The organism is Streptomyces alanosinicus, from assembly GCF_014650595.1.
GTDB lineage: Bacteria > Actinomycetota > Actinomycetes > Streptomycetales > Streptomycetaceae > Streptomyces > Streptomyces alanosinicus.
Window position 1 is genome coordinate 56,995 of record NZ_BMVG01000025.1, and the last position, 44,370, is coordinate 101,364.

Genomic DNA, 44,370 nt, shown 5'->3' on the forward strand with positions numbered 1-44,370 from the left:
GCCCGGGACCATGCGGGTGGTCACGCCGATCCGGTTCCAGGCGTTGATCACCGTGATCGCGGCGATCAGCTGGGCCAGCTCGGCCTCCTCGAACTGCTTCGCGGCCCGCTCGTACACCTCGTCCGGCACGAAGCCGTCGGTGAGGACGGTGACCGCCTCGGTCAGCTCGATCGCCGCCAGCTCCTTCGCGGTGTAGAAGTGCCGCGACTCCTCCCACGCGCTGAGCTGCACGATCCGCTCCACGCGCTCACCGGCCGCCAGCGCGTCCTTGGTGTGCATGTCGAGGCAGAACGCGCAGTGGTTGAGCTGCGAGGCGCGGATCTTCACCAGCTCGTACAGCGTGGGGTCCACGCCCTGCCGGGCGGCGGCGTCCAGCCGGATCATCGCCTTGTAGACCTCGGGGGCGTGCTGGGCGAACTGCATCCGGGGGGTGTGCTCGGGGACATACCCGACGGTGTTCTCGGTGCTGGTCTGTGTGCTCATGTCCTCGACCCTACGAGCGAGGCAGCCCAGGAGTATGGTCCATTTCCATGGTGGAATCACGGGCCACTCTGGGCGTCGACCTGCACCTCGAACCGACCGGCTCCGGCGGGCTGCGCCGGGGCCTGACCGACGCCCTGCGGGACGCGGTCCGCACCGGCCGGCTCGCCCCCGGCACCCGGCTGCCCTCCTCCCGCAGCCTCGCCACCGACCTCGGCATCGCCCGCAACACCGTCGCCGAGGCCTACGCCGACCTGGTCGCCGAGGGCTGGCTGACCGCCCGCCAGGGCTCCGGGACACGGGTGGCCGCACGCGCGGCCGTGACGCCCGCCCGCACCGCGCGGGACCGGGGCACACCGACCCGCCCCGGCGCCCCGGCCCGCCCCGCCCACAGCCTCATCCCCGGCAGCCCCGACCTGGCCGCCTTCCCGCGCGCCGAGTGGCTGCGGGCCGCCCGCCGCGCCCTGACCACCGCCCCGCACGACGCCCTCGGCTACGGCGACCCGCGCGGCCACCCCGAGCTGCGCCGCGCCCTCGCCGGCTACCTCGCCCGCGCCCGCGGCGTGCGCACCGACCCGGAGACCATCCTGATCACCTCCGGCTTCGCCCACGCCCTGCACATCATCGGCCCGGTCCTGCGGGCGCGCGGGGTACGGACGGTGGCGGTGGAGTCGTACGGCCTGGACGTCCACTGGCGCCGGATCCGGCAGGCGGGCCTCGCGACCCCCGCGCTCCCGTACGACGAACTCGGCACGGACACCCGCGACCCGGGCGACGCCGGCGCGGTGCTGCTGACCCCGGCCCACCAGTTCCCCATGGGCACGGCCCTGCACCCCGACCGGCGCGCCGCCGTCGTGGACTGGGCGCGGCGCACCGGCGGACTGATCCTGGAGGACGACTACGACGGCGAGTTCCGCTACGACCGCCAGCCCGTCGGCGCCCTCCAGGGTCTGGACCCCGACCGCGTGATCTACTTCGGCACCGCCAGCAAGTCCCTGGCCCCCGGACTGCGCCTGGCCTGGACGGTGCTGCCGCCGGCCCTCGCGGAGGAGGCGGCCGCGGCCAAGGGCGGCGCCGACACCGTGGGCGTACTCGAACAGCTCACCCTCGCCGAGTTCCTCACCTCCGGCGCCTACGACCGCCAGGTCCGCTCCTCCCGGCTGCGCTACCGGCGCCGTCGCGACGCCCTGACCGCCGCGGTGGCCGCCGGCGCCCCCGAGGTGACGGTCACGGGCATCGCGGCCGGCCTGCACGCCGTGCTCCGCCTGCCCCCTGGCCTGGAACAGTCGGTGATCCAGGCCGCCGGCTGGCAGGGCCTCGCCCTCCACGGCCTCGCCTACCACCGCCACCCCCAGGCCGTGACCGAGCCGCTGGACGCCCTGGTGGTGGGCTACGCAACACCACCGGACAGCGCGTGGGCGGGCGCACTGGAAGCGTTGTGCCGGGTCCTTCCGTAGCAGGCGTCAGCAGCAATTCAGCAGCCATAGGGGCGCGAGGCCGCGTCGATATGCGGCTCCGCCGCGTGGGCGCGACAAGCCACCCACCACCCGCACTCGCCGGGCGACCCAGCGCACCCCCCTCAGGCGACCGGCTCCTCCGCCGCCGGCTCCTCCACCGGCGCCTCCCCGAAGCGCGCGAGCGCCATCGCCCCGGCCACCGCCACCGCGAACCCGAGCACCGCGAGCCAGGTCAGGCCCTCCCTCGTACGGTCGCCCAGCCAGATGACGCCCACCGCGGCGGGCCCGATCGTCTCGCCGATCACCAGCCCGGCGGTCGCCGTGGTGACCGAGCCCCGCTGGAGAGCCGATGTGAGCAGGATGAACGCGGCACCGCCGCCGATCACCAGCGCATACGTCGCCGGGTTGGTGAGCAGGTCTGCCGGCGCCAGGCTGTCGATCAGCCGGACCGTCACCTCCACCACCCCGAACCCGAACCCGGCGCCCAGCCCCAGCACGAGTGCCCGCGCCCGCCCGGACAGCCGCCCGCCCGCGAGCGCCAGCAGGAGCATCCCGACGGCCACGCCGAGCATCACGTACCGCAGCGCGTCCGAGCCGCCCTCCTTGCCCTCCGGCCCGGACGCCAGCCCCAGCATCGCGAGCCCGGCGCACACCACGGCCACCGCGCCCCACTCCGTGCCGCTCAGCCGCACCCGCAGCAGGCGCGCCGCGACCACAGCGGTCACCGCCAGACTCGACGCCAGGGCCGCGCTGACCGCATAGATCGGCAGGGACCGCAGCGCCGCGATCTGGAAGACGAAGCCCAGCCCGTCCAGTCCCAGTCCGAGCAGATACCGCCACTGCCGCACCGCCCGTAGCAGCAGCGCCGCCTCACCGCCGCCACCCGTACCGGCCGTTTGCGCGGCCACCGCCTGAAAGACCGTCGCGGTGCCGAAGCAGACCGCCGCGCCAAGGGCGCACACCATTCCAAAGAGCACAAAGGGACTCTAGGAGAGGGCCGTCCCGATCCCCCACTGTGGTCTGCGCTCTTACCGTTCTCTAGTCTGATCCGGAAATACGACGGAGCACGGTGCGCGCAGAAGCACGGTGCACACAATGGCGCACACAACGGTGCACACACACGGGGGAGACACCACAGATGGAGAACACGCGCCGTCGGCTGCGGTCCGGCACGGTCGTCCTCGGCGGCATGGGCCTACTGGCCGCCGCCCTCACCGCCTGCTCCTCCGAACCCGACAAGCGCTGCGTCGACCGAGGCAGCTACAACTTCGCCAAGGGCTACAAGGTCGTCTCCGACAAGAACTGCAAGACGACCAAGGCCGCCGTGAACGCCGACTGGTACTACGGCGGCAAGAAGCAGGGCTCCTGGGTGGACGGCGGCTCCTTCACCAGGCCCCGCAGGGGCTCCGGCGGTTCCTCCGGCGGCGGCCACGGAGTCCACCGCGGCGGCTTCGGCGGCGGCCACCACAGCTCCGGCGGCTGACCGGGACCGTCACCATGGAACGCCGTACCACTGCACCCCGCCCCGGCTGGCAGCAGACCGTCGAGGAACAGGGACTCGTCTACCCCCTCACCCGCCACCCCGACGGCTCACTGCGCCCCTACTGGGACGAGAGCGCCTACTACGTCTTCACCCTGGACGAGATCGAGGCGCTGGAGGAGACCGTCGAGGAACTGCACCGGATGTGCCTCGCCGCCGCCGGGCACATCGTGGCCGAGGACCGGCTCGCCGACCTCGGCATCACCGACCCGCGGGTGGCCGCCGCGGTCACCGAGGCCTGGGCCCGCCGCGCCGAACTCCCTTCCCTCTACGGCCGGTTCGACCTGCGCTACGACGGCACCGGCCCGGCCAAGCTGCTGGAGTACAACGCGGACACCCCGACCTCCCTGGTGGAGGCCGCCTCGCCGCAGTGGTTCTGGATGGAGGACCGCTTCCCCGGCGCCGACCAGTGGAACTCCCTGCACGAACGCCTCGTCGACGCCTGGCGGTCCCAGGCCGGGCTCCTCCCGCCCGGCAGCCCGCTGCACTTCGCGCACTCCTCGGCCGACGAACTCGGCGAGGACCTGATGACGGTCGCCTATCTGAAGGAGACCGCCGAACAGGCCGGCCTCGACACCGACTGGCTGTCCATGGAGGAGATCGGCTGGGACACCCTCTCGGGCCGCTTCGTGGACAACCAGCTCCGGTTCATCCGCGGCATCTTCAAGCTCTACCCCTGGGAATGGCTCACCACCGACGCCTTCGCCGGGCATGTCCTGGACACCCTCGACAACGGCGGGGGCACCGGCTCGACCCTGTGGATCGAACCCGCCTGGAAGATGCTGCTGAGCAACAAGGCGCTGCTGGCGGTCCTCTGGGAGCTCTACCCCGGCCACCCGAACCTCCTGCCCGCCTATCTGGACGGCCCGCGCGAGCTGGCGCGGTCGTCGGGCTACGTGGCGAAGCCCCTGCTCGGCCGCGAGGGCGCGGGCGTGACCGTGCACGAGCCCGGCGCCGAGCCCGTCCCGCGCGACGAACCCTGCTGCTATCAGGGGCTCGCCCCGCTCCCCGCCTTCGACGGCAACCACGTCGTCCTCGGCGCCTGGGTCGTCCGGGACGAGGCGGCCGGCCTGGGCATCCGCGAGTCGTCGGGCCTGATCACCGACGAATACGCCCGCTTTCTGCCCCATGTGATCCTCTAGCTCACCTGGGCTCGGCACCCAGCACGGCCGCCAGCTGCTCCAGGCCCCAGTCCAGGTCCGCCTCGGAGATCACCAGCGGGGGAGCGAGCCGCAGGGTGGCGCCGTGGGTGTCCTTCACCAGCACACCCCGGTCCATCAGCTGCTCCGACACCTCCCGTGCCGTACCGACCCTCGGCGCGAGGTCCACGCCCGCCCATAGCCCACGCCCGCGGACCGCCGTCACCGCGCCGGTGGCGGGCAGCTGCGCCAGCGCCCGGTGCATCCGCTCGCCCAGCTCGGCCGCCCGCGCCTGGATCTCGCCCGTCCGCAGCATGGCGATCACCTCCAGCGCCACCGCGCAGGCCAGCGGGTTCCCGCCGAACGTCGACCCGTGCTCGCCCGGCCGGAACACGCCGAGCACCGCCGCGCTCGACACCACCGCCGACACCGGCAGGATCCCGCCGCCCAGCGCCTTGCCCAGCACATACATGTCCGGCACCACGCCCTCGTGCTCACACGCGAAGGTCCGCCCGGTCCGGCCGAGCCCCGACTGGATCTCGTCGGCGACGAAGAGCACGTTCCGCTCCCGCGTCAGCTCCCGGACGGCCGGGAGATAGCCCGCCGGCGGCACGATCACCCCGTTCTCGCCCTGGATGGGCTCCAGCAGCACCGCCACGGTGTTCTCCGTCAGGGCCTCCCGCATCGCCGTCAGATCGCCGTACGGCACGATCTGGAACCCCGGTGTGTAGGGCCCGAAGTCCGCGCGCGCCTCCGGGTCGGTGGAGAAGCTGATGACCGTCGTCGTACGACCGTGGAAGTTGCCGGCCGCGACCACGATCTTCGCCATCTCCGCGGGCACCCGCTTCACCCGGTACCCCCACTTCCGGGCCGTCTTCACCGCGCTCTCCACCGCCTCCGCGCCGGTGTTCATCGGCAGCACCATCTCCATGCCGCACAGCTCGGCCAGCTCCGTGCAGAACGCGGCGAACCGGTCGTGCAGAAAGGCGCGGGAGGTCAGCGTCACCCGCTCCAGCTGGGCCTTCGCCGCCTCGACCAGCCGCCGGTTGCCGTGCCCGAAGTTCAGCGCCGAGTAACCGGCCAGCAGATCCAGATACCGCCGGCCCTCCACATCCGTCAGCCACGCGCCCTCCGCCGTCGCCACGACGACCGGCAGCGGGCGGTAGGTGGGCGCGCAGTGCGCCTCGGCGGCGGCGACGAGGTCTTCAGCGTCCTCAGCAGCGGTCATGGCCTCTCCCGGATCCGGCGGGAACACGACGGTGGGCTCCTTCTTATCCTCGCTCGCATGGTGGACGAGGGCCTGCCACGCCGGACACGCCCGGTAGGCTGATCAGCGGGCCGTGACTGGCGCGCTGGGATGGGACGGACCATCGGGGAGCGGCCCGAGTGTGATGTGTGCCGTGCGCCTGGGCCGAACGTGAACGCTGTACGCACACCGTCCGGAGGTCCTCATGCCTGAGCAGCAGTCTCTCTCCACCGAGTCCACCGCCTTCCGCGCCGCCCTCGACGTCATCCGCGCCGTCGAACCGCGCATCGCCGACGCCATCGGTCAGGAGGTCGCCGACCAGCGCGAGATGCTCAAGCTGATCGCCTCCGAGAACTACGCCTCCCCGGCGACGCTGCTGGCGATGGGCAACTGGTTCAGCGACAAGTACGCCGAGGGCACCATCGGCCGCCGCTTCTACGCCGGCTGCCGCAATGTCGACACCGTGGAGGCGCTGGCCGCCGAGCACGCGCGCGAGCTCTTCGGCGCCCGCCACGCCTACGTCCAGCCGCACTCCGGCATCGACGCCAACCTCGTCGCCTTCTGGGCCGTCCTCGCCCACCGGGTCGAGGCCCCCTTCCTGGAGAAGGCCGGCGCCCGCCAGGTCAACGACCTCTCCGAGGCCGACTGGGCCGAGCTGCGCCAGGCCTTCGGCAACCAGCGCATGCTCGGCATGTCCCTGGACGCCGGCGGCCACCTCACCCACGGCTTCCGCCCGAACATCTCGGGCAAGATGTTCGACCAGCGCTCCTACGGCACGGACCCGAAGACCGGCCTGATCGACTACGACGCCCTGCGCGCCCAGGCCCGAGCGTTCAAGCCGCTGATCATCGTGGCGGGCTACTCGGCGTACCCCCGTCAGGTGAACTTCCGGATCATGCGCGAGATCGCCGACGAGGTCGGGGCGACCCTGATGGTCGACATGGCCCACTTCGCGGGCCTCGTCGCCGGCAAGGTCTTCACCGGCGACTTCGACCCGGTCCCGCACGCCCAGATCGTCACGACCACCACCCACAAGTCGCTGCGCGGCCCGCGCGGCGGCATGGTGCTGTGCGACGACTCCCTCAAGGACCAGGTCGACCGGGGCTGCCCGATGGTCCTCGGCGGTCCGCTGCCGCACGTCATGGCCGCCAAGGCCGTCGCCCTCGCCGAGGCCCGGCAGCCCGCCTTCCAGGACTACGCCCAGCGCATCGTCGACAACTCCCGCGCCCTCGCCGAGGGCCTCATGCGGCGCGGCGCCACCCTGGTCACCGGCGGCACGGACAACCACCTCAGCCTGATCGACGTCGCCACCTCCTACGGCCTCACCGGCCGCCAGGCCGAGGCCGCCCTGCTGGACTCCGGCATCGTCACCAACCGCAACGCCATCCCGGCCGACCCCAACGGCGCCTGGTACACCTCCGGCATCCGCATCGGCACCCCGGCCCTGACCACCCGCGGCCTGGGTACGGCGGAGATGGACGAGGTCGCCGCTCTCATCGACCGCGTCCTCACCACCACCGAACCGGGCACCACCAAGTCGGGCGCCCCGAGCAAGGCCGCCCACGTCCTGGACGAGAAGATCGCCGACGAGATCTCCCACCGGGCGACCGACCTCGTCTCCGGCTTCCCGCTCTACCCGGAGATCGACCTCGGCTGATCAATGCCCCAAGGGGCGGCCAACCTGAAGGGGCGCGGGGAACTGCGCGAGCAACCACAGATGGTCCGCAGTCCCCGACGCACCCGAACCACCCCCCACCTCACGGGCCGATCCCACCCTCAGCCGATGAGACAATGGGCGACATGGCCTCCGCTGACCAACCCCGCGTGCTGTCCGGCATCCAGCCCACCGCCGGCTCGTTCCACCTCGGCAACTACCTCGGCGCCGTCCGCCAGTGGGTGGCCCTGCAGGAGTCCCACGACGCGTTCTACATGGTCGTCGACCTGCACGCGATCACGGTCCCGCAGGACCCGCGGGAGCTGCGGTCGAACACCCGGCTCGCCGCCGCCCAGCTGCTGGCCGCGGGGCTGGACCCGGACCGCTGCACGCTGTTCGTGCAGAGCCATGTCCCCGAGCACGCTCAGCTCGCCTGGATCATGAACTGCCTCACCGGCTTCGGCGAGGCGAGCCGGATGACCCAGTTCAAGGACAAGTCCGCCAAGCAGGGCGCCGACCGCGCCTCCGTCGGCCTGTTCACGTACCCGATCCTGCAGGTCGCCGACATCCTGCTGTACCAGGCGAACGAGGTGCCGGTCGGCGAGGACCAGCGCCAGCACATCGAGCTGACCCGTGACCTGGCCGAGCGCTTCAACGGACGGTTCGGCGAGACGTTCACGATCCCGGCGCCGTACATCCTCAAGGAGACGGCGAAGATCTACGACCTGCAGGACCCGTCGATCAAGATGAGCAAGTCGGCGTCCACGCCGAAGGGCCTGATCAACCTGCTCGACGAGCCGAAGACCACCGCCAAGAAGGTCAAGAGCGCCGTCACCGACACGGACACCGTGATCCGCTACGACGCGGTGAACAAGCCGGGCGTGTCGAACCTCCTCACCATCCACTCCACGCTCACCGGCACGCCGATCGCCGAGCTGGAGCGGGAGTACGAGGGCAAGATGTACGGCGCCCTCAAGACGGACCTGGCCGAGATCATGGTCGACTTCGTGACGCCGTTCCGTGAGCGCACCCAGCAGTACCTGGACGACTCCGAGACGCTCGACTCGATCCTCGCCAAGGGCGCGGAGAAGGCGCGCGCGGTCGCCGCGGAGACGCTGGCGCAGGCCTACGACCGGGTCGGATTCCTGCCGGCGAAGCACTGAGACGCACGCACCGGCGCTGAGGCGCACGGCCGTACACACGTCCGAGTGGGCGGAGCGCTGCACATCACTTCCGCTGCGCCTGCCCACAGGACATCCATAGCCGTACAGTCGATAGCCGACGGCCCGGACGAGACGGCCGAGAAGACGACAGACGCGACGACAGGAGACGACGTGGGGACCGTAACGATCGGCGTGTCGATCGCGGTCCCGGAGCCCCACGGCAGCCTGCTCCAGGAGCGGCGCGCGGGCTTCGGCGACGCCGCGGCTCACGGCATCCCCACGCATGTCACGCTGCTGCCGCCGACCGAGGTCGCGCAGTCGGAGCTGGCGGCCGTCGAGGCGTATCTCACCGAGGTCGCCGGGGCCGGCCGCCCGTTCCCGATGCGCCTGTCGGGCACCGGTACGTTCCGTCCCCTGTCCCCGGTGGTCTACGTCCGTGTCGTCCAGGGCGCCGAGGACTGCGCCTGGCTGCAGCAGCGGGTGCGGGCGGCGTCCGGGCCGCTGGCCCGCGAGCTGCAGTTCCCCTACCACCCGCATGTCACCGTCGCGCACGGCATCGACGAGGCGGCGATGGACCGCGCCTTCGAGGAGCTGGCCGGCTTCGACGCCCAGTGGCCGTGCACCGGCTTCGCGCTGTACGAACAGGGCACCGATCTGATCTGGCGCAAGCTGCGGGAGTACACGTTCGGAGTGTCGGTGGTACCGCCGCAACCGGGCAGCGCGGACATCGAACGCGGGACGATCGCGAGCCTGTAGCTCCCCGGGCCCGCCGGCCTACAGCGGCAGCCTGCGGAACAGCGTCCGCGGGATGTGCCGTAGCGCCGTCATCACCAGCCGCAGCGCGCCCGGCACCCACACCGCTTCCGAGCGCCGGCGCAGCCCCAGCTCGATGGCCGTGGCCACGGCCTCCGGAGTGGTGGCGAGCGGGATCCGCTCCCGGCCGGCCATGGCCGCCGTACGGACGTGTCCGGGGCGTACGACCATGGCATGCACACCGGTGCCGTGCAGGGCGTCGCCCAGGCCCTGGGCGAAGGCGTCCAGGCCGGCCTTGCTGGAGCCGTAGATGAAGTCGGCGCGGCGGGCCCGCTCGCCGGCGACGGAGGACAGGACCACCAGGGAGCCATGGCCCTGGGTCTGCAGGGCGCGGGCGGTGACCAGGCCCGCGCTGACGGCTCCGGTGTAGTTGGTCTGGGCGACCCGGACGGCGCGTACCGGGTCGCGCTCGTCGTGGGCCTGGTCGCCGAGGATGCCGAAGGCGAGCAGCACCAGGTCGATGTCGCCCTCGGCGAAGACCTTGCCGAGGGCCGTCTCGTGCGACTCGGGGTCGAGGGCGTCGAAGGCGACGGTGCGGGTGTCCGCGCCCAGCGTGCGCAGCTGCGCGGCGGCCTGTTCCAGGGCCGGCGAGGGGCGGCCCGCCAGCCACACCGTGCGCGCGCCCCGGGCGATCAGCCGGCGCGCGGTGGCCAGCGCGATCTCGGATGTGCCGCCGAGGACGAGCAGGGACTGGGGGAGACCGAACGGGACAGTGGATCCAGGCATGTCGGTGACCGTATCGCCCCTATATAGGTGGTTAGTTACTGAACATTCGCGCACTCCGCACAATGGGCGATTAGTGGGATGTCATACGAGCGCGTCATCCGGGGCAGGAACGGATCATGGACTGGCTGAAAAGACTCCCCGGCATCGGGCCGCTCGTCGCCCGGCTGACGGAGACGCACGCGTGGTACTGCTACGAGCGGCTGGACCGGGTGAAGTGGACCCGGCTCGCCGCGGCCATGACGTTCATCAGCTTCGTGGCGCTGTTCCCGCTGCTGACGGTGGCCGCCGCGATCAGCGCCGCCACGCTCAGCCCGGACCGGCAGAAGACGCTGGAGATGAAGATCGCCGAGCAGTTCCCCGGCGTCGTCTCCGACCAGCTGGACCTGTCCTCGCTCGTCCACAACGCCGGCACCGTCGGTGTCATCGCGGGCGCCGCGCTGCTGTTCGCCGGCATCGGCTGGGTCGGCCAGATGCGGGCCTGTCTGCGCGCGGTGTGGGAGCTGCCCGACCGCAAGGAGAACCCGGTCCTCGCCAAGGGCAAGGACGCCGGCATCCTCCTCGGCCTCGGCGGGGCCCTGCTCGTCACGCTCGCCGCGTCCACGTTCGCCTCGGCCGCCGTCGGCGTCGTCTCACGCCATCTGGGCCTCGCCCAGTACGGCTGGGGCAGCCTGCTGCTGCGGATCGCCGCGTTCGCCGTCGCCGTGCTCGCCGACTTCCTGGTTCTGCTCTACGTCCTGACCCTGCTGCCCGGGGTCGAGCCGCCACGCCGCCGCCTGGTGGTGGCCGCGCTGCTCGGCGCGGTCGGCTTCGAACTGCTCAAGCTGCTGCTGAGCGGCTATATCCAGGGAGTCGCCGCGAAGAGCATGTACGGCGCGTTCGGCGTTCCCGTGGCGCTGCTGCTGTGGATCAACTTCACCGCGAAACTGGTCCTGTTCTGCGCCGCCTGGACGGCGACCGGGCGCCCGGAGAGCGAACGCGCCGATGTCACGGACGCTGCCGACGACGCATCAGGTCCGGCAGCGGCCACCGGCGATTGATCAGGAACGCCCCGCCCGCGAGCAGCACCAGCGCCCCGCCCGCGATGCCCGCGGCGATCCCGACACCGCCGGCGCCGGACTCGGCGGTGGCGCCGGTCACCGGCTTGGAACCGGAGCCGTGGATCCCGGCCGAGGCACCGGACCCGGACGGCGCGGGGCTCGGCAGCGCGCTCTTCGGCGGCACCAGCTCGCCCACCGGATTGACCTTGCCGGCCGCCTTGAAGCCCCAGTCGAACAGCCTGGCCGTCTCCTTGTAGACCTCGTTGTGCTCGTGCTTCTCCGGGTTCATCACCGTGACCAGCAGCACCCTGCCGTTCCGCTCGGCGACGCCGGTGAACGTGGCGCCCGCGTTGGTGGTGTTGCCGTTCTTCACACCCGCGATGCCCTGGTAGACGGGGACGTCGGCGTCGCCGCTCAGCAGCCGGTTGGTGTTCCGGATCTCGTTGTCGCCGAACTTGGCGTGCACGGTCGAGCAGTAGTCGCGGAAGTCCTTCTTCTGCAGTCCGGAGCGGGCGATCAGCGTCAGGTCGTACGCCGAGGACAGCTGCCCCGGCTCGTCGTAGCCGTCGGGGCTGACCACATGGGTGTCCCGCGCCTGGAGTTCGTCGGCGTGCGCCTGCATGTCCTGCACGGTCCGCGCGACCCCGTCGTTCATCGCCGACAGCACATGCACGGCGTCGTTGCCGGAGCGGAGGAAGACACCGAGCCACAGGTCGTGGACGTTGTAGCTGTGGCCCTCCTTTATCCCGACCACGCTGGAGCCGTCGCCCATGCCCGCGAGGTCGGACGGCGCCACCTTGTGCTCCATGGTCTTCGGGAACCGGGGCAGCAGGGTGTCCGCGAACAGCATCTTCAGCGTGCTCGCCGGCGGCAGCCGCCAGTGCGCGTTGTGCGCGGCCAGCACATCGCCGGACTCGGCGTCGGTGACGATCCAGGAGCGGGCGGTGATGTCCTTGGGCAGCACGGGCACACCCGAGGCGAGGTTCACCTGGGTGCCGGGCTGGCCGAGCCGTTCGCCGCCCACGGTCGACATCCGCGCCGGGGGTGTGGCCGTGGGACTCGTCGAGGGGGTCGGCGCGGCGAGGGCGGCGGGCGCGGTGGCGGACAGGGACAGCAGGGTGGCGGAGGTGACCAGCAGGGAACGCCGGCCGGTCCGCTGCGGTGCGGGCACGGACGAGAACGTACCGGTGGCAGACCGTGAAGTCCCGCCTCCCACCCCACCCCCGACACGGAACCGGACAGGGGACGGCGATACTGGCTCCATGAAGCTCAGCCGTCCCGTCTCCTGGTTCCTGCTCGCCTTCGGGGTGTGGAGCTGGATCATCTGGGTCACTTTCGTCAAGAATCTCGTCAAGGACAGCAGCGGGCTCGCCTTCGATCACGGTCACCCGACCGCGTACTTCTGGGTCCACCTGCTGCTGGCTGTCGTGTCCTTCGTATTGGGGACGGTCATCGGCGGCATCGGGTTGCGCGGACTGCGCGCACTGCGCCGCATGTCATAGCGGCATGACCCCGTCCTCCCTCCCGGCGGAAACCCTCCCTCTGGCCGGAACCGCTCCCACGCCAGTGAAGACGCTGTGAAACCCGGCGGAAACAACGCCTCGGTAAGTTCTCGCACAACTGGTCAGAAAGCCCTTCCCCCAGCTGAAACAGGTGTGATTAGGTGAGCCGCGTCACTTGGGGGAGTGGCTCAATCGTGCTGGGCCAGGGGTAGGGCCCGTAAGGGGCCTGGGGAGGGCACCACCATGCGATCTGTTCGCATGCGCATTCTCGTGACGCTGCTCGTACTCGCGGTCGTGGGAATCGGCGGCTGGCAGCTGCTGCCGTCGCAGGAGAACAAGAACAAGACGATCACGGTCGGTACGACGGACGCCGTCACGGACCTGGACCCGGCAGGCGCCTACGACGCCGGTTCCTGGGCCTTGTTCAGCAACGTCTTCCAGTCACTGCTGACGTTCGAGCCGGGCGGTGTCGCGCCGGTCCCGGACGCGGCGAAGAGCTGTGCCTTTCAGGACAGCGGTCTGCGGACCTACCGGTGCACGCTGCGTACCGACATCACCTTCCCGAGCGGGCGCGCGATGACGGCCGAGGACGTGAAGTACTCCTTCGACCGGGTCAAGAAGATCAACTCCGATCTCGGGCCCGCCTCGCTGTTCTCCACGCTCGCCTCGGTGAGCGCCGACGACGCGAGGACCGTCACCTTCCATCTGTCGTCCGCGGACGCCACCTTCCCGCTGAAGGCCGCCACCGGCGCCGGCTCGATCGTGGACAAGGACACCTACCCGGCGGACTCCCTGCGCACCGGCACCACCGTGGACGGCACCGGCCCGTACACGCTGACGTCGTACACCAAGGACCAGCGGGCCGAACTCGCCCCGAACAGCCGCTACAAGGGCTACCTCGGCGGCACCGGCCGCCCCGTCGAGCTGCGCTACTACACCGACTCCGCGAAGCTCGACAGCGCCTGGAAGGACCAGCAGATCGACGTCGCCACCCGGAACCTGGCGCCGGATGTGCTCTCGCGGCTGAACCCGAGCGACCCCGACAAGCGCGTCACCGAGTCCGACAGCGCCGAGACCCGCAACCTGTACCTGAACACCCGCGCGAACTCCCCGCTGCACGACGTGCGGGTGCGCCGCGCGCTGGCCTGGCTGGTCAACCGCGAGGAGCTGGCCGCGACGGTCTACCAGGGCACGGTCGACCCGCTGTACTCGCTGATCCCGACCGGCATCACCGGCCACACCACGTCGTTCTTCGACAGCTACCCGGCGCAGAACGCCGGCAAGGCCCGCGCGCTGCTCGCCCAGGCCGGGGTGAGCCTGCCGGTGCGCTTCACCTTCGGCTACGGCATCGGCCGCGGCGCGGGCAAGGAGGAGGCCGCGGCGCTGAAGAAGCAGCTGGAGGCGGGCGGCCTGTTCAAGGTGGACGTCCGGGGCTATGAGTGGACCGACTTCCAGAAGCGCTGGGCCGCCGGGAAGATGGACGCGTGGGCGGTCGGCTGGGTGGCCGACTATCCCGACCCGGACACCTTCGGCGCCGCGCTCGTCGGCACCGGCTCCACGATGAGCACCGGGTACAGCAACAAGGTGGTCGACCATCTCGTCCAGGACAGCCAGCAGTACGCCGACCGCAGCCGGGCCGTGAACGACTTCAGGGACATCCAGTCGGACGTGGCCCAGGACGTCCCGCTGATCCCGCTGTGGCAGCGCAAGGAGTACGTCGTCAGCACCGAGGACGTGGGCGGCGGCCAGTATCTGGACGACGGCACGGGCGTCTTCCGCCTGTGGCGTCTGCAGTGGATCTGATCAGCCTTCTGTCCCCGTCGTCTCCGTACGCTCCTTGGTCTCCTTGTTCCCCTTGGTCCGTGGGTCCGGCAGCGCCCTCGTCATGCCGGGCAGGAAGTCCGTGAACAGTTCATGGACCTCCAGGACCAGGGGGCGCAGCACACGGAAGCGCGCGAGCGCCACCCCGCGCGCGGTCAGCCGGGCGCCACGGCGGGCCAGCCGGTAACTGCGCTCGCGGTCCTCCGTGCGGTCGAAGATCCAGTACAGCACCAGGCCCATCTGGGCGAGCCACATCAACTCCGGCAGGACGTCCCGCAGTTCGGGCGCGACCTTGGACCGGGAGCCGGCCAGCACCTCCCGGTGGAGGGCGATGGCCTGCTCGCGGGCGTGCTCGCTCTCCGGTGAGAAGGGGCTGAGCGGACTGTCGGGATCGGCGGCGTTCTTGAAGAACTGCACGGCGAACTCGTGGTAGGGCCGGGCGATGTCGAGCCATACGGTCAACACGCCCGCGAGCCGGGCCTCCAGGTCGGTCTCCCGGTCCAGGACCTCACGGACCGCGGCCTGCTGCTCGGCGGCGATCCGGTCGTAGAAGCCCTGGATCAGGTGTTCCTTGCCCGCGAAGTAGTAGTAGGCGTTGCCGACGGAGACACCGGCCTCCGTGGCGATGGCCCGCATGGTGGTCTTGTCGTACCCGCGCTCCTGGAACAACCGCATCGCGGTCTCCAGGATCAGCGCGCGGGTCTGCTCGGACTTGCTGCTGGGGGCACCGGCCGCCTCGGGACCGTCACTGTTCGCGGGCACACCAAGGAGCCTAACGAGTGCCGGGGGCACTCTCCGACCAGTCCGGTTCAGCCCCTGCGGCCCAGCTCCCGGCGCTTGGTGTAGTCCGTGAAGCCGATGACGTTGCCCCAGGGGTCGGCGATCTCCACCGTCCAGCCGGTGGCCTCCTGGAACACCTCGTCCAGTGGCGTGATGCCGGCGTCGGCCAGCTCCCGCGCCGCGGCCCGCGCGTCCGGCACCTCCAGCCAGATGTGCGGTGAGTGCCACGGCGGCGGGCGGTGCCCCAGCGCCAACTCGGCGCGCAACAGGATCCCGGGCGTCTCCCCGCCGACCTTCAGCTGAGCGATCCCGGCCTCGTCGAACCGGAACCCCAGGGTGAATCCGGCCCGCTCGTAGAAGGCGAGAGCCTCGCCGAGGTCGCCAACGGGCAGCAGCACGTTGTCGAATCCGAGCAGTTCGTACGACTCTTCGTCTGACATGTCGTCAGATTAGAACCGTCGAGTGGCGAAACTCGTCAACAGCGTGGCGAAATGCGGCAAAAACGCCCAAGGGCCCCGCTTCCGGAGGATCGAAAGCGGGACCCTTGAGGTATTTCAGGAGGACCAGTGAAGATCCCGTGAAGGTTAGTAACGGCGCGTGATCAGCGCGCGCTTCACTTCCTGGATCGCCTTGGTGACCTCGATACCGCGCGGGCAGGCGTCCGTGCAGTTGAAGGTCGTCCGGCAACGCCACACGCCGTCACGGTCGTTGAGGATCTCCAGGCGCTGCTCGCCCGCCTCGTCACGGCTGTCGAAGATGAAGCGGTGGGCGTTCACGATCGCGGCCGGACCGAAGTACTGGCCGTCGTTCCAGAACACCGGGCAGGACGACGTGCACGCGGCGCACAGGATGCACTTGGTGGTGTCGTCGAAGCGCTCGCGGTCCTCCGCGGACTGCAGCCGCTCACGGGTCGGCTCGTTCGTGTCCTTGGTGACCAGGAACGGCATGACGTCCCGGTACGCCTGGAAGAACGGCTCCATGTCCACGACCAGGTCCTTCAGGACCGTGAGGCCCTTGATGGGCTCGACCGTGATCGGCTTCTCGGGGTTGATGTCCTTGATCAGCGTCTTGCAGGCAAGACGGTTCTTGCCGTTGATCCGCATCGCGTCCGAGCCGCAGATGCCGTGCGCGCACGAGCGGCGGAAGGTGAGGGTGCCGTCGACGTCCCACTTGATCTTGTGGAGGCCGTCGAGGACACGCTCCTTCGGGTCGATCTCCAGCTGGAAGTCTTCCCAGAGCGCCTCCGCGGAGACCTCCGGGTTGAACCGGCGGACCCGGAAGGTGACCGTGATCAGGTGCGAGGAGGCCGCGGCCTCCGCCTCCACCTTGTCCAGAACAGGGGTAGCCATCAGTACTTACGCTCCATCGGCTGGTAGCGGGTCTGGACGACCGGCTTGTAGTCGAGACGGATGGACTCGGCGCCGTCGTCGCCCACCTCGCGGTACGCCATGGTGTGGCGCATGAAGTTGACGTCGTCGCGGTTGGGGTAGTCCTCGCGGTAGTGACCGCCGCGGGACTCCTTGCGGGCCAGGGCGGAGACGGCCATGACCTCGGCCAGGTCGAGCAGGTTGCCCAGCTCGATCGCCTCCAGCAGGTCCGTGTTGAACCGCTTGCCCTTGTCCTGGACCGAGACGTTCTTGTAGCGCTCGCGCAGCTCGGCGATCTTCTCGACGGCCGTCTTGATCGTCTGCTCGGTGCGGAACACCATGACGTTGGCGTCCATGGTCTCCTGCAGCTCCTTGCGGAGCGTGGCCACCCGCTCGTTGCCGGTGGACTCGCGCAGCCGCTCGATCTGCTCGACGACGAGGGACTCCGGGTTCTCCGGCAGCTCGACGAAGTCCGCCGTGTGGGCGTACTCGGCGGCGGCGATGCCCGCGCGGCGGCCGAAGACGTTGATGTCCAGCAGCGAGTTGGTGCCGAGCCGGTTGGCGCCGTGCACGGAGACACAGGCGACCTCGCCGGCCGCGTACAGACCCGGGACGACCGTGGTGTTGTCGAGAAGGACCTCGCCCTCGACGTTCGTCGGGATGCCGCCCATCGCGTAGTGCGCGGTCGGCTGGATCGGGATCGGGTCCGTGTACGGCTCGATACCGAGGTAGGTCCGCGCGAACTCGGTGATGTCCGGGAGCTTGGCGTCCAGCTGCTCCGGCGGGAGGTGCGTGAGGTCCAGGTAGACGTGGTCGCCCTCGGGACCGCAGCCGCGGCCCTCGCGGATCTCCGTGTAGATGGAGCGGGAGACGACGTCACGGGACGCGAGGTCCTTCATGACCGGCGCGTACTTCTCCATGAAGCGCTCGCCGTCCTTGTTGCGGAGGATGCCGCCCTCACCGCGGGCGCCCTCCGTCAGCAGGATGCCCATGCGCCAGATGCCGGTCGGGTGGAACTGGAAGAACTCCATGTCCTCCAGCGGCAGACCCCGGCGGTAGCAGGCCGCCTGGCCGTCACCGGTCAGGGTGTGCGCGTTGGAGGTCACCTTGAAGAACTTGCCGGTGCCGCCGGAGGCGTAGATGACCGACTTCGCCTGGAAGACATGGATCTCACCGGTGGCCAGCTCGTACGCCACGACACCGGCCGACTTCTTGACCCCGTCGACCTCGGTGATCAGCTGGTCCAGGACGTAGAACTCGTTGAAGAACTCCACGCCCTCCTTGACGCAGTTCTGGTACAGCGTCTGGAGGATCATGTGGCCGGTGCGGTCCGCGGCGTAGCAGGACCGGCGGACCGGCGCCTCGCCGTGGTTGCGGGAGTGACCGCCGAACCGGCGCTGGTCGATGGTGCCGTCGGGCGTCCGGTTGAACGGCAGGCCCATCTTCTCCAGGTCGAGGACGGCGTCGATGGCCTCCTTCGCCAGGATCTCGGCGGCGTCCTGGTCGACCAGGTAGTCACCGCCCTTGACCGTGTCGAAGGTGTGCCACTCCCAGTTGTCCTCCTCCACGTTGGCCAGCGCCGCGGCCATGCCGCCCTGCGCGGCGCCTGTGTGGGAGCGGGTGGGGTAGAGCTTGGTCAGCACGGCGGTGCGGCTGCGCTTCGTGGACTCGATGGCCGCGCGCATGCCCGCGCCACCGGCGCCGACGATGACGGTGTCGTACTTGTGGATCTTCATGATTCTCGCAGCCCCGTGCCTAGCGGATGTTCGGGTCGAAGGTGAAGATCACCAGCGTGCCCAGCAGGATGGTGAACACCGTGGCGGTGTAGAGCAGAGCCTTCAGCCACAGCCGGGTGTTCGCGCGCTCCGCGTAGTCGTTGATGACCGTGCGCAGGCCGTTGGCGCCGTGCAGCATGGCGAGCCAGAGCATCAGCAGGTCCCAGACCTGCCAGAACGGGGACGCCCAGCGGCCGGCCACGAAGGCGAAGCCGATCTTGGAGACACCGCCGTCCAGCACGAGCTGGATCAGCAGATGGCCGAGCACCAGGACGACCAGGACGACGCCGGACAGGCGCATGAACAGCCAGGCCGCCAGCTCGAAGTTGCCCCGGGTCGACTTCGGGGTCTTCTTGGTGCGCTTGCGCGGGGCCTCGATCAGCGGGGCCGGGTTGTCGACGTCGTAGAGCGGCTCGCCCTCGACGGGGCCGACGCCGGACGCGGTGGTTTCAGTCGTGGACATCGGCGTCAGCTCCCGAACAGGACACGAGCGGCGTGGCCGAGCACGGGGTAGATCGCGCCGGCCATCAGGACGACCCAGACACCCATCACGGTCCAGAACATCTGCTTCTGGTAGCGCGGGCCCTTCGACCAGAAGTCGACGGCGATGACGCGCAGGCCGTTGAGCGCGTGGAAGAGGATGGCGGCGACGAGGCCGTACTCCAGCAACCCGACGATCGGGGTCTTGTACGTGGCTACGACCTTGTCGTAGTCCTCGGGGGAGACACGCACGAGAGCGGTGTCCAGGACGTGAACGAACAGGAAGAAGAAAATGAGGACACCGGTGACTCGGTGAGCCACCCACGACCACATTCCTTCCCGGCCGCGGTACAGCGTTCCAGCCGGCACGGAAGTCCCTCCGGGAGCGGGGATTGGGGCCGCGCCGGCTTCTCTGTCGGTCGGGCCCGGCCGGGTACGGTCCACCGGCCCCCAGCATCGTATCCATGCGGTGCGCTGCCGCTTACGGGGGGCCTACCGGTGTGATCAAACTGGCACCGGATGGGGGAGCGAGCGGGCGGCTACGGGGACGGGGTGTCCTGTTATTTGCCGACCGCGGGTGCATTGTGGCTGGTCGCGCCCCGCGGCGGAGCCGCTGACGGACAGGGCCCCGCGCCCCTCAGGGTGGCTGCCAGTCTGCTTCTTGCCAGGCGGCGGAGTTCTTCTGCCGCTATCACCCGTTCCTCCTCCGGATCGTTCGTCAAACGTGATCGGATGCCTTCCAGGATGCGGTCGAGGGCCTCGTCCGGGTGTACGTCCCCCGCGTAGATGACGAACGCGTGTCCGAATCGGGCCTCGTAGGCCGCGTGGGCCGCGCTCAGGGCCATGTGGGCCGCCGAGTAGGTGCCCTCGGGCAGGTCGGGGAGGGATTCTCCCGCCAGGGCCTCCGACAGGTCGCCCGGTGACAGGTCGTACGCCGCCTCGTCCGCCGCGGCCAGGAGGGACTCCAGGTCGGGGTAGGGGCGGTGGTCGGCGATGCGGTCGGACCAGCGCAGGCTGTGCAGGCAGTGCAGCAGCAGGGCCCGGGCCTCGGCGGCGGGGGCGGCGTTGAAGGCGTCGAGGGGCCTGGGAAGGTGCGGTAGGCGGTGGGCGGGCAGCGTGGGTCCTCGCGTCACATGTGGCGTGGCAGGGGATGCTGTGAAAGGTGTGTCGTCAGGTTATCGAGAGTGGTCACGATGTGTCCGTGGGACGCCTGAAATTCACTCGAACGGCAGAGTTTCGGAACGGCTGGATGACGGACGACGAGCGGATCGGTCGTACGTTGGCAGCGTGACCCAGCACAAGCGCCGTGCTTCGGCGCAGCAGGTGATACGTAAGCGGGCGGTCGTGGCCGCCGCGTTCGTCGGGACCGTCGCGCTCGGCGCGGGCGTCGGCGTGTGGGCCTCGTCGGGCGGGGGCGGCGGGGCGTCGCACGGGGGTGCGCGGCAGTCGTCGTCCGGCCGGGTGGCCGAGACCGCCGGCGCGGCCACCCGGCCGGCGAGTCCGACGCCGGGCAAGTCCTATCCGCTCTCCCGGGCGCCGCGCACGATACCCGCCGTGCGCTCGCACACCGCGGCGCGCGGCCCCGGCTGGCAGCCGCAGAAGGCGGACCGGGTGGTCGTCAGCGACGGGGAACTGGCCGACGAGGGGAAGTTGATAGCCGGGGAGCTGGGGCTGGCCTACGCCGGGCAGAAGGACGATGTGCGGGCGGGGGACGTCCGGCTCGCGCTCGGCGGCGGGGGCGGGAACCCGGAGTCGTACACGATGACCGTGCGCGACGGGCGGGTCGACATCAGCGGCCCCGGCGAGGCCGGTGTCTTCTACGGCACCCGCACGCTGAAGCAGGAGGTCCACGGCGGCGGTACGGCGCCGGAGGGCGTCGTACGGGACGGACCGGCCAAACCGGTGCGCGGGTTCATGCTGGACATCGCGCGCAAGCCGTTCAGCGAGGCCTGGATCGAGGACCGAATACGCGAGCTGGGGGACCTGAAGTTCAACGAGATGGGGCTGCACTTCTCCGACGACCAGGCCTTCCGGATCGAGTCCAGCAGCCACCCCGAGATCGTCTCCACGGACCATCTGAGCAAGGCGCAGGTCAAGCGGATCGTCGACCTGGCGAACAGCCGCCACATCACCGTCGTGCCCGAGCTCGACTCGCCGGGACACCTCGGCGCCGTCCTCGCCGCCCACCCCGACCTTCAGCTGCGCAATGCGAGCGGGGTCGCCACCAAGGGCGCGATCGACATCTCCAAGCCCGGCTCCGCGAAGATCATCGACGATCTGCTGAACGAGTACGCGGGCCTGTTCACCGGCAGTCAGTGGCACCTCGGCGGCGACGAGTACCAGGCCCTGACCGTGAAGGACCCGCAGGCCTCCTTCCCGCAGCTGGCGGCCGCCGCGCGGCAGAAGTACGGCGCCGGCGGCACCGTCTCCGACCTCGCGACCGGCTGGCTGGGCGACCGCGCCGGCACCGTCCGCGCCCACGGCAGGACCATGCGGGCCTGGAACGACGGCTTCTACCGGGGTACGTCCGTGCAGCCCGCCAGGGACCTGCAGGTCGCCTACTGGACCGGCAAGGAGATCGGCGCCCGGCAGCCCGTGGAGTACCTGAGCACGGGCCGCAAGATGCTCAACTACAACGACGAGTTCCTCTACTACGTCCTCGGCCAGCCGCAGACCTTCGTCTACCCGACCGGGCAGCGGATCTACGAGCAGTGGAATCCGCGGGTGCTGCGCGGCACGAGTGCCGTACCGGCGAGCTACGACGGCCAGATCCTCGGCGGCTCGTTCGCGGTCTGGTGCGACTTCCCGAACGCCCAGACCGAGGCCCAGGTCGCAGCGGGGATCCGGCTGCCCCTGCGGGCCACGGTCCAGAAACTCTGGGACCCGGACAAGCCCGCGCTGTCCTGGCCGGACTTCCAACGACTTTCGGCCAAGCTCGGCTGAACCGACCCAGGGGCGCGGGGAACTGCGCGAAGAACCGGAAACCACCCGCACCTGGCCTGCGACTGAACACCCCACCCCGGTAGCCGCCCCCTGTGACACCCGGAGGGCCCCGCACGCAGTAAGGGGAAGTGCGGGCTCCGTACCAGTCGGCGCCCTGGCAAGGGAGACATTTCATGAGCCTGGTGGAACTGATCGCACAGGCCGACGAACGCGGACTGGCGGCCAGCGGGTTGGCTTGTCTTGATCGGTGCCTGCCTCTGCTCGGCGCCGACGACGAGCTGCTGCGGCCCCTGTGGGCGAGCCTCGCCGACGGCTCCGACTGGGGTGTGAGCCTGGAGAAGGCCCGAGGAACGCTCGGCGCGGAGGGCGCCGGCGACGAGGAGGCGGTACGGCTGGTCCGCCGCATGCTGCAGGCGGCGCCGGGCGAGCGCACCGCCGATGCGGTACGGCCCTGGGCGGACGCCTGCTCGGTCGCCGCGCTGCGGGTGCACCGGTTGCTGGACCCGGCGGCCGACGGTACGGCGGACGGCGGCGGCGCGGACGGCCTCGACGCCGGGCGGGCGGGGGACACGGCGGAGCTGCCGCCGCTGGTCGCTGCGGAACTGCGCCGGCAGACGGCCGTGCTGGACCTGCTGGCCGAGCACGGGCCGCATGGCCTGCGCCGCGCGCTGGACCTGTCGATCGAGGGGCGCCGGGTGCTGCGCGCGGTGGTGTCCCGCCGGGCGCGCAGCGGGGCGGAGCCGGGGGTGTGACGGGCGCGGGGTGCCGCCGCGGGACTGCCCGCGGCGGGGTCAAACCTTTCCGGCCGAGCGGGTCCTGTGACTGTCGTGGGGCGGACGTGGGGTAGTTCCGCGACGGTTGGCGAAACGTTTCCAAATGCAGTGACGGTTGTCCCGCCGCAGTCGCTCTTCCCTATGTGACAGCCCAGTACCTGACACCACAGCAGGAGACCCGGCCGCCGGCCGCAGCCAAGCCCGTGCGTTGGGCCGCGGACACCGTGGCGACGATGCGCGAGGGCGCCCGGGTCCGGCTCGACTACTCGGCACAGAGCCTGTGGCGGGTGGACCGGATGATCGAGGAGATACGCCGCGAGGGGCCGCCGTACGCCGCCGTCGAGAGCGCGCTGCGCGGTTTCGGCGCCTACGCCGGTGAGGTGATCGTCCGCCAGGCCGGCGCCGAGTGGTGGGCGACCGGCGGCGACCACTGGGTGCGCACCCCCGACGGCCGGCTCTGGGACCCCATCGACGAGGCCCGCCGCGCCTACGGCGGCCATGGCTCGCTGCGGCTGCTGTGCCGGGACGCGACCGCGTCGCTGTGACATTTCGGCGGGGCCCGGCGCTGAGCACCGTGGAGGGCGGAGACACGGCCGGAGCGTGTCGGACCGTGAGGGACGTGCCACGCAGTGGCCATCAACTCGGCACGAACGAGGACGTCTTGGGCCAGCGAGGGGAACCCCGTCGCCCGCAGCCGCGGGACGGGGAGCTGGGCGCGGCGATCGCGCGCGCCCAGGACGGCGACGAGACCGCCTTCGCGGTGGCGTACCGGATCGTGCAGCCCGGTCTGCTCGGCTATCTGCGCGGTCTGGTCGGTGACGACGCCGAGGACGTGGCCTCCGACGCCTGGCTGGAGATCGCCCGCGACCTCGGCCGGTTCAAGGGGGACGGGGCGGGCTTCCGCGGCTGGAGTGCGACCATCGCCCGGCACCGCGCCCTGGACCATCTGCGCCGCCGGCGGGTACGGCCCCGGGCCGCGCCGCTCGAACAGGACGCGCTGGAGCTGCCCGGCCGGCTCAGCACCCATGACCAGGCCCTGGAGTCGCTGGACACCGAGCGGGCCCTGGAGCTGGTGCGGGCGCTGCCGCGCGACCAGGCCGAGGCCGTGCTGCTTCGGGTGGTCGTCGGCCTCGACGGCCCGGCCGCCGCGCGCGTCCTCGGCAAGCGCCCCGGTGCCGTCCGCACGGCCGCGCACCGCGGGCTGAAACGCCTCGCCCGGCAACTGGATGCCCGGGGCGCGGTGGACACGGGCGGTGCGGGTGTGACGGATGACGGCCCCCGGACGCTGGGTGAGTCGACATGAACGGCGCCGGCCGCCCCCCGTACGGACACGGGAGGGGCATCGGTCCGGGACTCCGCGCGAGGCCCGGGAGGTCGCGCGTCTCCGGCACGCCGGACGAGGACGGGAACAGGCATGGGTGAACGACACAACGGCGACGGCCCCTCCGGCCGCCGACACGGACACCCCGGCGGCACCCTCCCGACACCGGACGACAACGACGCGGGACGGTCGGGCCAGACGGGGCACGCGGCACGGGCAGGTCAGGCGGGGCAGGCGGGGCACGCGGCGAGGGCAGGGCATGTGGGGCAGGCAGGGCACGTGGGGCAGACGGGCGACGCAGACCATGCGGGCCTCGTGGGCCATCCCGGCCACGCGGACCATGCGGACCATGCAGGCTACGCAGACCATGCGGCCCGTGTGAGCCACACGGGCCACGTGGGCCACGCGGTCTCGGACTTTGAGGCGTGGCTCGGGGCCGCCCTGCGTGCCGGTGCCGTCGCCGGGGACGGCACCGGCGAGGCGGAGCGCCGGGCGGTGGCCGCGTTCCGCGCCGCCCGCGAGACGCGGACGTCGCCCGCGCGCACCCGGCGCCGGGACGACTGGCGGCCCGCCGCACCGCGCCGCGGGCGCTCGCTGAGGGCGACGTTCTCGGTCGCGTTCGCGAGCCTCGCGCTCGGCGGTGTCGCCGTCGCGGCGATCGGCTCCGCCGGGTCCGGCACGGACGCCCGGCCGGACACCCCCCGCTCGGCCCGCCCGTCCGCGAGCACCCCGTACCGGCCGGCCGCTCCCGGCACGTCCGCCGGCCCCGCGACGCCGAGCCCTTCCGGACGCCCGCATCACCCGGCCACCGCGCGGGACACCGTGGCCCACTGCCGTACCTACGAGCGGGCCGGGGGCCGGGGCGGCGCCCTGGACTCGACGGCCTGGCAGCGGCTCGTCGCGGCGGCGGGCGGCGCGGACCGGGTCGCGGCCTACTGCACGACCCAGGTGACGAACGACACAGCCGGTAACGGCAAAACCGCAGGAAACGGCGCCAAGTCGAGCAAGTCGAATACCAAGTCGGGGCCGAACGGCGGCGATTCGAAGCCCAGGCCCAAGCCGGTCGCCGGCGCCACGAAGCCCGCCACGGGGAACGCGAAGCAGTCCGGCGGAAGCGCGAAGGCCGCCAACGGCGGCTAGCCGAACGGTGCGACAAAGCCTTGGCGAAGGAGGCTCTCCGGCCAGTTCGCCCGGGGTGTGGGGACCGCGAGCGAGCGCACGGCACAACCGCATGCGTACCGGCCTCCAGCCGGGCGCAGTCGCCACGGCGAGATGTGGCCGGCCGAACGAGGTGGGGATACAGGGCCGAGGTGTTCGCGGCATACCAGGGTGTCCCTTCGACCGGCCGTGACCGGTGCTGTGTGCTTGAGGTAAAGGGACCGGTGATATGGGTGCAGTGAGAGACCCTGGTGGGTCCGCTGTTAAATCAGAAACACCTAAACCTAAACATTCTTCACACGATTAGGTGACCCGGTCCGGCAAGGATATTTGGATCTTTCTTGGCCCCCATACTCGGTCGCGGACGAGTGACAGAGATCCAGGGGGTAAATCGTGTCGGATGTCTTCGATCGTATCGAGTGGAAAGCTCGGGAAATCCTCGGGGGAGGGCCGGTTTGCGTACACGTGGGAGATGTCAAGGAGTGTGATATCAAGCGGCATCCAACTTACTCAAAGTTCCGCGATGAGGCGATCTCGGCGGGAGTTCGGTCGGCTGCGAGTTCCCGTCTGTGGGAGTCCATGATTGCTATAGGCAGGTTGTCCGATCTGGATGGCGATGACACGTGGCGGTTGGTCATTCTCGACTGTATCGTCCCCTGCTTCCGTTCGTTGTCCACGAAAATCTCCCGAGATTTCCAGGTCGAGCGTGAAGAGATCCGGTCGGCTATGGCGGTAACCGCATTGGAGGTATGGAAAGACACTGCTCAGGGCGTTCCGCCGCGCCACGTCAGGGACCGAATGGTCAAGGCGTCCTTCGAGGTGGCCTTCCGGTACGGGAACGCCACCTTCGGTCAGTACCCGATGGATGACGTCGAATTATTAATTCAGTCGGAAATCCCTGCTCAGGACTCCGTGCTCAAGGCGTCGTCGATCATCGATGTCAACAGTATCCGTGACGCTGATGTCGCAGAACAGCTCAGGGGTGAGCGAATCGGGGCGCTGTTTCAGAGGCTGGGGCACTTCGACGCCGTTCGAGGTTTTCATGACGACCTTCGCGCCGGTCGCCGTTCGGGGTCGGTTCGCCAGGTGATGACGACTTCGAGGCTGCTCCGATCCCGGATTTCCGGCCCGAACCTCTACTACTATGCCTCAGACCTCTACCCTCCGTACATCGGGCTCCGAGAAGCCGCAAGCGTTATGGGGATCGCGGAGTCTGCTGCGCATCGACTCATCAGGGCTGGGCAGTTCCCCTTCCCGGCAGCAAGGGCGGGACGAAGCTATAAGATCTCCGTCAAGGCCCTCATGTATTTCAAGGAAATTCCCGACGTCATCGTCCATGTCGACGACGTCGAGAATGGCGCCCTGCACGCGAGCGGCGGACGGTGAGCCATGCTGCTGTCAGTCGAATTTCCTGGCTTCCTGAGCCATGTAGGGCTTGACCGGGTGCCAGGCGGTGAGGTGGGCAAGCCGCGTTGCCGGTGCCGCCCCCGGTCAGGTTGAGGGCGCGAGGGCGTTGGGGTCGACGTCGGGCAGGAACGGCACGGAAGCCTTCAGCCGGTTCCGGTGGATGCCGGCTCCCGCAGGCGGCTGACGTGGAGCAGGGTTTCGCCGAGCAGGTGTGGCAGCAGGCCGCTCCGACCTTCAACTCCAAGATCCTTGGACCGCACTTCGAGGACCTGGCCCGCGACTTCACCCGCCGTAACGCCCACACCCTGCTGCCCGGTGGACTGCCCGGTCCGGTCGGCACCACCGAGGTCGCCGATCAGGCCGCCCGGACCAAGCACGGGGTCGACGTCATCGCCCTGGCCGCTGGCGAAAGCCCGCAGGCTCCTCGCGCGAGGATCGCGCTCCTGGGCGAGGCCAAGGCGACCGCCGCCCGCCGGGGCACTGGTGACCTGGAACGCCTGGAACGCCTGGAACGCATCCGCGCCCTGCTCGCCGATCAGGGGTACGACATCGCCGCCACCACTCTGGCCCTGTATTGACCACCCATTACGGAAGGTAAGGTCCCCGCTCTCGCTGAGCCGGCGCGCAGGCGATGACGCGTTCGACACCCGGCTGCGTGGTGTGAGCGGTGGGAGTGGTGTGAGCGTCGTGGTTGCTGCCAGGGAGCCTCTCTGTGTTTGCGGAGCGGATGCCAGGGGTTCGACTCCCCTGGGCTCCACACGTAAATGCCCTCTGACCTGCGAAAACGCGGTTTCAGGGGGCATTTTTGGTGCGCACGCGGGCGCACGTGTGCGCACGTGGGGATGCGGGAGCCCTTGATTCCCAAGGGGTATGCGGGTCGGCGTCTCCCCCCGTGGATCCCCTGGTACCCCCGAGGGGCGTCGGCTTCGCCCGGTGCGGTGCGGATGGGTGGGCTGACCGAGCCGAGTTCCGGTCGCGGGTCCGGCCTCGTGAGAGAACCCGCGGGCGATGGTGCGCGGGCTGATCCGCGAGCTGCCGCGCAAGACGTGTGGCAGCTGACTGAGTTCGCGGTCACGCGAACCCGGACCGGCTACATGGCTTCCTGGCGATGGCGGTCGGGGACGCCGGCGCTCTTCGCGGCCGCGTCCCCGCTTAGGAGGTCGCCGCTCTGGCGGCCGACGATGCTGAATGTGCCCTGGGGTGGGACCAAGGCCTGTCAGGACGGCGGGGAGACCGGTGATGCGCCAGTGCAGTCGACAGCTCGACGACTCGCCCGTGCTCCTGGGGGTGACACGCGCTCGCGGCCGACGGTCTCCTCGACGAGGCGGATGACCACGTTCTCGTTGCTCCGGTACAGGACGACTCGGTCACGCCAGGTACGGCGGGCGATGGCAGCAGCCAGACTTCCTTGAAGGCGTCACGGTCGTGTTTCCGGGCAAGGCCCGAACCCGAACAGGATCAAGGGAGTTCAGGTGATTGACGTGCGGCCCAGCCAGCGCATGCGAGACCTCGGCGTCGTCCAAGAAGATGCCGGCATCCTCGCCGAACCGGCCCGTGCCTTCGACCTGCCTGCCGAACGCGACAAGGCCGAACACATCGTGGACGAACTGTTCGCCGCCATCGAGCGCATCGGCCAGGTCCACCCCTTCGCCAAAGGCATGGGCATCACCGCCCCACAGATCGGCATCGCCCGCACCGCCGCAATCGTCCTGCCGCCCGACGACGCCCCCGCCGTCATCCTCCTCAACCCCCGGATCACCGACCGCTCCGAGGAGACCGACGAGCAGTACGAAGGCTGCCTCAGCTTCTTCGACGTCCGCGGCCTCGTCCCTCGCCCCCTGAAGATCACCGTAGAAGCCAGCACCCTGAGTGGCGAGACCACCATCACCGAGTACGAACGCGGTCTCGCCCGCCTCATCCATCACGAAATCGACCACCTCGACGGCCTGCTGTACACCGCCCGCATGCGAACCGGGGTCGAACCCATCCCCGTGGAGGAGTACCGGCAGACCGGGCGAGCCTGGGCGTACGAGTAGGCCACTCCGCGGGCAGCAGCTCGCAAGGCAGTACGGCTGAAGCGCCGTCGCTGTGGCGAGCGAGTGGGGGTAACGCGGTGGTAGAGGTTGTCCCAAGACGACCCCCATGCCGAACCCGGCCGGGCTCGTCTCCGTCGAAGGAGCATGATGAGGCGAATCGTGGCCATGCTCCTCGTTTCTGCTGCCACCGCAACGCTCGGCGCGTGCGGCAAAGCAGAGAAATCGGACAAGGCTATCGAGCAGGGCGGCGGTCTCCCGACGGCTCCGGTAGTCCAGAGGGACACCCAGCCCTTTTCTCCGGTGCGTCCGATCTCCGTCGGCCTTGACGGACGTGTCTTGTCCGTCAAGGCAGTGGGGGGCGATTGCCTGACCCCGAGTCTCTCGGCCCGGGAGACGAGTGGCACGGTGGCCTTGACGATCAAGGTCGTTGCCCGGGAGAACCGAGGTCAGGCGTGCACCACCAACGCTGAACTCGTTCCGCTGAAGGTGACGTTGACGCGATCCCTGGGCGTGCGCAAGCTCATCGATGGGGCCACGGGTCGGCCGATAACCGCCCCCGTGGTGACCTCCTCGGATGCTCGCTCACGTCTGGCGGTGCTGCCCTCGCAGGCCGACGCCGACGGTGCCGTCCTGCCGGCCGACAGGGAGAACGCACTCCGGACAGAGCCTTCCGGGCCCGGTGCGGTCAGCTGCCGATCGGACTGCTTCCGAAGGCGTCGGTGACTTCCCCGTAGTTCCGGTGCAGGAGCGCGGTCAGCTGCGGTGTGAAGTGCTCGAGGGAGCTGCCGATGCGCCCTTTGTGGAAGGTGAACGCGTCCGGGTTGAAGATCTTTTCGGCGATGACCGAGGGGCCGGGGCCCGTGGATGGCGCACGCGACCGTCGACACCAAGGAGGACCGGCGCCGGCTCATGAGCGAGGCCACAGCCTGGCACGCGGAGCTTTGGACCTCGCAGAGGAGCCCCGCCTGCCTATCTCCCGCTGGTTCACCTCCTGCCCGCCCGCGATGCACCGGCGCGTCACGGACGACTCGGCCGCCTACCCGCGCGGCTTCGCCCTGGTCGTCCAATCGTGAGGCCACCGGCCACACGGTCCTCACTGCGAGACGACCAGGATCGCCCCGCCCGGCCTCCCCAGGATGTACCAGGGCCCGTCCGGTCGGCGGGGAGGAAGACCGGACGGGCCCTGGTGGATTGAGGGCGGAGCACTGGTGCCGGCGGACGTCGGCCGGCTCCCCCATCGCGGTCCGTCAGTCCCGTTGCAGCCAGACGGTGGTGTCCGGAGGGAGCTGCCCGTCACTGCCCAGTGGTCCCGACTGCTGGAGGGGGCGGCAGGCGACGGGGAGCGGGACTGGCTGGTCGGAAAGGTTGACCGCGCACAGCAGTCCGTTGCCGCGTTCGAAGAGAAGCGTGCCGTCCGGGCTGTCCAGCCAGCGGAATTCTTCGCCGCTCATGCCTGCCTTGGTGCGGCGTAGGCGCAGGGCGGAGCGGTAGAGCTGGAGCATGGAAGTGGGGTCGGCCTGGTTGGCTTCGGCGGTGCAGGACTTCCAGTCCTCGGGCTGCGGGAGCCAGGGTGCGGCTCCGTTTGCGCTGAAGCCGAAGGGCGGGGTGTCGCCGGTCCAGGGGAGCGGGACGCGGCAGCCGTCGCGGCCTCGGATGGTGTGGCCGGAGCGTTCCCAGGTGGGGTCCTGGAGGACTTCTTCGGGAAGGTCTTCGACTTCGTACAGGCCCAGCTCCTCGCCCTGGTAGATGTAGGCGCCGCCGGGCAGGGCGAGCATGAGCAGGGCAGCGGCGCGGGCGCGGCGGGTGCCGAGGGTGAGGTCGGTGGGGTGGCCCTGGTCGCGCATCGGGGTGGTGACACCGGTGTAGGCGCGGCCGTAGCGGGTGACGTGGCGGGTTTCGTCGTGGTTGGACAGGACCCAGGTGGCGGGGGCGCCGACGGTGGCGAGGTCGGTGATGCTGCGGTCGATGACCTCGCGCAATCTGTCTGCCTCCAGCGCGCACTTGAGGAAGTCGAAGTTGAACGCGGTGTGGAGTTCGTCGGGGCGGAGGTAGCCGGCGAGGCGGCCGGGGCGGACGTGGGCCTCGGCGACGAAGACGCGCCGGTCGGGGTAGCTGTCGGCGATGGCGCGCCAGTTGCGGAAGATGTCGTGGATGCCGTCGCGGTCCCAGTGCGGGTGGTTCTCCTGGCCCTTTCGCGCCAGGACGGAGAACTCGGTCAGGCCGAGGTCGGGCAGGGCCGGGTCCTTGACCATGCCGTGGGCGACGTCGATGCGGAAGCCGTCGACGCCCAGGTCGAACCAGAAGCGCAGGACCGACTCGAACTCGGCGCGGACCTCGGGGTTGTCCCAGTTGAGGTCGGGCTGTTCGGGGGCAAAGAGGTGGAGGTACCACTGGCCGTCATCGGTGCGGGTCCAGGTCGGGCCGCCGAAGGCCGCGTGCCAGTCGTTGGGCGGCAGCGAACCGTCCTCGCCTCGGCCCTCGCGGAAGATGTACCGCTCCCGCTCCGACGAACCGGGGCCCGCCGCCAGTGCCTGCTGGAACCAGGCGTGTTGGTCGGAGGTGTGGTTGGGGACGATGTCCAGGATCACCCGCAGGCCGAGGTGGTGGGCTTCGGTGATGAGCTGCTTGGCTTCATCGAGGGTGCCGTAGCCGGGGTGGATGTCGCGGTAGTCGGAGACGTCGTAGCCGCCGTCGGCCAGCGGGGACGGGTACCAGGGGTTGATCCAGATGGCGTCGACACCGAGGTAGGTCAGGTACTGCAGGCGGGAGCGGAGACCGGCGATGTCGCCGATTCCGTCGCCGCTGTCGTCGGCGAAGCTGCGTATGTAGACCTGGTAGATGACAGCGTTGCGCCACCAGGAGTCGCTTGCGTTGCTCACGTTGCTCGGTTCCTGACTGTTCGGTGTACGTGTGGGGGTGAAGAGGAGGAGATGCCTGGCGCTAGCCCTTGACCGAGCCCTGCAGCAGCGCCTTGACGAAGTGGCGTTGCAGGAACAGGAACACGAGGATCGTGGGGGCCATGATCAGCAGGGCGCCGGCGTTCAACAGGACCTGGTCGGTGCTGTATTTCGTGGTGAACGCCTGCAGGGCGCCGGCCATGGTGCGCTTGTCGGGGTCGTCGATGAGCACCAGGGCGAGCAGGAACTGGTTCCAGGTGGACAGGAACATCAGCAGGGCCAGGGAGGCGATCGCGGGGCGGGCCAGCGGAAGGTGGATGTGCCACAGCGCCCGCCAGGGTCCGGCGCCGTCGATGCCAGCCGCCTCTGACAGTTCGCGGGGCACGGTGACGAAGTGCGCGCGCATCCAGAAGACCGCGAAGGGCATGTTCAGGCCGATGAGCGGCAGGACCAGCGCCCACTGGCTGCCCAGCAGGCCCATTTCCTTGACCTGTTCGTACAGCGGGACGATCACGATCTCGTACGGCAGGGTCAGCGTGAGGACGAGGACCGTGTAGAAGACGCGGCCCAGCGGGATGTCGAGTACGGCGATCGCGTAGGCGGCCATGGTCGAGATCAGGACCGCGGCGGGGACGACGCCGAACACGATGAGGGTGCTGGACTTCAGCAGGGTGGTGATGTTGGCGACGTTCCAGGCGTCGACGAAGTTGTGCCAGTGCGGATGGCTCGGCCAGCTCAGGCCGCTGGGGAAGGAGCCCTGGGGCGCCAGCGCCGCGCTGATCATGCTCAGCAGCGGCACGACCGAGTACAGTCCGGCCGCTGCGATCAGCACCAGGCCGGGCGCGCGTCGGCGCAGTGTCCGTGTGGGCATGGGGCTACTTCTCCCGGAACAGGCGCTGGAGCGGGGCGATGACCGCGATCACGATCAGAGTGAGGACGACGGCGAGGGCGGAGGCCGCGCCGAGGCGGTTGTCGTTGAAGGCCAGGTTGTAGACGGCGACGCCGGGAACCATGGTCTGGGTGCCGGGGCCGCCCTGGGTGGCGAGATAGACCACGTCGAAGCTGGCGAGCGCGGCGATGATCGTGATGGTGACGCAGACGCCGATCTCGTTGCGCAGCCCGGGCAGGGTGACGGCGCGGAACTGACGGATGGGGCCGGCGCCGTCGATGCGGGCGGCCTCGTAGAGGCTGCCGTCGATCTTTCCGATGCCGGCGAGCAGCAGCATCGTGCACAGGCCGGTGGACAGCCAGGTGCCGATGAAGCCGACCGCGGTCAGGGACCAGGTGAAGTCGGCCAGCCAGGGGCGGGCGAGCGAGCCGAGGCCGATGGCGTGCAGGAACTGGTTGACCACGCCGTTGTCGGAGTACATCCACGTCCAGGCCACACCGGCGGCGGCGCCGGGGATGATCTGCGGCAGGAACAGCAGGGTGCGGGCCAGGGCGCCGGTGAAGCGGCCCTGGATCTCGCGCAGTACGGAGGCGGTGATCAGGGCGAGGGTGAGGGGCAGGACGGTGAAGAACACGATCAGGTAGAAGGCGTGGAGCAGGGAGGTGAGCTGCTCGTGGTCGGTGAAGACCTCGGTGTAGTTCTTCAGACCGACCCAGGTGGCGGCGCCGACTCCGTCCCAGTCGTAGAAGGAGTACTGGATCGACATCAGCACGGGGCGGAAGTTGAAGACGCCGTAGAAGGCCAGGGCCGGGAGGGCGAACAGCCAGCCGGCCCACCGTCGGGCCCGGAGCCGACGGCGAGTACGGCTCCGGGCTGCGGTGGCGCCCTCCTCCTGGACAGTGGCGGGGGGTGTGGTCAAACGCATGGTTCTCAGCTGCTCTTGAGGGCGTCGGCGTAGGTGGACTGCAGGGTCTTCACCATCGCGGCCGGTTCGACCTTGCCGGAGACCAGCAGCTGCAGCTGCTGGGTGAGCTTGGTGCCCACGGCGGGGGCGGAGTTCTGCAGCCAGCTGTCGAAGCCGTTGTCGGCGGCGATCGCGGCGTAGCCGGCCTGGATCTGGTCGGTCAGCGAGCCGGACAGCGACGGCTTGGCGGCGCTCTTCGCGTCGTCGGTCAGGGCGGCGTAGCCGTTCTTGACCGCGACCTTCGCCGCCTCCGGAGTGGTGAGGAAGTTCAGGAACAGCGCGGCGGTGTCCTTGTGCTTGGAGCGGGCGGCGATCGAGAAGGCGAGGGTGTTGCTGGTCATCCCGGCGTACGAGCCGCCCTCGGTGGCCGGCGGCATCGGGAAGACGCCGTACTTGCCCTTGAAGTTCTCGTCCAGTGTCTGCGTGATCCAGCTGCCCTGGAAGAAGAACAGGCCCTTGCCGCCGGTGAACTGCCCGTACGACGCCTCCTGGTTGATCGCGTTGACATCGGAGGCGAAGTAGCCGGCCTTGATCCACTTCTGCAGGGTCTCGGTGGCCTTCACCGCCGCCGGGGTGTCCAGGGTGGCGCCCGGCTGGTGGTAGACGATGTCGCTGAGCTTCTGGGCGCCCATGTAGTCGCCGAGCAGGAGGTTGTAGAGGTGGCCGATCAGACCGTCCTGGTTGGAGGCGACGATCGGGGTGATCCCCTGTTTCTTCGCCTTGGCCATCATCGCTTCGAGATCGGCGACGGTGGCCGGCACGCTCTTCATACCGACCTTGGAGGCCAGCTCCTTGTTGTAGAAGACGCCGACCAGGGGCCCGGCCGAGCCGCCCGCCTGGTACAGCGAACCCGCGCCGGTCGTCCGCATCGATACCCGCCCCGGGGCCAGCGCGGACGCGGGGACCTTGTCGCTCCAGCCGTACGCCTTGTCATAGGCGTCGAGATTGGTGAGCAGGCCGTCCTTGACGCCGCCGAGGAGGTCGTAGGGCTGCACGATGTCGGGCGTGGAGTCGGAGGCGAGCAGCCTGGGCAGCACGGTGTTGTAGTTGTTGTCCGCCTCCACCCGCAGATTCACCTTGATCTTCGGGTACTTGGCGTGGAAGGCGTCGGCCAGGCCCTGCTCGTAGGTCTGCAGGCCCGCCGCGGAGAACAGTGTCAGGGTCGCCGGGGTGTCACCCACGGCGGTGTTCACAGCGGTCGGTGTCGCATCGGCTGACGAGCCGGAGCCCGAGCCGGGGGCGCTGCACGCCGCCAGCGTGACCAGGGCGGACCCGGCGGCGACGGCCGTGAGCGTGGCGCGCAGACGCCTGCCGACGACACTGGTGTGCGATCTGGCCGGGGAGGTGGTGGGGTGCTGCTGAAGCATGATGCCTCCTCGCATCCATGCGGCTGCCGTTCACGGTCGGCAGACAGAGTCTCGGTGTGCTTCCCGGATGGCCGCGGGGAGGTGGCGGACTGTTTCGGAAGCGTTTCCGTTGCCGAAAGACTGAGCGCCTCCCTTGCGGCTGTCAAGTAACGAAACCGCAACACGCATTTGACGTGCCGAAACGATCAAATGGCCATATGCGGTGGCGGACCGCAGGGAATCTCCCCTTGGAAGGCTTCCGAGAAAATCTGGAAGCGTTTCCGAAAGTGGGTTAGCCTTCCGGCATGGCGCAGAGCTCCCGGAAGATCAACATGGCGGACGTGGCCCGCGCGGCAGGCGTGTCGATGGCCACCGCCTCACGCGCGCTCAACAACGACTACGGCGTCGCGGAAGCGACACGACGCCGTGTTCTCGCGGTCGCCGAGGAACTGTCCTACGTCGTCTCCCCCGAGGCATCCCGCCTGGCCGGCGGGGCCACAGGGCGGGTCGCCGTGGTCGTGCCGCACATCTCCCGCTGGTTCTTCGCCACCCTGCTCGAAGGGCTGGAGTCGGTCCTGCGCGCCGCCGACCTCGATGTGCTGCTCTACCACGTCGACGGCATCGAGGACCGCCACGACTTCTTCCACCGACTCCCGGCCCGACGCAAGGTTGACGCCGTCGTCGTCCTCGCCTTTCCCGTCGGAGAGGAGGAACAGCGCCGCCTGGAACTCATGGGCGTCACGATCGTCGCCGCGGGCGGCCAGCACGCGCCCTACCCGAACGTGTGCATCGACGACGAGACCGCCGCCCGCCAGGCCATGGACCACCTGCTCTTCCTCGGCCACCGCCGCATCGCCATGATCGCCGCAGTCGACCCCGACCAGCCCGACGAGGTGCAGCCCTCCGGCCGCTCAAACGCGTACTACGCCGCCCTGCGCGACGCGGGCATCCCGGTCGACGAGCAACTCGTCGAGACCGTCAACTGGGGCGGCACCAAGGGCGCCGACGCCATGGCCAAGCTGCTCAGCCTGCGCGAGCCGCCGACCGCCGTCTACGCCCACTCCGACGAGGTGGCTCTGGGCGCTGTGCGCACCCTGCGCCGCGCCGGCCTGCGCATCCCCGAGGACGTCTCCGTCATCGGCATCGACGACCACCCCGTGGCCGAGTTGACCGACCTCACGACTGTCCGCCAACCGGTCCGGGAACAAGGCGAACTCGCCGGACGCATGCTCCTGCGGATCCTGCGCGGCGAGGAAACCGAGCATGACGTGGTCGTCCCCACTCAGCTTGTCATCCGCGGCAGCACCGCCCCGCCCCGCTCCTGAGCCGAGGGGCCACGTCTTGCTTGCGCAGTCAGCGGCTTCGCGGCCACGGCGCAGCATTGCCGTGACCGACCGGATGCGGTCCCGCACGGTCCGGAAGAACAGATCCGCAGGCCAGGAGATCCCAAGGGGGGAGCCGACATTTCCCAGGCGGCCGCCGGCATGGAGGCGTTCCAGGCGTTCTTCGACGAGCACCACGCCGATCTCTCGCGTCTGGGCTTCCTGCTCACCGGTGATCCGGTCAGAGCCGACGACCTGGCGGCAGATGCGCTGGTGGAGGTGCGGCGGCGCTGGGGCCTGGGTGAAGGTGGAGCGGAACGGCTGTCGGCTGACGTGTGGGCGATCGTCGTCGGCCTGGCCCACAGCCGCTTGCGCACGCCGGCTGGTCAGCGCAGACGGTGCAGCATCGGCGCAGTGCTGCGCCGCGTCCGAAGTGGGAGACGTGATGTACACGCTGGAGGGGACGTCCTGACCGCACTGGACCGGCTGCCCTTCCTCACACGGGCCTGTGTGGTCCTGCGCTGCGCCTTCGACTTCTCCGAGCAGGAGACCGCGCGTACCCTGGGCGTCTCGGTGCATACGGTGACCAGCCGTACCAGTCGTGGGATCGCCCTCCTTGAAGATGCGCTGCACAGGACGCGAGCCGGACGCGCGACGGTCGGGAGCGGCAAGTGTTGACCGGTGCGGCGCACCTTATCCGGGGCCGTGCTGCCCCGCTCACCAGCAGGTTCGGTGCGCGCTCTGCAGTCTGAGGAGACAGCCCTTCACAACGCCTGCGGTGTGGGCGGGAGGGGCAGCTCCGCCCAGATCGTCTTGCCCGAGCGGGTGTGGCGGCTGCCCCAGCGCCCGGCGAGCTGAGCGACGATGAGCAGGCCGCGACCGCCCTCGTCGGACAGCCGCGCACGCCGCAGATGCGGGGCGGTGCTGCTGGCGTCGCTGACCTCGCAGATCAAGGCCCCCTCACGGATGAGCCGGAGGTGGATGGGTGGGGAGCCGTAGCGGATGGCGTTGGTGACCAGTTCGCTGACCACGAGTTCGGCAGTGAAGGCGACATCCTCCAGCTGCCAGGCGGCCAGGCGCTCGCCGGCGAGTTCGCGGGCCAGGGCGACGACGGAGGGATCGGAGGGCAGCTCCCACGAGGCGACGCGATCGGTGCTCAGCGCCCGGGTCCGGGTCAACAGCAGGGCGACGTCATCCGTCTGTGCGTCGGAAAGCAGATCGCGCAGCATCCGGTCACACATCTGCTCCAGCGGACGACGGGGGTCGGCCAGCACGGCGCGCAGCAGGTCGCACGCCTGGTCCACGTCGCGGGCCTGGGATTCGACCAGCCCGTCCGTATAGAGGGCCAGAACGCTTCCTTCGGGGATGGTGAACTCCGCGGCCTCGAAGGGCATACCGCCCAGGCCCAATGGCGGCCCCGATGGCAGATCCAGGAAGCGCACCGCGCCGTCGGGGGTCGCCAGGGCCGGCAGCGGATGGCCGGCCCTGGCCAGGGTGCAGCGGCAGGAGACAGGGTCGTAGACCGCGTACAGGCACGAGGCCCCGACCTCGCCCGGCGCCGACGTGGCGTGACCGTGGTGGTCCGCGGTTTCCTCGCGGTCCATGCGCAACACCAGGTCGTCGAGGTGGGTGAGCAGTTCGTCGGGGGCCAGGTCCACGTCGGCCAGGGTGCGTACTGCTGTGCACAGCCGGCCCATGGTGGCCGAGGCCGCGATGCCGTGGCCGACCACATCGCCCACCACAAGGGCGACTCTGGCACCGGAAAGGGGGATGACGTCGAACCAGTCGCCGCCGACGCCGGCACCGGAGCGTGCGGGCAGATAGCGGGAGGCCACCTCGACCGCCGGGTGGTGCGGTGCGGGGTGCGGGGGGAGGATGTTCCGTTGCAGGGCCAGCGCGGTGGCGCGTTCCTGGGCGTACCGGCGGGCGTTGTCCACGAGGACCGCCGCTCGGGTGCTGAGGTCTTCGGCCAGTCGCAGATCGTCCTCCTCGAAGGGGGCCGATGTGCGGTGGCGGAAGAACAGCGCCAGCCCCAGTGTCACTCCCCGTGCCCGCAGCGGTACGGCCATGAGCGAATGGATTCCGTGCGTGCGGATGCTGCGCCCGCGTTCCGGAGAGCTCTCCTCCCACCACTGCAGGATGTCCCGGGCACGGTGCAGCGCGCCGCGGCCTGCGGCGAGAGCGCGTCCGGGCGGGGAATCCTCGGGATAGGAGTAGGTCGCCCCGAGAGGCATGACCGACTCGGGACACCCCGCCAGGACGGAGCGCTGGGCGGTCCGGCGCAGAACCAGCAGATTGCTCCGGCCCGCAGCCGTCTCCTCACCTCGAAGGACGCTGTCGAGCAGATCCACCACCACGAAGTCGGCGAAGTGGTCGGTGCTGATCTCCGCCAGTTCGTCCGCGGTCTTGCCGAGGTCGAGGGTGGTGCCGATGCGCAGGCCCGCCTCGGTGAGGATGGTCAGTCGCCGACGGGCACGGAACTGATCGGTGGTGTCCACCGCGGCAGCGGACATGCCGTGGACGCGGCCTGCAGGGTCTCGGACGGGATACAGCGACAGCAGCCAGACACGCCCGCCGGCATCGCCCGGACCGTGCCCGAGCAGCTCCGTCGTCACCGCCTCCCCGGTGTCCAGGACCCGCCGCATCACCTCGCCCAGGTCCTGAGCGTCCTTGAACATCTCGCCGGAGGCAGAGCGGCCGAGAGGCCAGCCGAGGAGGTCGTGATCCGGTCTGCCCGACGCGCGCGTCATGGCGGCGTTGACCTCGATCCTCACCCCGCTGCGGTCGTACAAGGCCATCGGCAGGGGAAGCTGGTCCAGCGCCCACTGTTTGAGCAGCGCCGCATCCGGCGCACCGGCGTTCACCGGCGCCGACCCGGACGGCTCGACGCCCACTGCTGCGAGGAACCAGTAGGCGTCGCCGGCCGTGTCCCGCAGCGGGTACGCCTGAAGCCTCAGCACCAGCGCGTTGCCGCGCTGGTGCCGTACGGCGACGCGCCCGCTCCAGCTCTCCCGCTCGGCGCAGCTGCGCTGGACGGCCACTGGCAGGGGCGCGGCCAGCAACTCTGTCGCGTTCCGGCCGAGCACCTCCGCCGGCTCGTATCCCAGGATTCGGCAGGCGCCCCTGCTCAGGGCGGCCACCACCCCGCGCGGATCCACTACGACACCGGCGTCCTGTACCGGGGCCTGCCGCATCGGGGGAGGCTCGTCGGGTACGGCGGCGTCATTCGCCATGTCCACGACCCTCGTCCTGTCGTCCGGATACCTGGATCGGATGGGCCCCTCGCCACACTCTGCGTCCAGGCTCACCCCGCACTCGGGCTTTCACAACTGCTGATCATGTTCGGTGGCGCGCGCCGCATACGCCGCGTGGAGTCGGGGCGCTCAGCACCGGCTGACGGCTTGCAGCCGGGGGCGTCGCAGGACACGGCAAGCATGCGTGATCGACGCCAGCTCGCCCCACGCATCCGGTGATCACTGGCCGACAAGGACTCGTGCGTGAGCGATGCGTGAGGGGACTGTCCGGCACGAGGCGCGATAAGCCGGATGGAACACGCAGCCGCGTGGCGCTGATCAGGAAAAACAGCGCCACGCGGCAGCATCGAGGACCACCCGGCAAGGATTCGATCCCACTCCCAGAGCAGATTTCGGTCTGCACGTCGCCATGCGTCCAGATGCGGGTCAAACGCACACCCGTGGCCCCGCTGGCCTCGCGCAGAAGCAGCCGTACGCATTCACCTGCCGCGGCACCGTGTCGAGATGTTCGGCAGGCGGCAAGAGCTGGTGGCCGCGCTCGGTATGTACGCGCACCGTCGGCTGTCGCGCCGTTCGACGTGCGGTACGCCTATGTGCACAGCCAGCCCGCGCCCTCGTCGGCCTATTACTCGGCATCGCGTTGCCAGGCCGCGTGGTCGAGCTGGTGGGGCTGCTGGAACGGCAGCACCACGGCGCCCGGCACTTACGTGACCTGGCGGGACAGCCTGGCGGCCCAGGCGACGTACAAGGGCAGCCCGCGCCCGCAGAAGATGCTCTGGACGTGGTACTCGCTGCGCGGCCTCGGGGATGCGGCAGGCCAGGGCGACGGTCCGCGCGAGGTCGTGGCCATCAACAGGGCGGACCTGCTCACCCGGTACATGAACGACTACCGATTCTTCCTCCAGAAGATCGGCAACTCGAACGACATGATCGACCTCGAACCCGACTTCTGGGGCTACGTCCGGTCGCTCGGCGATCCGCACAAGGTTGCCGCGCAGGTCTCGGCCGCGAATCCGACGGACTGCGGATCGCAGGAGAACAGCGCCGCCGGACTCTCCCGCTGCCTGATCTCGATGGCGCACAAGTACGCGCCGCACACCGCCGTGGGGCTCCACCTCACCTGCTGGGACTGGCAGAACAACACCCAGGGATGCGTCAAGGACTACGCGAGCCTCGGGGCACAGAACGCCGACCTCCTGGTGACCGATGTGTCGGACCGCGACGCAGGCTGGTACGCACAGCCGGCCCACGGCGGCCGTGACACCTTCTGGACCGACCAGAAGGCCGCTGCCGCGCTGAGGTTCTACAAGACGATGGCCGAGTCGGTGGGCAAGCCGGTGGTCCTGTGGCAGATCCCCGTGGGCAACATGGCGCAGAACAACACCCTCAGCCATTACAAGGACGACAAGGTCGACTGGTTCTTCGCGCACATGGACCAGGTGGCGAACGCGCATATCGCCGGCCTGCTGTTCGGTCCGGGGCAGCAGGAACAGACATCGATCGAGACCGACGGCGGAAACCTGATCAGCAAGACCATCGCCTACCACAACTCAGGTGGTACAGCACTCAAGTAGGCAGAGGTACGCGGCCGGTCGGCCATCTCCTCGAACGGGTCGGGTTCGCCCTCTTCGCCGTACTGAGGACTTCTCGGCCGGTGCCGGCGGCCATGCCCCGCCGTCGGTGCCACTCGCCCGCACCCGTACTGGGTTCAGCTGGCTCAAGGCGCGTCACCGGCTGTCTCTGTCTGTCCTGGCTGTCGAGGACGACGAGGTCCAGCCTCTCCGCCGCCAGCCGAGCACGTTCCTGTCAGTCCTGCCCCTTCACTGATGTCACCAAGGCGATCACCGGGCCGGGACCCACAGGCCCCGAATGCACTGACACCGTCTTTGGACTTCCAGGGATGGCCAGGTACTGTGCATTGCATGGAACCTGACATCGCAGGTAAGCCTGTCGCGGGCAAGGCGGAGAGCCAGCTCCGCAAAGGGGTGCTGGAGTACTGCGTGCTTGCGATCTTGCGGGAGGGACCGCGCTACGGCGTGGAGCTGCTCGAAACCCTCGGCGCGGTGAACGTCATGGTCACGAGCCAGGGGACCATCTACCCCTTGCTGTCGCGGCTGCGCCGTGACGGACTGGTGGAGACCCGCTGGCAGGAGTCCCCTAGCGGGCCCCCGCGGCGCTACTACGAGCTGACGCCGTCAGGGCATGCGGCGCTGAAGGAGTTCACCGCCATTTGGCCGCACTTCCGTGACGCGGTCGACCACTTCATCACCGACTGACAGGAGACCATCGTGACGATCACCGAGCACCCGCTGGTGAAGAGTTACCTGGCCACCGTGGCGCGTGAAACGGCCGGACTCAGCCCGGAACGCCGCAACGAGCTGCTGGCCGACCTGGAGGAGCACATCGCCGTCGCCCTCACTGAAAAGTCCGCATCCGGCGACGACGGGATCCGAGGCGTGCTGGCACGCCTCGGCGACCCGCGCACCATCGCCGCCACCGCACTCGGCGACGAGCCCCCCGCCCCGCAAGTGAACCGAGGACGCACCCTCGCCCTGCTGGGACTACTGGCGGCGACCGGCCCCCTGACCGTCTTCGTACCCCTGCTGGGCGGCCCCGCCCTGATCGGCGCGATCTGGTGGCTGTGGACCGCCCCGCACTGGCGTAACCGGGACAAGGCGATCGCGACGGCGGCCGCCCTCGTGCCGCCGCTGTTCGCGGTGTCGCAGTGGGTGCTCCCCGCGGGCACGCTGAACTCCGGCCTTGGAGTGTTCGTCCTCGTTCTCCTGATCGTCCCGCTCCTCCCGGTCGCCGCCGCCGTCTACCTGCTGCGGTGGGCACAGCACCCGTCGTGACAGGGGCTCGACCTGGACACGGCCGGCATCCCGGAACGGCCGGACCGCCATGAACCGGGGGGCGCCGGACCGGGCACCCCAAGAATTCACCCCACCAACACGAGGAACGAACGATGCAAGGACAGCTCGCGCACCAGATGGCTCTCGCCCCTACCGGCACTGTCGTGATCGCCTGCGCCGGAGCTGCTGTAGTCGCCGGTGCTCTGGCGTTGTACTTCGGCGCTCTGCTCGGCATCGTCAGGTCCGACCTCACCGGAGGGACGAAGCTGGTCTGGCTCTTCTTCGCCCTCATGGCCCCGTTCCTCGGGAGCCTGTTCTGGTTCCTCATCGGCCGCCGCGACGCCCAGCGCCGGCCGGGCATCGCCTGATTCCAAGAGCGCTCCATCGACATCTTCGTGATCGGGTGGTCACTGAGCCCATGCGGTGGCATGGCCCGGTTCGGGGCGCCGGATTACGCAGTCCGCCACCCAGTTCGTGCGCGAGACGGGCGCACCACTTTGGCGGCGTATCGGAAAGGTGGAGGCATGGCCAAACCTGTTCGCGCGGCTCTCCGGGGCGTGTGGATCAAATGCAACTTCTGTCAGGGTGACCTGTTCAGGGACCGTGAGGTGAAGCTCAACAGCTCCGGCCTGGAGTTCATGAGCCTGGGCTGGGCAAACGAGTCGGCAACCGGCCTTATCTGCTGGAACTGCGGCTATGTACATCTGTTCGTGAACAGGGATCTCGAACTGTACAAACAGAAGAAGGGCTGAGTCCCGACAGGTCATGCGCGCAGCCGAAGGGATGCGACGGCCACAGTGCCGCCCTATACGGAACAAGATCCGCACCCATCAAACAGACCCTAGTGGGCTGGCCCTGCGGTATCCGCGGTGGCGTCGTGGTGCTTCGGTCCGTGCCCACGATGAAAGGCCACGGAAGAGAGGAACCCCAGCCGTCGCACGGCTGGGGTTCCGCCTATGTGTCGGCGGACCGCACCGCATCGCGGTCACCGGGATGAGGCGGGTCAGCGCTGCAGGGTGAGGAGACCGGGCCGCCACGGCAGTTGGTCGTAGGGGCCGCTCGCGGTGGGGGACTTGCCCTGGTAGAGGAACTGCAGGTTGCAGGGGTCGATGGTCATGGTCTGGTCGGGGTTGTTGCGGACCAGGTCACCGTGGCTGATGTCGTTGGTCCAGGTGGCGCCGCTGTTGGCCTTGCCCGCGAAGGGGTTGCTCTCACTGGCGGCCTGCGGGGTCCACGGACCGTTCAGGCTGGTGGCGGTGAAGGAGCGGAAGTAGCGCTGCTCGTTCGCACCCCGGGCCTCGACGATCATGAGGTACTGGTTCTGGCCCTGGACCTTGTAGACCTGGGGCGCCTCGAACAGGTTCTTCGTCGTGTCGCTCATGACCGTTGTGTAGGACGAGCCGAAGTTGCCGGGGAAGTTCCCGATCGGCATGCTCGCCCGGTAGATCTTGCCGTTGTCACCGGCGAAGAAGAGGTACATGTTCTGGTCGTCGGCGATCAGGGTCTGGTCGATCGGGGCGGCGCCGGGGATGCTGCCGGTGAACAGCGGCTGCGGCGCGGACCAGCCGTTGGGGTTGGTGGGGTCGCTGGAGGTGCGGTAGACGAAGGGCGCCGCACCCCACTGGGACGCGAGCACCCAGATGTTCTTGGGCGCGAAGTAGAACAGCGTGGGCGCCACCGTGCCCTGGTTCATCCCGGTCTGGCCGGCCGACGCCATGTCCGACCAGTTCGTGAAGGGTGCGAACGCCATCGAGCCGTACGACGATCCCGACACGCTTGATGCGTAGACCAGGTGCTTGCCGTTGTAGACCACGTCGGTGAAGTCCTTTACCGCGCCCCACCTGTTCGCCGGCTGCGCCAACGCACCGGTCGAGGTCCACCGGTACGTCGAGGGAAGGGCACATGTGCTGCTCGTCGGCGTGGGCGTCGCGGCCTTGAGGTTCCAGTGCTGGTTGGCGCCGCCGCCCGAGTCCCGGATCTGGACGGGGGTGCCGTTGGCGGTCCGGCCACCGGGGATCTCCAGCGCGCGGCCGCTGGCGACGTTGGTCAGCGTGTAGGAGCCGTCGTTGTTGCGGCCGGCCCGCCAGTGCTGGTTGGCGCCACCGTTGGCGTCCCAGACGGTCGTCCTCGTGCCGTTGCCCGTCCGGTTGGCCGGCTCGTCCAGTGCGCGGCCGCTGGCGACGTTGGTGAGTGTGTAGGAGCCGTCGCTGTTGCGGCCGGCCCGCCAC

Annotated in this window: 43 protein-coding genes, 1 pseudogene and 1 riboswitch (1 of these 45 only partly in view); of the genes and pseudogenes, 26 read left to right on the plus strand and 18 right to left on the minus strand. The window is 69.8% G+C overall.

What is annotated here, in order from left to right; all coding sequences use genetic code 11:
* Positions 1–483, minus strand: partial view of a carboxymuconolactone decarboxylase family protein gene (locus IE277_RS33435; RefSeq protein WP_189957482.1) — the 5' portion only. It extends 27 nt beyond the left edge of the window; the window shows 483 of its 510 coding nt (coding positions 1–483); the start codon lies at positions 481–483; its stop codon lies beyond the left edge, outside the window.
* Positions 484–530: 47 nt separating this feature from the next.
* Here IE277_RS33435 and pdxR point away from each other — a divergent pair, with 47 nt between their 5' ends.
* Positions 531–1,937, plus strand: coding sequence for a MocR-like pyridoxine biosynthesis transcription factor PdxR (gene pdxR, locus IE277_RS33440; protein WP_189957483.1), 1,407 nt, complete (start codon positions 531–533; stop codon positions 1,935–1,937).
* A gap of 122 nt (positions 1,938–2,059) precedes the next feature.
* Here pdxR and IE277_RS33445 read toward each other — a convergent pair whose 3' ends face one another.
* Entirely contained in the window at positions 2,060–2,902 is an 843-nt protein-coding gene (locus IE277_RS33445; RefSeq protein ID WP_189957484.1) for a DMT family transporter, read from the minus strand.
* 173 nt (positions 2,903–3,075) lie between these two features.
* Here IE277_RS33445 and IE277_RS33450 point away from each other — a divergent pair, with 173 nt between their 5' ends.
* Together IE277_RS33450 and IE277_RS33455 are read left to right on the plus strand one after the other, a co-directional pair.
* Complete coding sequence (locus IE277_RS33450) at positions 3,076–3,420, plus strand: hypothetical protein (protein ID WP_189957485.1); 345 nt, start codon at positions 3,076–3,078, stop codon at positions 3,418–3,420.
* Between the two features lie 14 nt (positions 3,421–3,434).
* Positions 3,435–4,619: a glutathionylspermidine synthase family protein gene (locus IE277_RS33455; protein ID WP_189957486.1), complete on the plus strand. Its 1,185-nt coding sequence runs from the start codon at positions 3,435–3,437 to the stop codon at positions 4,617–4,619.
* Position 4,620: 1 nt separating this feature from the next.
* Here IE277_RS33455 and rocD read toward each other — a convergent pair whose 3' ends face one another.
* Positions 4,621–5,844: an ornithine--oxo-acid transaminase gene (gene rocD / locus IE277_RS33460; protein WP_189957487.1), complete on the minus strand. Its 1,224-nt coding sequence runs from the start codon at positions 5,842–5,844 to the stop codon at positions 4,621–4,623.
* Positions 5,845–5,946: 102 nt separating this feature from the next.
* Positions 5,947–6,035: riboswitch (ZMP/ZTP riboswitch) on the plus strand.
* A 32-nt stretch (positions 6,036–6,067) separates the two neighbouring features.
* Between rocD and IE277_RS33465 the strand changes: the two genes are divergently transcribed.
* From IE277_RS33465 to IE277_RS33475, 3 genes are all read left to right on the plus strand, one after another.
* Positions 6,068–7,519, plus strand: coding sequence for a glycine hydroxymethyltransferase (locus IE277_RS33465; protein ID WP_189957488.1), 1,452 nt, complete (start codon positions 6,068–6,070; stop codon positions 7,517–7,519).
* A gap of 134 nt (positions 7,520–7,653) precedes the next feature.
* The gene (gene trpS / locus IE277_RS33470) at positions 7,654–8,679 is read left to right on the plus strand and encodes a tryptophan--tRNA ligase (RefSeq protein WP_373310945.1); all 1,026 of its coding nucleotides are present in this window, start codon (positions 7,654–7,656) and stop codon (positions 8,677–8,679) included.
* 171 nt (positions 8,680–8,850) lie between these two features.
* Positions 8,851–9,435, plus strand: a complete 585-nt coding sequence (locus tag IE277_RS33475; protein WP_189957490.1) for a 2'-5' RNA ligase family protein — start codon at positions 8,851–8,853, stop codon at positions 9,433–9,435.
* An 18-nt stretch (positions 9,436–9,453) separates the two neighbouring features.
* Here IE277_RS33475 and dprE2 read toward each other — a convergent pair whose 3' ends face one another.
* A complete protein-coding gene (gene dprE2 / locus IE277_RS33480; protein ID WP_189957491.1) occupies positions 9,454–10,218 on the minus strand; it encodes a decaprenylphospho-beta-D-erythro-pentofuranosid-2-ulose 2-reductase in 765 nt (254 codons plus the stop codon).
* Positions 10,219–10,334: 116 nt separating this feature from the next.
* On the opposite strand from dprE2, the gene IE277_RS33485 reads away from it, so the two are divergent.
* Entirely contained in the window at positions 10,335–11,255 is a 921-nt protein-coding gene (locus IE277_RS33485; RefSeq protein ID WP_189957492.1) for a YihY/virulence factor BrkB family protein, read from the plus strand.
* On the opposite strand, the gene IE277_RS33490 is transcribed toward IE277_RS33485, so the two are convergent.
* A complete protein-coding gene (locus tag IE277_RS33490; protein WP_373310946.1) occupies positions 11,203–12,426 on the minus strand; it encodes a D-alanyl-D-alanine carboxypeptidase family protein in 1,224 nt (407 codons plus the stop codon). The genes IE277_RS33485 and IE277_RS33490 overlap by 53 nt on opposite strands.
* A 91-nt stretch (positions 12,427–12,517) precedes the next feature.
* Here IE277_RS33490 and IE277_RS33495 point away from each other — a divergent pair, with 91 nt between their 5' ends.
* The gene (locus IE277_RS33495) at positions 12,518–12,757 is read left to right on the plus strand and encodes an SCO4848 family membrane protein (protein ID WP_189957494.1); all 240 of its coding nucleotides are present in this window, start codon (positions 12,518–12,520) and stop codon (positions 12,755–12,757) included.
* Between the two features lie 258 nt (positions 12,758–13,015).
* Complete coding sequence (locus IE277_RS33500) at positions 13,016–14,560, plus strand: ABC transporter substrate-binding protein (RefSeq protein WP_229882148.1); 1,545 nt, start codon at positions 13,016–13,018, stop codon at positions 14,558–14,560.
* Here IE277_RS33500 and IE277_RS33505 read toward each other — a convergent pair whose 3' ends face one another.
* From IE277_RS33505 to IE277_RS33535, 7 genes are all read right to left on the minus strand, one after another.
* Positions 14,561–15,340, minus strand: a complete 780-nt coding sequence (locus IE277_RS33505; RefSeq protein WP_189957496.1) for a TetR family transcriptional regulator — start codon at positions 15,338–15,340, stop codon at positions 14,561–14,563.
* A gap of 47 nt (positions 15,341–15,387) precedes the next feature.
* Positions 15,388–15,798, minus strand: a complete 411-nt coding sequence (locus tag IE277_RS33510; protein ID WP_189957497.1) for a VOC family protein — start codon at positions 15,796–15,798, stop codon at positions 15,388–15,390.
* Positions 15,799–15,942: 144 nt separating this feature from the next.
* Entirely contained in the window at positions 15,943–16,707 is a 765-nt protein-coding gene (locus IE277_RS33515) for a succinate dehydrogenase iron-sulfur subunit (protein WP_189957498.1), read from the minus strand.
* Positions 16,707–18,461 carry a succinate dehydrogenase flavoprotein subunit gene (gene sdhA / locus IE277_RS33520; protein WP_189957499.1) on the minus strand — a complete coding sequence of 585 codons (1,755 nt, stop codon included), beginning with the start codon at positions 18,459–18,461 and terminating at the stop codon, positions 16,707–16,709. The genes IE277_RS33515 and sdhA overlap by 1 nt, the downstream gene beginning before the upstream one ends.
* 19 nt (positions 18,462–18,480) lie before the next feature.
* The gene (locus IE277_RS33525) at positions 18,481–18,963 is read right to left on the minus strand and encodes a succinate dehydrogenase hydrophobic membrane anchor subunit (RefSeq protein WP_189957500.1); all 483 of its coding nucleotides are present in this window, start codon (positions 18,961–18,963) and stop codon (positions 18,481–18,483) included.
* 5 nt (positions 18,964–18,968) lie between these two features.
* Complete coding sequence (sdhC, locus tag IE277_RS33530; RefSeq protein ID WP_189957501.1) at positions 18,969–19,349, minus strand: succinate dehydrogenase, cytochrome b556 subunit; 381 nt, start codon at positions 19,347–19,349, stop codon at positions 18,969–18,971.
* 191 nt (positions 19,350–19,540) lie between these two features.
* Positions 19,541–20,113 carry a 2-oxo-4-hydroxy-4-carboxy-5-ureidoimidazoline decarboxylase gene (locus IE277_RS33535; RefSeq protein WP_189957502.1) on the minus strand — a complete coding sequence of 191 codons (573 nt, stop codon included), beginning with the start codon at positions 20,111–20,113 and terminating at the stop codon, positions 19,541–19,543.
* 154 nt (positions 20,114–20,267) lie between these two features.
* Here IE277_RS33535 and IE277_RS33540 point away from each other — a divergent pair, with 154 nt between their 5' ends.
* The 10 genes and pseudogenes from IE277_RS33540 (at position 20,268) to IE277_RS33585 (ending at position 29,691) form a co-directional block, all read left to right on the plus strand.
* Positions 20,268–21,923, plus strand: a complete 1,656-nt coding sequence (locus IE277_RS33540) for a beta-N-acetylhexosaminidase (protein WP_189957503.1) — start codon at positions 20,268–20,270, stop codon at positions 21,921–21,923.
* A gap of 173 nt (positions 21,924–22,096) precedes the next feature.
* Positions 22,097–22,675 carry a hypothetical protein gene (locus IE277_RS33545; protein WP_189957504.1) on the plus strand — a complete coding sequence of 193 codons (579 nt, stop codon included), beginning with the start codon at positions 22,097–22,099 and terminating at the stop codon, positions 22,673–22,675.
* Between the two features lie 179 nt (positions 22,676–22,854).
* Positions 22,855–23,241, plus strand: coding sequence for a hypothetical protein (locus tag IE277_RS33550; RefSeq protein WP_189957523.1), 387 nt, complete (start codon positions 22,855–22,857; stop codon positions 23,239–23,241).
* 116 nt (positions 23,242–23,357) lie between these two features.
* Complete coding sequence (locus IE277_RS33555) at positions 23,358–23,999, plus strand: RNA polymerase sigma factor (protein ID WP_189957524.1); 642 nt, start codon at positions 23,358–23,360, stop codon at positions 23,997–23,999.
* Between the two features lie 396 nt (positions 24,000–24,395).
* Complete coding sequence (locus IE277_RS33560; protein WP_189957505.1) at positions 24,396–25,157, plus strand: hypothetical protein; 762 nt, start codon at positions 24,396–24,398, stop codon at positions 25,155–25,157.
* A gap of 411 nt (positions 25,158–25,568) precedes the next feature.
* A complete protein-coding gene (locus IE277_RS33565; RefSeq protein WP_189957506.1) occupies positions 25,569–26,561 on the plus strand; it encodes a helix-turn-helix domain-containing protein in 993 nt (330 codons plus the stop codon).
* 188 nt (positions 26,562–26,749) lie between these two features.
* Positions 26,750–27,157, plus strand: a pseudogene (locus IE277_RS33570) (ATP-binding protein); the annotation flags it as partial.
* Between the two features lie 897 nt (positions 27,158–28,054).
* The gene (locus tag IE277_RS33575; RefSeq protein WP_189957507.1) at positions 28,055–28,618 is read left to right on the plus strand and encodes a peptide deformylase; all 564 of its coding nucleotides are present in this window, start codon (positions 28,055–28,057) and stop codon (positions 28,616–28,618) included.
* A gap of 159 nt (positions 28,619–28,777) precedes the next feature.
* The gene (locus IE277_RS33580; RefSeq protein WP_189957508.1) at positions 28,778–29,341 is read left to right on the plus strand and encodes a hypothetical protein; all 564 of its coding nucleotides are present in this window, start codon (positions 28,778–28,780) and stop codon (positions 29,339–29,341) included.
* A 218-nt stretch (positions 29,342–29,559) separates the two neighbouring features.
* Positions 29,560–29,691, plus strand: a complete 132-nt coding sequence (locus IE277_RS33585; protein ID WP_373310947.1) for a hypothetical protein — start codon at positions 29,560–29,562, stop codon at positions 29,689–29,691.
* 174 nt (positions 29,692–29,865) lie between these two features.
* Here the strand turns inward: IE277_RS33585 and IE277_RS33590 are convergent, their stop codons facing one another.
* From IE277_RS33590 to IE277_RS33605, 4 genes are all read right to left on the minus strand, one after another.
* Positions 29,866–31,497, minus strand: coding sequence for a glycoside hydrolase family 13 protein (locus IE277_RS33590; RefSeq protein ID WP_189957509.1), 1,632 nt, complete (start codon positions 31,495–31,497; stop codon positions 29,866–29,868).
* Positions 31,498–31,558: 61 nt separating this feature from the next.
* Positions 31,559–32,386 carry a carbohydrate ABC transporter permease gene (locus IE277_RS33595; protein ID WP_189957510.1) on the minus strand — a complete coding sequence of 276 codons (828 nt, stop codon included), beginning with the start codon at positions 32,384–32,386 and terminating at the stop codon, positions 31,559–31,561.
* A 4-nt stretch (positions 32,387–32,390) separates the two neighbouring features.
* Positions 32,391–33,323 carry a carbohydrate ABC transporter permease gene (locus tag IE277_RS33600; RefSeq protein WP_229882149.1) on the minus strand — a complete coding sequence of 311 codons (933 nt, stop codon included), beginning with the start codon at positions 33,321–33,323 and terminating at the stop codon, positions 32,391–32,393.
* Positions 33,324–33,334: 11 nt separating this feature from the next.
* The gene (locus tag IE277_RS33605; RefSeq protein WP_189957512.1) at positions 33,335–34,735 is read right to left on the minus strand and encodes an ABC transporter substrate-binding protein; all 1,401 of its coding nucleotides are present in this window, start codon (positions 34,733–34,735) and stop codon (positions 33,335–33,337) included.
* A 284-nt stretch (positions 34,736–35,019) separates the two neighbouring features.
* Here IE277_RS33605 and IE277_RS33610 point away from each other — a divergent pair, with 284 nt between their 5' ends.
* Both IE277_RS33610 and IE277_RS33615 read left to right on the plus strand, forming a co-directional pair.
* Positions 35,020–36,039 (plus strand): LacI family DNA-binding transcriptional regulator, encoded by a 1,020-nt coding sequence (locus IE277_RS33610; protein WP_189957513.1) that lies wholly within the window; start codon positions 35,020–35,022, stop codon positions 36,037–36,039.
* A gap of 159 nt (positions 36,040–36,198) precedes the next feature.
* Entirely contained in the window at positions 36,199–36,714 is a 516-nt protein-coding gene (locus tag IE277_RS33615; RefSeq protein WP_189957514.1) for a sigma factor-like helix-turn-helix DNA-binding protein, read from the plus strand.
* An 86-nt stretch (positions 36,715–36,800) separates the two neighbouring features.
* Here IE277_RS33615 and IE277_RS33620 read toward each other — a convergent pair whose 3' ends face one another.
* A complete protein-coding gene (locus IE277_RS33620; RefSeq protein WP_229882150.1) occupies positions 36,801–39,269 on the minus strand; it encodes a SpoIIE family protein phosphatase in 2,469 nt (822 codons plus the stop codon).
* 614 nt (positions 39,270–39,883) lie between these two features.
* Here IE277_RS33620 and IE277_RS33625 point away from each other — a divergent pair.
* The 5 genes from IE277_RS33625 (at position 39,884) to IE277_RS33645 (ending at position 42,894) form a co-directional block, all read left to right on the plus strand.
* Positions 39,884–40,864 carry a hypothetical protein gene (locus IE277_RS33625; RefSeq protein WP_229882151.1) on the plus strand — a complete coding sequence of 327 codons (981 nt, stop codon included), beginning with the start codon at positions 39,884–39,886 and terminating at the stop codon, positions 40,862–40,864.
* A gap of 348 nt (positions 40,865–41,212) precedes the next feature.
* Positions 41,213–41,566 (plus strand): PadR family transcriptional regulator, encoded by a 354-nt coding sequence (locus IE277_RS33630; RefSeq protein WP_067308095.1) that lies wholly within the window; start codon positions 41,213–41,215, stop codon positions 41,564–41,566.
* A gap of 12 nt (positions 41,567–41,578) precedes the next feature.
* Positions 41,579–42,142, plus strand: a complete 564-nt coding sequence (locus tag IE277_RS33635) for an HAAS signaling domain-containing protein (protein ID WP_189957515.1) — start codon at positions 41,579–41,581, stop codon at positions 42,140–42,142.
* 113 nt (positions 42,143–42,255) lie between these two features.
* Entirely contained in the window at positions 42,256–42,510 is a 255-nt protein-coding gene (locus IE277_RS33640) for a PLD nuclease N-terminal domain-containing protein (protein WP_189957516.1), read from the plus strand.
* A gap of 156 nt (positions 42,511–42,666) precedes the next feature.
* Entirely contained in the window at positions 42,667–42,894 is a 228-nt protein-coding gene (locus IE277_RS33645; RefSeq protein WP_189957517.1) for a hypothetical protein, read from the plus strand.
* Between the two features lie 251 nt (positions 42,895–43,145).
* On the opposite strand, the gene IE277_RS33650 is transcribed toward IE277_RS33645, so the two are convergent.
* A partial coding sequence (locus IE277_RS33650) for a non-reducing end alpha-L-arabinofuranosidase family hydrolase (RefSeq protein ID WP_189957518.1) occupies positions 43,146–44,370 on the minus strand: 1,225 nt, incomplete at its 5' end.

Excerpts from the sequence above, each read along its gene's own strand:
- pdxR (WP_189957483.1), top strand. The coding sequence starts at position 531 with ATGGTGGAATCACGGGCCACTCTGGGCGTCGACCTGCACCTCGAACCG.
- IE277_RS33445 (WP_189957484.1), bottom strand. The coding sequence starts at position 2,902 with ATGGTGTGCGCCCTTGGCGCGGCGGTCTGCTTCGGCACCGCGACGGTC.
- IE277_RS33450 (WP_189957485.1), top strand. The coding sequence starts at position 3,076 with ATGGAGAACACGCGCCGTCGGCTGCGGTCCGGCACGGTCGTCCTCGGC.
- IE277_RS33455 (WP_189957486.1), top strand. The coding sequence starts at position 3,435 with ATGGAACGCCGTACCACTGCACCCCGCCCCGGCTGGCAGCAGACCGTC.
- rocD (WP_189957487.1), bottom strand. The coding sequence starts at position 5,844 with ATGACCGCTGCTGAGGACGCTGAAGACCTCGTCGCCGCCGCCGAGGCG.
- IE277_RS33465 (WP_189957488.1), top strand. The coding sequence starts at position 6,068 with ATGCCTGAGCAGCAGTCTCTCTCCACCGAGTCCACCGCCTTCCGCGCC.
- trpS (WP_373310945.1), top strand. The coding sequence starts at position 7,654 with ATGGGCGACATGGCCTCCGCTGACCAACCCCGCGTGCTGTCCGGCATC.
- dprE2 (WP_189957491.1), bottom strand. The coding sequence starts at position 10,218 with ATGCCTGGATCCACTGTCCCGTTCGGTCTCCCCCAGTCCCTGCTCGTC.
- IE277_RS33485 (WP_189957492.1), top strand. The coding sequence starts at position 10,335 with ATGGACTGGCTGAAAAGACTCCCCGGCATCGGGCCGCTCGTCGCCCGG.
- IE277_RS33495 (WP_189957494.1), top strand. The coding sequence starts at position 12,518 with ATGAAGCTCAGCCGTCCCGTCTCCTGGTTCCTGCTCGCCTTCGGGGTG.
- IE277_RS33500 (WP_229882148.1), top strand. The coding sequence starts at position 13,016 with ATGCGCATTCTCGTGACGCTGCTCGTACTCGCGGTCGTGGGAATCGGC.
- IE277_RS33510 (WP_189957497.1), bottom strand. The coding sequence starts at position 15,798 with ATGTCAGACGAAGAGTCGTACGAACTGCTCGGATTCGACAACGTGCTG.
- IE277_RS33515 (WP_189957498.1), bottom strand. The coding sequence starts at position 16,707 with ATGGCTACCCCTGTTCTGGACAAGGTGGAGGCGGAGGCCGCGGCCTCC.
- sdhA (WP_189957499.1), bottom strand. The coding sequence starts at position 18,461 with ATGAAGATCCACAAGTACGACACCGTCATCGTCGGCGCCGGTGGCGCG.
- IE277_RS33525 (WP_189957500.1), bottom strand. The coding sequence starts at position 18,963 with ATGTCCACGACTGAAACCACCGCGTCCGGCGTCGGCCCCGTCGAGGGC.
- IE277_RS33545 (WP_189957504.1), top strand. The coding sequence starts at position 22,097 with ATGAGCCTGGTGGAACTGATCGCACAGGCCGACGAACGCGGACTGGCG.
- IE277_RS33595 (WP_189957510.1), bottom strand. The coding sequence starts at position 32,386 with ATGCCCACACGGACACTGCGCCGACGCGCGCCCGGCCTGGTGCTGATC.
- IE277_RS33605 (WP_189957512.1), bottom strand. The coding sequence starts at position 34,735 with ATGCTTCAGCAGCACCCCACCACCTCCCCGGCCAGATCGCACACCAGT.
- IE277_RS33610 (WP_189957513.1), top strand. The coding sequence starts at position 35,020 with ATGGCGCAGAGCTCCCGGAAGATCAACATGGCGGACGTGGCCCGCGCG.
- IE277_RS33615 (WP_189957514.1), top strand. The coding sequence starts at position 36,199 with ATGGAGGCGTTCCAGGCGTTCTTCGACGAGCACCACGCCGATCTCTCG.
- IE277_RS33620 (WP_229882150.1), bottom strand. The coding sequence starts at position 39,269 with ATGGCGAATGACGCCGCCGTACCCGACGAGCCTCCCCCGATGCGGCAG.
- IE277_RS33630 (WP_067308095.1), top strand. The coding sequence starts at position 41,213 with ATGGAACCTGACATCGCAGGTAAGCCTGTCGCGGGCAAGGCGGAGAGC.
- IE277_RS33640 (WP_189957516.1), top strand. The coding sequence starts at position 42,256 with ATGCAAGGACAGCTCGCGCACCAGATGGCTCTCGCCCCTACCGGCACT.
- IE277_RS33645 (WP_189957517.1), top strand. The coding sequence starts at position 42,667 with ATGGCCAAACCTGTTCGCGCGGCTCTCCGGGGCGTGTGGATCAAATGC.